Origin of the sequence: Campylobacter portucalensis (assembly GCF_009690845.1) — a bacterium.
Classification (GTDB): Bacteria; Campylobacterota; Campylobacteria; order Campylobacterales; family Campylobacteraceae; genus Campylobacter_B; species Campylobacter_B portucalensis.
In genome coordinates, this window is sequence record NZ_VWSJ01000001.1 from 115,343 (window position 1) to 173,013 (window position 57,671).

The following is a 57,671-nucleotide window of genomic DNA, read 5'->3' on the forward strand; positions in this document are numbered from 1 at the left end:
ACTACTCCAATTAAAGTATTTTTTTTATATCCGCTAAAAATTCCAGCAAAAATAGCCCCAAACAAAGGCGCAAAAAGCGAAACTAAAACATAATAAATCATATTTGTTCCTTTTTTAAACTACTTAGCTCAATAGAACCTGTTTTTTTATACCATCTTATTAAAAGCCCAAGCCCTACAGCTATTTCACTAGCTGCTATTGCTATAACAAATAAAGCAAAAATTTGACCATTGAAATCATCCAAATAGTGAGAAATAGCAACTAAAGCAACATTTGCGGCGTTTAATAAAATTTCAGTTGAAAAAAATAGCATAATTAAATTTTGTCTTTTTAAAACGCCAACTATACCAAGCATAAACATTATAATAGAAACAGCCAAATAATGCTCTAACCCTATCACTTTAGCTCCTTTTTATCCATCTCTTTATGAGTTAAAACTATACCGCAAATCATAGCCACTAAAAGCATTAAAGCAGCAATTTCAAAAACCAAAATATACCTACTAAACAAAACTTTACCTATTGCATTTGTATTTGGAATTTCATTTAAAATCTCGCTCTTAAAACTAAAATTTGCAAAAGGCATTAAAATCATCAAAAAAAGTAGCAATGAAGAAAAAACGCAAAGCGTATATATGAGTTTTTTAGCTTTTACTTTTTCTTTAACCTCTAAATTTGCATCAAAAAACATCATAGAAAATGCATATAATACAACAACTGCACCAGTATAAACTATAATCTGCACAACACCTAAAAATTCAGCATTCAAAATAAAAAACAATCCCGATACAAATATCATTCCAGCAGCCAAAGAGCTCATTGCATAGAGTGTTTTTTTAGAAAAAATACTTATACTAAAAAATACTATACAAAGTGTTGCAAAAAAATAAAATCCTATCGCTTCAATCATAACTCTTCCTTATTGCTATAAGCTGTTGGAGTAAATTTAACTAATTCACTAGCATTTGTCGGCAAAGAGCCATAACCTTCAAATTCACTTTGATCTTTTAAATTTGAGATTAAAAGATCTTTTTTAAATCCAAATCCAGCTCTTTGTTCGCTAGCAAATTCATATTCACCACCATGCACAATAGCAAGTTCTGGGCAAACATCAGCACAAAGCCCACAATAAACACATCTGCCAAAATTTATAGAATAGTTTGTAACTTCTTTTCTTCCATCTTCATTTAATTTTGTATCCATTGCTATACAATTACTAACGCAAATTTTTTCGCAAAGCCCACAACCAATGCATCTTTGATTACCACTTTCTAAAACTCTCAAAAGCTTATGGACGCCCCTATATCTTGCATTTAACTCCATTTTTTCAATAGGATAAAATATAGTATGGCTACTATCTTTTCTAACCATCTCTCTAAAAACAACACCAAGACCAACAAAAAGTTCAAATCGAAAAGTTCTTTTGAGAAATCTTTTAAATTTATCTTTTTTTGTTACATAACTCTGTCTTTCATCTAATTTTATATAATTTATCATCGAATTTCTCCTACAAAATCACAAGAGCAGTTATAAAAATCATAGCCAAAGATAGTGGCATTAAAATTTTCCAACAAAGACCCATTAATTGATCTGCTCTCAAATGAGGCCAAGAAGCCCTTGTCCATAAGAAAAAGAAAAACAAAAAACCAGTCTTTAAAAGCATCATTATCCCGCCCGGAATAAACCACATCTTATTAAACCCACCTAAAAATACAAGCGTCATTATGGCTGAGTAGGTTATCATATTTGCATACTCAGCTATAAAAAATATCCCAAATCTCATACCGCTATATGCTGTTGTGCATCCTCCAATAAGCTCTGGATCGTTTTCTGTCAAACAAAATGGCGTTCTATTGCACTCTATAAAACTAGCTATTAGGAAGATTATAAAACATACAGGATTACACCATATAAACCAACTTCCAATACCGCCACTTTGAGCATTTACTATATCTATTATAGAAAGAGAGCCAACCATCATAATAATCGGTATTATACTAAGTCCATTTATTATCTCAAAACTAATGAGTTGTAAAACAGCCCTCATTGAGCCTAAAAGTCCCCATTTGTTGTAACTTGAAAGTCCTCCTATTATAAGCCCATAAATACAAGTAGAACTAGCAGCCAAAACAAATAAAATTCCAACACCAATATCGCTTAAAATAGGATAAATCGTGTGTCCAAAAATAGTAAATTCAGGCAAAAATGGCACTGGCGAAAGTGCTACAAAAGCTCCAGTAGATGAGATAAGAGGCGCTAGCATAAAGGTTATTTTATTTGCATCTTTTGGCACTAAGTCTTCTTTACAAAAAAGCTTGATCATATCTGATAAAATTTGACCAATTCCAGCAGGTCCAACCATCCAAGGCCCCACTCTTCTTTGCATATAAGCCAAAACTTTTCTCTCAGCATAAGTTCCAAGACCAGAAAGAGAGGCAATAACAGCTAAAATCACAATAGATTTTAATATCGTTTCTAAAAATATCATTTAGCCACCTTTTTTAAATTAAATTTTTTATAACGTGTTTTAAAGATTTTATCTATATCGATTTTATCATCAAAATACGGCAAATAAGCACCTTCAATATTAGAATCAAATTTTACACATATCGCCAAATCGTCTAAATTTATAGGCTCCAAATTAGAGAGATTGAATTTTTGCATAAATTCCGTCCCCGCATAAAGGTACGCCACTTCATTTAAGATACTAGAGTTGTTTGTAAATTTGCTAAATTGTCCAACAGGATTGGCTTTATATATAAAATCATCAAATTTTTCATTTAAATTTGTTAAATCAAATTCATCGTCAATAAATTGACATTTTATATTTTCAAATTTATATCCCCTGTGGCTAATTCCACCATTATCATAAAAATTCTCTAAATCATCAAACATCACATCTCTAAAACCTAAACCTAAATTTGAAGTATAATCTACAGTGTTTTCAAGCCCTACATTAAGAGCTTTTGCAATATCATTTAACTCATATCCATCATAACCAACTGCTGGATTTATTGGCACAACTCTTTTGTCTAAATTTAAAAAAGTCCCTTCTTGTTGATTTAATGCAGGAGCATCTAAATCGCTTTCATAAACGCCAAAACTAATATCACCACTCTCATTATATCCAAGAGTTTTTCCGTTTTGAAAATCTTTATCTAAATCACATATCATTGCTACTCCAAGAGAATTTGTGCGTGGCGGTATGATTAAAACTTCAAAATTTGTGTATTTCTGGATACAGCCTGCTAATTTAGCTAGTTTTTCAGAATTTTTGCTATATATAAAATCTTCGCCTATTATTAAGCAAAATTTCTCTTTTTTAGCTAAAATTTCATCTAATTTCATCTCATCAAAGCCTAAAATTTTACTAAATTTAGATATTTTTTGCTCTTTTGTTTCTTGTGTTTTTTTATCTACTAAATTTATATTTTCAAACTCATTTTCTAATTTTTGACTCAACCACAACGGTAAATTTTTACCGAATTTTTGCAATAAAAAGAGTAAAATTTCTATATCTTTGTCATTATCGTGAATGCAAGTTATTAAATTTTTAGAAAATTTTTCAACAACTCTATCTTTTATAGTGTGAAAATACAGTCCGCTTGCTTTATTTATCTTTAAAGCATTATTAAATTTATATCCTAAATTTGGAGAATCATATCTCAAAAAACTTCCAGCAACCACTATAAAATCACTATTAACCACACAATCAAAATCGCTTGAATAAAGCCTGTTTCCGCTATATCTACTAAAATTTTGAAGAAATTTTTGATATAAAAATGCCTCATTGTTTATTAAATTTATCTCAAATTTTTCTTTTAAAATGGATAAAATTTTTGCTTCTTCATTTGTGATAAAGCTATTAAATTTAATATTTTTTATGGTTTTATTTTTAATACCATTTACTATTTTGTTAAAAAATTCTTCGTTTTTTGTGCTGTTTTCATTGTGAAAATCAAATCCAAATCTAGCAGCCCTATTTAATTCTCCAAAGTGAAAATCAGAGCCAACTCTATAAATTTTCAATCTTCTATCCTCGATACTTTTTGGCTTAACCTCATAATACAAAAGCTCGCAATCACTAGAATGCGGATTAGAAGATGGTATTTTTTTAAGTTCCCATGCATTTGACGTATATGTAAAATGACTTTGCACTAAAGCTCCAACAGGACAAACAGCAGCACACTCCCCACACTCATCGCAATCCAACTCATCAGTGCCGCTATGACCTATTAAACTTTTTTGAAATTTACTCCAAACAGCAAAAGCATCTTTTTGCATTACATCTTTTAAATTTTTATCTACTTGATCGCCACCTCTTGGAACAGTTTTTAAAGATTCACAACCAATTTTATCTTTACAGACAGTAACGCATCTTTCACAAACTATACAAAGGCTTGGTTCATAATCAACCACACCCCATTTTTGAAGAGGCTTATGAGTGTCTTTAATAGCATAAGGAACCTCATCTACTCCCATATGCATTGTAAAATTTTGAAGCTCGCACTCGCCACTTTGATCACAAACACCGCACTCTAAAGGGTGATTTATACAATAAGTTTGCATTATAGCTTTTCTAGCTTGTATGATTTCATCGGTATGAGTTAATATCTCCATACCATCTTTTGCTTTTGCATTACAGCTATAAACTATCTTTCCGCCTGTTTCAACCATACAAAGCCTACAAGCAAGAGTCGGACTACAGCCACTTAAGTAACAAATAGCTGGTATGTAGATATTGTTTCTTCTTGCTATGTTTAATATGCTTTCACTCTCATCACACTCACAAATTTTACCATTTATTGTTATATTTGCCATGCTAAACCTTGCTAATTTTTACTAATTCAAATTTATAACTATCTATAATATCAACACCAAGAAGGGCAATTGTGCCTTTTAAATTCTCATCTAACTCAAATTTTGTTGTAACTTCTAATGAATTTGAACTTATTTTTACAAAATCGCCATCTTTTATTTTTGCCACCATACAAAAATACTTTCCGCCTGTAAATTTATTATTTTTGGTATGTTTAAAAATAACGGCTCCATCATAATTTAAAAGATCTTTTAATGGAGTAAGAAGATGTGATTGAAGATTGATTTCACATAAATTTTCATCTAAAATTTTAATCTTAAATTTAGACGATATTAGATTTAAAAATTCTATTATATTTTTGTTATCAATATGAAATTTTATCAAATTTTCATCTACAATTAAACAATCGCACTCATCTAAAAATTCCAAAATTTCGTCAATCTCTTCTTCGCCCACATTGCTTTCGCCACTCAAAAAACCATCATCTAAATTTTTAAAATACTCACTATCACTAAATCTAGCACAAATCATTGCCAAAACAAAAGATAAACTGCCAATTTCGCACTTAATAAATTTACCTAAATTTTGCTCAAAAGGAGTTATGCTTAGAATTTCTAAATTTTCATTTTGTTTGAAAAAATCGCTATTTTCAAATTCTAAAAATGGTATTAAATTTAAAACTTTCAAAATCTCCCCTTTTTTACAACTATTATCCAATCGGCTCTGTTAAATTTTAGTGAATTCATTAAGGTTGAATTTAGTCCAGCAACCAAATCAGCACTTTTTTGAATACCTGAAAAATCCCCTATTTCAAAGATAAATTCCATCACACTACCTCTATTTGAGTCTTTTATAATCTCACCCATTCTAGATAAAAAATCACTTTTTAAATGTCTTAAATCGTATCTTTTCATCTATCAACCTCACCTAAAATTAAATTTGTGCTACAGATTATGGCAGAAATATCTGCTATATATCCACCAACCAACAGTTCTTCATAAGTAGAGCAATGATAAAAACTAGGAGTTCTTATTTTTACCCTATATGGATAACTCTCACCAGTTGAATATATATAAAAACTAAGCTCGCCTTTATTTGATTCTGTTGCAAAATATATCTCTCCTTTTGGTGCTTTTAAGCCTTGAGTTACTAAAACAAAATGTTTCATTAATGAGTAATTTTGCGTCATAATCTGCTCTTTGCTAGCACTTACATATTCTGGTGCATCGGCTAAAATTTGAGGATCACTTTTTTCATACAAATTAACACATTGTCTTAAAATTTTTACACTCTCTCTCATCTCTTGAATATAGCACTTATATCTTGCGTAACAATCTCCATTATCTGCATACGGTACATCAAAATCAAGCTCATCGTAAATTAAATATGGTTCTTCTTTTCTGATATCCCACTGCACCCCACTAGCTCTAAGCATAACTCCACTGCATCCATAAGTTAAAGCCATCTCTTTGCTTATTACGCCTACATTTTGAGTTCTCATAAGCCAAATTCTATTTGTGTCTAATAAATTTTCATAATCTTTAATGCCTGAAAGTATTTTATTGCAAACTTCTAAAAGCTCCTCTAAAAATCCGTCTTGCAAATCAACAAACACTCCGCCTATTTTAATGCTATTGTGAGTCAATCTAGCTCCACAATATCTCTCAATGAGATCTAAAACATACTCTCTTTCTCTAAAAGCATATAAAAATACAGTCATTGCACCTATATCTAAAGATTGAGTAGCTAAATAAAGCAAATGAGCAGCTATTCTATTTAACTCCAAAAGCATAACTCTAATAATCTTTGCTCGACGCGGTATTTCTATACCACAAAGTTTTTCAACAGCACCACAAAATGCGTAATTAGTTCCACTAGAAGCAACATAATCAAGCCTATCAGTTACTGGCACAAACTCATTATAAATCATATTCTCAGCCATTTTTTCAATGCCTCGATGCATATATCCAACATGAGGACTAGCTTTTATAATCTTTTCGCCATCAATCTCAAGCATAAGCCTTAACTGTCCATGTGCGGCTGGATGCTGAGGGCCAAAATTTAAAATCATATTTGAATCTTTTTTCTGAAATTCTATATTTTCAAAAAAAGGTCTAAGTTTAGTAGGATTTTGCATTATCTTCTCTTTTTTACTATCTTAAATTTATCTCTTTTAAGTTTTTTAACAAGCACAACGCCACCATCTTCTTGATACTCTTGTAAGTAAGCATCTTTTTTTAATTCCCCGCCATATTCTGTTTCGTGATAAATTTGTGAAAAATTAAACGTATCTTTGCTATCCACAAAAGCTGGATCTCTATTTTCTTCCCCTATCTCATCTCTATACTCACGCCCAAAAATTTTATCGACTTCATACCATTTTGCTCTCTCATCTCCTTGTAGAGGGTAGCTTTTTAAAAGCGGATGTCCATACCAATCATCAGGCATTATAATACGTCTTAAATTTGGATGATCCAAAAATAAAACACCAAACATATCATAAAGCTCTCTTTCAGCCCAATTTGCACTTTTATAAATATCACTTACACTGTGTATAAATTCTCCTTTTTCAACCAAACACTTAACTCTAGCTCTTTTTTTATGTTTTATGCTTAAAAGTTGGTAAAAAACTTCAATCCCACCTTTTTTAGAGATAAAATCTACACCGCTTATATCACAAAGAACTTCATAGCCAAATTTTTTTAGTTTTAAAAGAGTGTTTTTGATATCTTTTTTATTTATAAAAATAACCATCTGATCAAATTCAACATATGAATTTAAAATATCAACACCAACCAAGCTTGATAAATCATCTTTGAATTTACTGTCAGAAACTGAAATTTTTTCGCTCTGTTTTGCAACAAAAAATCTATCTTTATAATAGCTCTTTTTGCTAGCATCTTTTTCAAATTTATACTTTCTCATTACACCAACCTTTTTGGAGGCTGTTTTCTTCTAGGTGTTTGGCGACGGATTTTTTTTTGCAAAATCATTAATGCATACTGTAAAGTTTCAGGTCGCGGGGCACAACCTGGCAAATAAATATCAACAGGAATTATCCTATCACAGCCTTGTACAGTTGAATAAGTATTAAACATACCACCTGTATTAGCACAGCTCCCCATACTAATAACCCATTTTGGCTCAGGCATAGCATCATATAATCTTCTTGTAAATTCAGCATGTTTTTTAGTGAGAGTTCCAGCTATTATCATAACTTCTGATTGTTTTGCACTAGCTCTAAAAATCACTCCAAATCTATCAAAATCAAATCTACCGCCACCTGCTGCCATCATCTCTATAGCACAACAGGCAAGACCATAACTCACAGCCCAAAGAGAGTTGCTTCTACCCCATTGGATTAATTTATCTACTGTTGTTAAAACTATAGGAAGTCCGTTTTGTTTTGAATAATCTACTTTATGGAGTGCCATTCTAAAGCTCCTTTATGCCAAGCGTATATAAAACCTATAGTTAATAGCAAAATAAACAATACCATTTCAACAAAACCAAAAACACCTAGATATCTAAAATTTACTGCCCACGGAAACATAAAAATTATCTCCACATCAAACAAAATAAACAAAACTGCAACTAAATAAAAGTGAGAATTTATTCTATTTGGCTGCTTATTTGCTTCTGGACCTGACTCATATATGGCCGACTTTAGCTTATCGTCATTTTGATTTGCAAATTTAGAACCTACAATTGATGATAGTTTTGAAATCAACCAAAAAACCCCAAAACTTAAAATCAACATAACAAAAGCTCCAAAATACGGATGCTCAAAACTCATATGTGACATATTTACCTCTGTTTAGAATTTTAAATATTTTATTTTAATAAATTTTAGCTTTAAGAGTTATGAATTTAAAAAACTAATTATTTTATTAAATATATTATTAACTTATATCTAGTGATTAAATTTAATAAAAATAACAATCAAACACAATATAAAATAAAAAAGATTTAGATTTAATAATGAAATTGACAAATGGTAGAAAAAATAATTAATAAAAATTTATTTAAATTATATTTTTATCTTGACTTTTATATATTTTTTTTGTATAATTCGCTTTTATTTTTTAAATTAAACGGAGCGTAGCGCAGCCTGGTAGCGCATCTGGTTTGGGACCAGAGGGTCGAAGGTTCGAATCCTTTCGCTCCGACCATTTTAAAGGCGGTGAGTGTAGCTCAGTTGGTTAGAGCATCAGATTGTGGTCCTGAGGGTCGTGGGTTCAATTCCCATCACTCACCCCATCGAAATTTGATGTTTGTTGCGTGCGTTCGTAGCTCAATTGGATAGAGCAACAGACTTCGGATCTGTAGGTTGAAGGTTCGACTCCTTTCGAGCGTACCATTGACTTTTTATTTAAGCGTCCATAGCTCAGCTGGATAGAGCAACGGCCTTCTAAGCCGTAGGTCAGAGGTTCGAATCCTCTTGGGCGTACCATTTAAAGTTATTTTAAATTCATTTGCGGATGTGGTGAAATTGGCAGACACGCCAGACTTAGGATCTGGTGCCTCACGGCGTGAAGGTTCAAGTCCTTTCATCCGCACCACTTACAATTTTTAACTATAAACTCAAAATTTTAGTGTTTTAAATAAATTTAATTAATAGATAAGTAAAATTTCAGTAAAATATCTCCTTTTAAGGAATAATATGGATAAAGAAAATTTTGAAACTTCAGTAAAAAATATGCTTAAAATTATTGGTGAAGATGTTAATAGAGATGGTTTGATAGACACGCCAAGTAGAGTTTTTAAGGCTTTTAAATTTTTAACTAGTGGCTATAGTCAAGATCCAAAAGATATATTAAATGATGCACTTTTTGAAAGCTCAAACAATGAAATGGTTTTAGTAAAAGATATAGAATTTTATAGCCTTTGCGAACATCATTTACTTCCTATAATCGGACGTGTTCATGTTGGATACATACCAAATGGCAAAGTTGTTGGTCTTTCAAAAATTCCTAGAATGGTAGATGTTTTTGCAAGAAGGCTTCAAATTCAAGAGCAACTTACAGAACAAATAGCTCAAGCATTGCAAGAAGTTATAGAGCCAAAAGGAGTTGGGGTTGTGATAGAAGCTAGGCATATGTGTGTTGAAATGAGAGGCGTTCAAAAAATCAATTCAATTACAACGACTTCGGCTTTAAGAGGGGGATTTATCACAGATGCTAGAACTAGAAAAGAATTTTTTTCTCTGATAAATTCTAAAACATACACAAGGTTTTAAAATTATTTAAAATTTTAAAGCTTAAATTTAATAAATTTAATGTATTATTTCAATTAAGATATAAATTATCCGAATTAAAGGGAGAATATGAAAAGAGTTTATTTAGACAACAATGCTACAACGATGATGGCACCAGAAGCATATGAAGCTATGTTGCCATTTTTTTGTGAAAAATATGGAAATCCAAACTCACTTCATCAATTTGGTATCGAGTCTGCACCAGCCTTAAGAAAGGCGATGGATCAACTCTATGAAGGTCTTGGTGCTAACGATTTAGACGATGTGATTGTTACATCTTGTGCTACTGAGAGCAATAATTGGATTTTAAAAGGCATATATTTTGATAAAATTCTCAATGGAGAAAAAGATCATATTATAACTACAGCTGTAGAACATCCAGCTATTGGGCATACCTGTTCTTTTTTAGAAAGACTTGGAGTTAAAGTTACAAGACTTGATGTTAATAACGAGGGTCTTATAGATCCTGATGAGTTAAGGGATTTTATTACAGATAAAACGGCTCTTGTTAGTGTAATGTGGGCAAATAACGAAACAGGGGCTATTTTTCCAATAAAACAACTAGCTGATATTGCACATGAAAGAGGAGTTTTGTTTCATACAGATGCAGTTCAAGCAGTCGGCAAGATAAAAATAAATTTATCTGAAATAGATGTGGATTTCTTGAGTTTTTCGGCACATAAATTTCACGGTCCAAAAGGCATTGGCGGACTCTATATAAAAAAAGGTCAAATGCTTACTAGTTTATTGCATGGTGGCGAACATATGGGCGGAAGAAGAAGCGGAACTTTAAACACACCTTATATAGTTGCTATGGGTGAAGCATTAGAGCTTGCTAATAAATTTTTAGATATGGAAAATTCTCATGTTAGAAGACTTAGAGATATGTTAGAAGATGAAATTTTAACCATCTCCGATGTAAGCGTAGTAGGAAAAAGACAAAATAGAGTTCCAAATACTATCTTAGCAAGCATTAAAGGAGTTGAAGGTGAAGCTATGCTTTGGGATTTAAATAAAGCAGGAATTGCAGCATCAACAGGCTCAGCGTGTGCTAGTGAAAGTTTAGAGAGCAATCCAATTATGGAAGCTATAGGGGCCGATAAAGATTTAGCTCACACTGCACTTAGATTATCTCTTTCTAGATTTAACACTCAAGAAGAGATAGAGTATGCAGCAAATGAGATAAAAAAAGCGGTTAAAAGATTAAGAGCTATTTCAAGTAGCTTTGCATATGCTCCAAAATGGCATAAAAGTGGTTTATAAAAGGATAAAAGATGGCAAAAAATTCATTAATAAATAGTTCTTTTTGGGAAGAGTATTCTAAAAAAGTGCAAGATAGGATGAATAATCCTAGATTCATGGGTGAAATAACAGAAGAAGATGCAAATCAAAAAAATGCAAAACTAATAGTAGCTGATTTTGGAGCTGAAAGTTGCGGTGATGCAGTTAGGCTTTATTGGCTAGTAGATGAGGCTACAGATACAATTATAGATGCTAAATTTAAAAGCTTTGGCTGTGGGTCAGCAATTGCTAGTAGCGATACTATGGCTGAATTATGCATCGGAAAAACAGTTGATCAAGCAGTAAAAATAACAAACATTGATGTTGAAAAAGCTATGAGGGATAATCCAGAAACTCCAGCTGTTCCACCACAAAAAATGCACTGTTCTGTAATGGCTTATGATGTCATAAAAGCAGCTGCAGCTAGCTATAAAGGGGTAGATCCTGATCATTTTGAAGATGAAATAATAGTTTGCGAGTGTGCAAGGGTTAGTCTTGGAACGATAAAAGAAGTTATAAAATTAAATGATTTAAAAACAATAGAAGAGATTACTCAATACACAAAAGCGGGCGGATTTTGCAAAAGCTGTGTAAAACCTGGCGGACACGAGGAAAGAGAGTATTATTTAGCAGATATATTAGCTCAAACAAGAGATGAGATGGAAAAAGAGAAATTAACAAAAATAGCTGATGCAAAAATTTCTGGCTTTGACTCTGATATAAATTTTGAAGAGTTAAACACAATTGGTCAATTTAAAGCCGTAGAAGGCGTGATAGATGCTGAAATTCGCCCTATGCTTATGATGGATGGAGGCGATATGGATATAGTTGATATCAGAAAAGGTGATGATGGTAAAATTGATATTTATATAAGATATCTTGGAGCTTGTAGCGGATGTTCTAGTGGTTCAACTGGAACTCTCTTTGCAATAGAGCATGTTTTGCAAGAAAATTTAAGCTCAAATATAAGAGTTATGCCTATTTAATTTCTTAGATTGCTCTATTATTGAGCAATCTAAGAATCTTAAATTTAAAAAACTTATTTTTCGGTTTTACTATAATTTCCCCAACTTATACTTTAAATTTAAAATCTGATTTGCAATAACTCAAAAGTTTTCTATGCCTTTTGCGTAATTAGTAAATTTTACTCTAAAATTTTTACTACATACATATTCCAACTTTATGGCTATGATTGCAAGCATAATATCTCTACTAAAACATATAAATTTTCTTTTTACATCCATTTAAGCATTTGCATTTTATCACTCTGCCATTAATTTAGCCCCTATTTACCACCAAATTTTAACTATTTTATTGTTTATTTTAGACTCAATGAAACTTAAGCTTTAATGAAATGAGTTTTAAAATATTATCATAAAGATGAAAAAGGCATATTATCCATTCTAGAATTTCTAAAGCTAAATTTAGAGAAATTACAAGATATTTTTTGCTTCGTAAAACTTTTTTGATTTTCAAAAAATGCTTTGCTAATTTTGCTAAGATAACAAAAATATCAAATTTAACAGGTATTTAAGAAAAATATTGAGTAAAATTTAAACAAATTTTAGTGAAGCGTTAAAGCTTATGATAAATTATAAGACTCAAAGAACTAAAAGCATTTTAGAGCAAGGTATTCTAAAAATAAATTTGCCGATAATCATATAAATGATATAGAAAATTTCTTGGATTGCAAGTTAAGATTAAATAATTTTTTAGCTTTAGAAGAGATAAATTTATGCTAAATTTAAAAAGTGCTAATTTGGATATTATGCTAAAAAAATAGTAAAGTTTTATATCAAATTCTATTAAGCCAATAAGAAAATATCCAATCAACCATAAAATCGATTTTTTCTAAGATTCTTCTAAATTTAGCTTTCAAATCTTAATGAAACGCCTATTTTTATACTATAATCATATTAAATTTATGAAATCTTAAAAATTATTTAAATCCCAATCTATCGGATTCTGTCTTGTATTTTTTAAAATTGCATTTGTTTTTGAAAAATGTCTGCAACCAAAAAATCCGCCTCTAGCAAGAGGGCTAGGATGAGGTGCAGTTAATACAAAATGCTTATTTTGATCTATTAAAGAGGCTTTTTGCTTAGCAAAATTCCCCCACAACAAAAACACAACTCCTGTTTTTTTATCGCTTATTTTTTTAATAACAGAATCTGTAAAAATTTGCCATCCAAAATTTGAGTGAGAATTTGGTTTGCCACTCTCAACACTTAAAGTTGAATTTAAAAGCAAAACGCCCTGCTTTGCCCAAAATGTTAAATCTCCGTGATTTGGTTGCTTTATACCTAAATCATCATAAATTTCTTTATATATGTTTATTAGACTTGGCGGAATTTTTACATTTTTAGGAACAGAAAAACTAAGCCCCATTGCTTGATCTTTGCCATGATATGGATCTTGTCCTAAAATCACAACCTTAACCTCATCAAAAGGAGTGAGATTAAAAGCATTAAATATCAAATTTGATGGTGGAAAAACGATTGAAGTAAATTTTGCTAAAAGTAGTTTTTCTTTTAAAGCACAAAAATAAGGAGCTAAAAACTCATCTTTTAAAACCATTTTCCATGAATTTTCTATAGCCACCTTATCTAAATTTATCTTCATCTTAACGCCTAAATTTATTTAATAGCCTGCATATGGTTTTTTATAAATTCTTTTGTATCGCCATCTGCAACAAATCCACCACCAAATGCCTTGTATACAAAAACAACACTATTTAAAAGCTCTAAATTTGCATTTGCTAAATTTAATTTTGCATTTAAAAGTCCTCTTTGAGCATCTAAAAGTTCCAAATGATCGCTATATCCAGCATTATATCTTTGATATGCTAGATCATAAACTTTTTGCTGAGAATCAACTAAATTTTGTGCTGCTTCTTTCTTTAAAATAGAATTTTTTCTATTTGCAAGGCTATTTCTTACTTCACTAAAAGCATTTTTGATGACCTTATCATAATTTATCAAACTTGCATTTTGTTCTAAATTTGCTATCTTGACTCTTTTTGAAGTTCTACCAAAATCAAGAAGCGGTCCCACTAAAGATCCGCCAATATTCCAGCTATTAGCATTTTCAATAAAAAGTCTATCAAATTCACTGCTTGTATAGCCAAAAATTCCAGTTATTGATAGTTTTGGAAAATAGCTTGCCTTTGCGACACCAACTAAAAAATTTGAAGCTTTTAATCTTTCTAAAGCACTTGCTATATCTGATCTTTTTAAAAGTAAATTTGATGGAATGCCGCTAGGAATTTCTGGCACAAAAAAGTCAAAATTATCAGAAATTTTTACATTATCATACAAAATTTCATCATAATCTCTACCAATTAAAACAGACAAAGCGGTATTTGTGCTTGAAATTTGATTTTGAATATCAATAAGTTTAAATTTTGCACTATCAACTTGAGATTTTGTTTGATAATACACGATAGAACTAATCACGCCAGCTTTTAGTTGATTTTGTCTAAATTCTAAGGTGCTTTCATATGCTTTAAGACTGTCTTTTAAAATTTCTTCTTGTTTTTTTAAAAATAAAAGCTTAAAATAGCTAGAAACAACGCTACTTGCTATACTTAGTCTTGCTGTATCATAGTCATATTTAGTTGCTAAAAAAGATGACTTTTTGGATGATACACTATTTCTTACTCTACCCCACAAATCAAGCTCATAATCTAAAATCCCACTAAAACTATAACTCTCTTTTGGATTAGAATCAATCCCACTAGCACCTAAATTTCCACCGCCTTTATAGATGATAGTTGGTAAAAACTCCAACTTATTTAACCCTAAATTTACTCTTGCTAGCTCAATATTATTTAAAGCCATTGCTAAATCTAAATTATTATTTAAAGCAAAATCAACTAACTCATTTAAGGTATCATCTTTAAAATCCATCCACCATTTATCACTCAATTCAATACTATCTAAATTTGCCTTGTAGTTATATTGTTGAAGCGGCATATCTGGCTTAAAAGAACATCCACTAAAAACAAATGCCAAAAAAATGGTAAATTTTATAATCTTTTTATGCATAATCTTCCTTTTTATTTTGCGATAATTGATTATCTTTAAATTTTTTATTTAACCAATTATTAAAATTTTCAACTATAGAATAAAACAATGGTACAAAAAATATCGCTATAGTAGAAGCAGCTATCATTCCTCCAATCACACCAGTGCCTATAGCCTGTCTTGATGCTGAACCAGCTCCAGTGCTTATAGCCATAGGCAAGACCCCTAGAGTAAAAGCAAGAGAAGTCATCACAATTGGTCTAAACCTAAGCCTTGCAGCTTTAATGCTTGCATTAAATATACCCTCACCTTTTTTATACTCCTCCATCGCAAATTCTATAATCAAAATAGCATTTTTAGCTCCTAAACCAATCAACAATAAAAGTCCTATTTGAAAATATATATCATTATTTAAGCCTCTAGCCCATATAAAAATTAAAGCTCCAAAAACAGAAAACGGAACAGCTGTTAAAACGGCTAATGGCATAAGCCATCTTTCGTATTGTGCCGCCAAAATCAAATATACAAATATAAGTCCAAATATAAAAGCTATTTTACCAGTTCCTGTTGAATTTACCTCTTGATAAGCAGTGCCTGACCAGCCAATTAAATAATCATTATTTGGAAAAACCTCTCTAAATACTTCTGAAATTGCTTGTATGGCTTGACCTGATGTATATCCAGGGCGAGGCTCTCCCATAACTTTTGCAGCCGGAAAACCATTAAATCTATCAACATTATCAGGTCCTAAGCTTCTTTCAAGTTTGACAAGAGAATTTATAGGTATCATATTTTTTGTTGTTTGGCTTTTTACAAAAATATTTCTAAAAACATTTTCAGAATCCCTAAATTCAGATTTAGCCCTTATGCTTACTTTGTAAGTTTTTCCAAGCATATTAAAATCATTTACATAATAACTTCCTATAGTTGCATTTATTGTAGCAAATAAATCCGCCAAATGTACTCCACTCATTTTTACTTTTTCATCATTTATCACAAGGTTATATTGTGGAAATTTTGTATCTAGAGTGGTTCTTACCATCATTAATTCTGGTCTTTGATTTGCTGCTGCAACAACTTTTTGCATATCTTCTTGCATTTGGATATAGCTTTTTCCTGTATTTGTTTGTGCAAAAAGCTCAAAACCTCCTGTTGCGGAAAGACCGCTAATTGGAGGTGGATTTACAACAAAACTAACACCATCTCTATTTCCATAAAACATAGCATTAAATTTATTCGCTAAAGCAAAAGATGATTGTTCTAAAGTTCGTCTTTCATCCCAAGGCTTTAATTTGATAAACATAATAGAGGAATTTTCTCTAAGTGTTCCCGCTACTAAATCATATCCTGCCATTAAACCTGCAGATTCTACATTTTCTTCACTCATCGTAATATCTACTAAATTTTTACCATGTGATTTTGTTAGCTCAATAGAAGATGCTGATGGAAGTTGATTAATTACCATTAAAGCACCCTTATCTTCATTTGGAACGAGTCCTCCTGGAATAACCTTCATAAGCGTATAAATTCCATATATCATTATACCAACAACTATTAACGACGGTATGGTATGTCTTAAAATTTTACTTACACCTTTTGTGTATAAGTTGGTACTATAATCAAAAAAGTCATTAAATTTACGCACAAACCACCAAGGCTGAGTTCTATCTTTTTTTAACATTAAAGCACATAGTGCAGGCGTTAAAGTAAGTGCTACAAAACCAGATAAACATACAGAAACAACAAGAGTTAAAGCAAATTGTTTTTGAATGATCCCCACAAAACCATCCATAAAAGCAACAGGAACAAACACGGCACTTAAAACTAAAACTATAGATATAACTGGTGCAAAAATTTCTTGAACTGCTTTTTGAGTAGCTTCTTTAACGCTTAAATTAGGCTTCTCTTCTAAAATTCTTTCAACATTTTCAATTACAATAATTGCATCATCAACAACAATACCAATTGCCAAAATCATAGCAAAAAGCGTTATCATATTTATAGAAAATCCCATAATAAGTATGCCAGCAAAAGCCCCTATAATAGAAACAGGCACGGCTAGCATTGGAATGATTGTTGCTCTTAAATTTCCTAAAAACATATACATTACAACTAAAACTAAAATCATAGCCTCAATAAAAGTTTTAATAACTTCTTGTATGCTTATATTAACAAATGTGGTTGTATCATATAAAATGTCATAAGTTAAAGTTCCTGGAAAATTTTTTGAAAGCTCAACTAATTTTTTGTTTACCAACTCAGCCACTTCTAAAGCATTTGCATCACTTTGAGTCATAATCAAAACAGGTGCCATAGCACTTTTATTAACAAAAGCATCAAAAACATATTTTTCAGAACCAATAGTAACGTCAGCAACATCTTTTAACTTTAGCATAGAGCCTTTATCATCGCTTCTTAATATTATATTTTCAAATTCTTGTGCGTTTTTCAATCTTCCTTCGGGTTTTAAAATATATACGTATGGATTATCGCTAGTAGTTGGTTGCTCTCCAATTTTTCCTGCTGCGTATTGACTATTTTGCTCTCTTATTGAAGATATAACTTCAGAAATTGTTAGGTTGTATTTTTTTAACATATCTGGTTTAATCCAAATTCGCATAGCATAGTCTTTACTGCCAATTAAAATTGCATTTCCAACTCCTGGAATTCTTTTTAATTCATCAACAATATTTACTGAAACATAGTTATTTAAATCAACTATATCCATTTTTCCTTCTGGATCATAAAAAGATAAAACTTCTAATATATTTGGACTCATTTCAAAAGCATTAACACCAATTCTTTTTACTTCTTCAGGAAGAGATGCTTGTGCAATTTTGACTCTATTATTGACATTAACTAAGGCTTCTTGAGGATCTGTTCCGACCTTAAAAAATACATTTAAAGACATCTCGCCAGAAGAGCTAGATGTTGATTGCATATATATCATATTTTCTACACCATTTATAGCTTCTTCAAGAGGTGCAGCAACTGTTGAAGCTATAGTTTGAGCATCAGCACCATTATAATTTGCCACAACAGCTATTTTTGGTGGAGTGAGTTGAGGGTATTCTTCAACCGGTAAAATTTTCATTGAAATTAAACCCGCTATTATTATAATGATAGATAAAACCATAGCAAGTATTGGTCGATTTATAAAAAATTTAGAAAACATTACTTACCTTCCACTATTTTAACTGGCATACCTAATCTTAACTTTATAAAATTATCCAATATTATCTTGTCTCCATCTTCTAAGCCGTGAGATACAACAGCATATTGACTTGTTTGATCTGAAATTTTAATGCTGGATTTAGCAACTTTTCCATCTTTTACCAAATACACAAAAGCACCTTTTAAATCTTGTTTTATAGCAATTTGAGGAATTTTAAAACCGTTTTTTTGATATAAGCCACTCATTGTAACAACAGCAAAACTTCCTGGTATTAACTCTAAATTTTGATTATCAAAAACAGCTTTTGCATCTACGGAATTTGTTAAAGGATTTATAACTCTATCTATAAAAACGGTAGTGCCATTATACTCTTTTTCATTTATTGTAAGAGTTGCGGGAGAATCTTTTTGAACCCACTCTCCGCCTAAAATTTTACTATTTATATTAAGTGCATCAATATCAGAAATAGCGTATTTAGCATATATTGGATTTAGTTTTGTAAGTCTTACTAAATTTGGATTTTGAATACTTACATAAGCCCCTATATCTTTATATGGATCTCCTAAAATTCCATCAAAAGGTGCAGTTACTATAGTGTATCCTAAATCGATCTGAGCATTTCGTAAAATTGCTTTTGCATTATCTACTTTTGCCTTTGAAATTTTTAAATTTAAAAGAGCCAAATCAAATTCTTTTTGACTAATTGAGTTTGATTGTTTAAGCTTTTTAACTCTATCATAATCAAGTTCTGCCATCTTATAGCTAGCGTTTGCAACGCCTAAATTTGCTTTTGCGACATCGACTGCGGATCTATATTTTTCATCATCAATCAAAAAAAGCTTATCACCTTTTTTTACATTATCGCCCGCTTTAAAAAATTGTTTTATTATAGTTCCATTAACTTTTGCTACTATATCCACACTCTGTTCGCTAACTATTTTGGCTGGATATTTTGCACTAATTGGCACATCAAAACTTTTTACTTCCATAACAGAAACTGGCAAAGGTTGCGGTTTTAAACCAGAAGGCTTTTCTTTTGTTGATGGTTTATTGCAACCATAAAAAATTAAAACAAAAGATAAAAATATCAATGTTTTTTTAAATTTATTCATAAAATTTTCCTTAAATAATATAATTTTGTAATTTAAATTACAAAATAAAAGCTAATTCTACATCTTAAATTTAAACTTGTCAATAAAAATTGATTAAATTTTAAGATAAAATTCCATTTAAAAATACCTTTATAGATCTTTTTATATGCAAAATTTGCTCTTCTTTTGTGATTTTTATATCCTTATCAAAAAAAATTGCTTCAAAAAAATATGGCTCTTTTATTAAAAATGTAAAATTAAAAGCATATTGAGAAAGTTCGTGCTCTTCAAATTTAGACATAAATTTATCTTTTTTAAAAAAATCTACTAAATATTTATTTAAAAATATAGCAGTATCATTTACAAAAGATCTTCCAATTGCAATATTATAAGAGTTAAAACCCTCACTTAAGATTAATTTATGAAATAAAATAGTATTTTTTCTAAACATAACATTAAGATAAATTTCACTAAATATAAATAAAAAATCTTCAAGATTTAAATTTTTATTTATATTAATTTCTTGTTGTAGTTTTTGATTGATTTTATCTACGCTTTCTGAAATAATCGCCCTAAAAAGCCCCTCTTTATTCTTAAAAAATTTATATATAGTAGCAAAAGACCCACCACTTTTTTTTACTATATCATTTAAACTTGTATTTTTATAGCCTTTTTCTAAAAATAAATCCAGCCCAGACTGCAGAATTTTTTCATACCTAAATTTAGCTCTTTTGTTGCTAAATTCTAGCGACATATTATCTCCTATTTTTTAATTTTTCATCTATCACTGTTTTTTTAGGATAGACAAAAATACTCTTTTTTTGCGTGCTTATACTTTCATCATCAACCGCAAAAGCTTTTATGTTTATATTAATTACACTATCTTTTCTATCGCTATTTGCCAACATTTTAGAAGTTTTTAAAGTTACAATTATTTTTTTCTTCTTTTTACTTTTTATATAAAATGGCTTTTGTGGTTTTTTAATAATTATATCTTGATTATCAACACTAAAATAAAATTTATGATCTTTGTTTTGTGTATTTTCTATCATAAAAATATAACTATTTTCAATACTAAATTTATCATCTTCAACTACAATGCTATAAAGACTGCTATCTCTATTAATGTTTAAAAGTAATCTTTCTCTATTTGCACCCACAAAAAACAACACAATAAAAATCAAAGATAAAACAACCATATAACCAATCGTTCTAAATCTAAAAAATTTTATCTTATTTCCGCTATCAATTGAATTTTTACTAGTCCAATTTATCAATGATTTTTTGTTAAATTTAGCCATAACATTAGAGCAAGCATCTGCACATTCTAAACAATTTATACACTCAAGCTGCATACCACGCCTAATATCAATATGAGTTGGACAAACATTCACACAGGATTTACAACCAATGCACTCATCAAATTCGCCTTTTGGTTTATCTGAAATTTTATTATGTTTGTCATCATAAATTTTTCCACCTCTTTTTACATCATAAATAACTTGCACAGTATCACCATCAAACATTGCTGATTGAATTCTTGCATAAGGACATATATAAATACAAAAATTTTCTTTAATAAAAATAGTATCAATAAATATAAAAGTAGCTATAAGAAACACTATAGTAACGGTTATTTGATGCTCGCTTGGATTTGTTATATAGATTAAAAAATCTTCAGGTGGCACAAAATACCATAAAAAATTTGAAGCCATAATAATACTTATAAAAGCCCAAATACAGGCCGCAAAAAATCTTCTTATAAATTTATCCTCAACTTTTTTTTGTTTATTTGAAATATTTTTTCTGATTTTAAAAATTTTTGTTTGCAAAAAATCTCTATAAAATGTTCTCATTATAGTTTGAGGGCAGATCCAACCACACCATACACGCCCACCTAATGTCGTTATAAAAAAAATAGTTAAAAAAAGTATAATCAAAACAAACGGCATCAAATACATCTCTTGCATAGAAAAAATTTGAAAAAATAGGTGTAACTCTTTTTTATCAAAACTAAGCAAAAAAAGATGTGCTTCATTGATACGTAAAAAAGGTATAACTAAAGCCATAACTGAAATGCAAATAAAAGTAAAATATCTATTTTTAGCGTATTTTGTAATAAATCCTCTAGCCATATTTTTTCCTTTTTATGATAAATTTAGCAATATCGCAATTATACTACATTTAAGCTTTAAAAGGCAAATTTTTTAATTTGCTTTTTTTATTTTTTTTATGTATAATAAAACCTCAAAAATTTTAATGAAAGGTGGTGATTTGGATGCCAGGAATCAAGGTTCATCCAAATGAGTCTTTTGATGAAGCTTACAGAAAGTTTAAAAAGCAAACAGATAGAAATCTTGTAGTTACAGAAGCAAGAGCTAGAAAATTTTTTGAGCCAAATACTGAAATTCGCAAAAAGCAAAAAATTTCAGCACGCAAAAAAATGCTAAAAAGACTTTATATGTTAAGAAGATATGAGTCAAAACTCTAACCATATAGCTAACTAGCAGTAAATTTAGCTGTTAGTTAGTAAAATTTATTATATTTTTAGCCTAAATTTGAGATAATACTAACAAGGAGTTTGTTATTATGGAAAAATTTTCTATTCAAGAAGCAGCACAAAAGCTTGGAATTTCAAAAGAGGCTATTTATAATAGAATTAGAAGAAATGTTATGAAAAGCGTAGAAGAAAATGGCATTAAATATGTTATTTTAGAAAAATTAGAAAAAAAAGATTCTACAAAGCAACCATCAAAAAAATCACAAAATTTAATACATCAAGAAAATAGCGAATTTATATCATATTTAAAAAATGAAATTGAATATTTAAAGCTTAAAAATAAGAGCTTGTTAGAAGATAAAGAAAAACTTTTTAGAGAAAAAGAAGAGCTTTTGATGGCAAGTAAAAATGAGATAAAAATGATTTATCAAGAAAGAGATGAAAAATTAAAATATTTTTTAAGCATATTAGAAAGACCGATTTTACCACAAACAGATAAAATAGAAGCTAAAGCTATAGATATTAAAAATGACGAGTGGATTGAACTTGGAAGCTTTTTGGATTCTTTAAATTTAAAAAAGAAAAAAAGGAAAAATATTAAAAAATTTATTATTAAAAATGCTTACACAGATGAAAATTTAAAAATTCAAAATGGTATGGTTTTGGTAAATAAAAATTTTGATATATTAAAAATCAACGATAAGGATGATAATGAAGAGTATTAAACAGATTAAAAAATACGCTATGGCTGGCGGTTTTGGATTGATTTTAGCTGGAGGGCTTAGTGGATGTGCGAGCCAAGATGAAAATTCAAATTTAGAACAAAATGCAAATCAAGGAGCTTTCGTAATCATTGAAGAAGTTTTAGGTGGTGGATATAAAATAGTCGAAGAATTTCCGAGCAAAGAAACTAGAATTGTTCTAAAAAAATTAGATGGAAGCGAAAAAGTTTTAACAAAAGAAGAGATGGATGCTTTAATTCAAAAAGAAAATGTAAAAATCCAAAATGGAACTTCAAATTTAACGAATCCAAACGCTACTATTAGTAGCGGTGGAATGGGGCTTGGAGAAGCGATATTATCTAGTGTGGCTGGAGCAATTATTGGAAGCTGGATAGGGAGCAAGCTTTTTAATAATCCAGCATATCAAAATCAACGACAAAGTGCATACAAAAACCCTTCAGCATACTCAAAAAGCGTAAATAGTTTTAATAAACAAAGCACAACTTCATCTAAAAAATCAAGCGGTAAAAGCGGATTTTTTGGTGGTGGTTCAAAATCAAATTCAGTAGGAGGTTGAGATGTTAAATTTAAAAAAAGTTGCCCCTTTAAGTAAAGAGTATTTAGAAAATTTAGGCTTTAAATGGCACACTGACGAAGATAAAAGCCCTTATTTAGCTGATGAAATTTTAGAAATTTCACAAAAGCAAGCAGATAGATATTATGAAGCAGTAAATGAATTATACGATATGTTTGTAAATGCAGCACAATATGTGATTGATAATGATTTATTTCATGAGATTGGAATTCCTTTTAATTTAATAGATATCATCAAAGATAGTTGGGAAAATGATGTTCATTGGCATTTATATGGCAGATTTGATTTAGCTGGAGGTATTGACGGTAAGGCGATTAAATTAATTGAATTTAACGCTGATACGCCAACATCTCTTTTTGAGAGTGCAGTTATACAATGGGCTTTATTAAAGCAAAATGATATGGATGAAAATTCTCAATTTAACGGAATTTACGATGCATTGGTTGAAAATTTTAAAAGACTAGTAACTTTGAGTGATGATACATCTGAATTTGATAAATACTATGATGGATGGAAAATTCTATTTAGCTCTATAGCTGGAAATATAGAAGATGAAATAACGACTAAATTTTTAGAAGTTGCAGCAAAAGAAGCTGGATTTGAGACAGATTTTGCTTATGTTGATGAAGTTGATTTTAGCGATGAAGATGGTATAAATTTTAATGGTCAAAATTACGAATTTTGGTTTAAATTAATACCATGGGAAAGTATAGCAGTTGATGAGGGCGAGCTTGCATTAATTTTAAAAAATATCATAAAAAACAAAAAAGCCATCATCTTAAATCCAGCCTACACTCTTCTTTTTCAAAGCAAAGGAATTCTAAAAATTCTATGGGATCTATATCCAAATCATCCGCTTTTATTAGAAAGTTCTTTTGAGCCTTTAGACGATAAAAAAATGGTAAAAAAGCCATTTTTGGGGCGTGAAGGCGGGAATGTAAGCATAATTAACAAAAATGGAGAAACTATCTTAGAAGAAGATGGAGATTATGCAAATCAAAGATTTTTATATCAAGAATTTTATGAATTCAATAAAGACAAAAACAACAACTCATATCAAGCGGGAGTATTTTTTGCTTATGAGGGTTGTGGGTTAGGATTTAGAAGAGGTGGTGAAATCTTAGGAAATTTTGCTAAATTTGTTAGTCATTATATAAAGGATTAAAAATGAAAATAGTATGTTTAGATGCCGACACTTTAGGTTTTGATGCAGATTTGAGCATATTTAATAAATTTGGAGAATTTAAGAGCTATGATAAAACTCCTGCAAATTTAACTATAGAACGTTTAAAAGATGCTGATATTGTAATTACAAATAAAGTTTTAATCACTAACGAAGTTATAGCCAACACAAATTTAAAACTCATTTGTGTTAGTGCAACAGGTGTTAATAATATAGATTTAGAAGCTGCTAAAAAACGTGAAATTCCTGTTAAAAATGTAGCTGGCTACTCTACTAATAGCGTAGTTCAACAAACATTTGCATCACTACTGATGCTAACAAACAATATGAATTATTATACAAATTATGTTAGTAGCGGAGAATGGGCTAAGAGTGAAATTTTTACAAATTTGGATAAGCCTATTACTGAAATTTGTGGTAAAAATTTTGGAATTATTGGACTTGGCGAGATAGGAAAAAAGGTAGCCAAAATAGCTCAAGTCTTTGGTGCAAATATAAGCTATTTTTCAACAAGTGGTAAAAATAACGACTCAAATTTTAGGCAAGTTAGCTTAGATGAGTTATTGCAAGAGTGCGATATAATCTCAATTCACGCTCCACTAAATGAAAATACTAAAAATTTAATAGGTAAAAATGAACTAAGCAAGATAAAAAAAGGTGCGATTTTAATGAATTTTGGTCGTGGTGGAATTATAGATGAAATCGCTTTAGCAAACGCTATTGATGATGGAAATTTAAAAGTAGTTTTAGATGTTTTAGAAACTGAGCCAATGACAAAAAATCATCCATTGCTAAATGTTAAATTTAAAGAAAATTTAATCATCACTCCACATACAGCTTGGGGTAGCGTTGAAGCAAGAAAAATATTAATAGAAAAAATCGCTTTGAATATTGAAAATTTTTTAAATAATTAAAAAATAGTGTTCTAAATTTAGAACACTATGCTATATAAATTTTATTAAATTCTTTGTATCAAAAGGAAAATTTAACAAACTTTATGATAGACTTATAATTCTTATATAATATAATTTTTAAAGGAATTTTAATATATGTCGTTTCTAAATAAAACAATAAATAAATTTGCCATAAAATATGCACACTCAAAAATGCAAAAAGCATTAACAAATAATCTAAATATCGATATTACAAATCAAAATATAGCCAAAATTCCAAATCCAAATAAATCATATATGCTATACACACACATTCCATTTTGCCATATTTTTTGTCCATATTGCTCTTTTCATAAATTTCAATACAATAAAGAAAGCTGTAAAAACTATTTTAAAAATTTAAGAGAGGAATTAAAGCAAACAAAAGAAGCTGGATATGATTTCAACTCTTTATATGTTGGCGGTGGCACAACTCTTATTGATGAAGATGAATTAATAAAAACCCTAGAACTTGCAAAAAAATTATTTAGCATTCAAGATATCTCTTGCGAAACAGATCCAAATCACATTCAACCTGAAAATTTGGCTAAATTTAGAGGGCTTATAGATAGAATCAGTGTTGGAGTGCAAAGTTTTGATGATGAAATTTTAAAAAAAGTTGCCAGATTCGAAAAATTTGGCTCACAAAAAGATTTAATCAATAAGCTAGAAAAGGCTATAAATATCTTGCCTGTGCTAAGTCTTGATTTAATTTTTAATTTTCCATTTCAAACAAAAGATAATTTATTAACCGACATCAAAATTGCAAAAGATTTAAATCCACAACAAATAACGCTCTATCCATTAATGAAATCAAATTTAACAAAAGACGCAATCGCTAAAAGCCTTGGAATTAGTAATATAGACAATGAGTATGAATTCTATAAAATCATAAGAGAAGAATTTAAAGATTACAACTCAAATAATGCTTGGGCTTTCTCAAAAGAAAAGTCAAATTTAGCAGATGAGTATGTTGGATCAAATAGCGATTATGTTGGAGTTGGTAGCGGGGCTTTTAGTTTTTTAGATGGTAGGCTTTTGATAAATGCTTTTAATTTAGATGATTATGAAGAAAAGATTAAATCAAATAAAAGCCCTGTCATTGCCACTTGTGATTTTAAAGATAGTGAAAAAATAAAATATATATTTCTAACTAAACTATTTGATGGAGAGATAAATATAAAAGATTTTAATTTACAAAACAAAGTGGATTTAAAAAAAACTATGTTTTTAGAACTAAATTTATTGCGTCTTGCAAATGCCATATATGAAGAAAATGGCTTTATTAGACCAACAGAATTTGGAAGATATATATGTGTAGTTTTAATGAAAGATTTCTATACTGGAATGGACAAAGTAAGGGCTATATTCAAAAATGATGCAAAAATTAAATCGAGAAAAAAACTATATGTAATGAGTGAAGAAATTTAACTCAAAGGAGTTAAATTTCAGCTATAATATCTTAATGCTACAAAATTCCAACTCTTTTTTCATCTCCAAAAGCTGAAATTTGCTCTGTTTGTATCTCCTCTATAAAATCACTCATCTTAAAAATTTCATCCTCTCTTACAGCAACTTTCAAGGCTGTATTTTTTAAAATTAGTGAAATTTGGGCTCCACTTAAATCAAATTTAGCTAATTTTTCTATACTAAAACTCTCTTCAAAACTTGCATTTTCAGGAAGAATTTGTTGCCAAATTCTAATTCTTTCTTGAAAATTTGGCTTTTTAAACTCTATTTTAAAATCAAATCTTCTTGAAAAAGCACTATCTAGGCTTTGTAAAAAATTTGTAGTCGCCACTAAAACACCCTCAAATTTTTCAATTTGTTCTAAAAAGATGTTTTGCATTTGATTATGCATTTTTTCTGCTCCACTAAGCCCATTTTCAAGCCTACTTGATAAAAATTGATCAGCTTCATTTAAAAGCAATAAAGGCTCGCTTTTTGTTTGAGAACAAATTTGCTTAAAAGTATCAAAAATTTTTCTCACATTTTGTTCACTCTCGCCAACATATTTTGATAGAATTTTAGAGCAATCAAAACTTATCACATCCTTTTTTAAACTTTTTGCAAGACTTATTGCACTCATAGTTTTGCCAGTTCCAGCCGGACCATAAAATATTATTTTTGCATCTATGTTTTTTCTAGTTTTTATACCCCAACTATTTAGTTTATTTATAACTTTTTTATCAAGCTGTTTTAAGATAGAATCTAGAATTTGCTTAATTTTAGGATTTAAGACTACATCATTTATATCTGTTTTAGGCGTAATTAATTCAAAAATTTCACTATCTTTTATCAAATTTTCAAGCACTAGTTTTTTACTTTTTTTATCATTTTTTTGTGGATACATTATTGATTGCAAAATATCTTCATTAATAAAAAAGCTTTTTGTAACTCCACCTGTCGCACCAAGAACCTCATCATAATCAATCAACCCATTTGATATCAAATTTCCACTATCTTCTAGTAAATAGCGATTTTTAATCTTATCCATCTCATTATCGCCAATCATATCAAGAAGAGTATTTATATCTCTCAAATTTTCATAATCGCTAGAATATTCCTCTTTCAAGAGAGCTAAAAATATTATTTGTTCTTGCTCATTTAAAAAATTTTGTTTAAAAATTTGCTCAATAACGATATTAATTTTACTTATTTTTAGCTTGTTTTTTATGATATTTTTAAGAGTATTAATTTTTTTATCGATACGAATTTTATGCTCCCTACTTTGAGCTAAAAGTCTTTTTTGATAAAACTCAACCAATAAAAATTGATCTTGCAAATACTCTAAATGATTAGAATACTCGCCCAAATCAGGAAAGCCATTATCGATTTCTCCTGATTCTAAGAAATTTAAAAACATATCGCTAAGTTCTATTTCGGTGTGCAAAAGGCTTAATTTTGAAGCCTTTTTGTCTGACTTAAAAAAATTAACATTTTTTACAATATATCCAAAATCGAGCAAATTTTTAATTTCATCCAAATGATTTAAATATCTATAATTATCTTTACCAAAAGCCTTTAAAAGCAGATTATGAACACTATTTGATAAATTTCCATCCATATATGATTTTGTTAAAATTTTCAAAATTTCTGCTTCATTTTTTGATATTTCTAAAATTTCATAAATTTTAGGCTGTATTTCGTTATTGCTTAAAAAATCTTTTAAATAATCCATAATCTTCCTTTTTTAAAATTTAACTAAATTTTAATCAATCCTACATCATTGAACGTAAAATTTCTATCTCTTTTTCCCATAAATTTTCATCAATTGTCTCTAAGATAAGCGGAATTTCATCTATATTTTTATCTTGCATTATATTTTTAAATGTTTCAAGCCCTAAAGTCCCTGCTCCAAGACTTTCATGGCGATCCTTTTTTACGCCAAGACTATTTTTAGAATCATTTAAATGCATTGCACTTAAATATTTATAGCCAACGATTCTATCGAATAAAGCCATTGTTTTGTCATAACTAAATTTATCTCTTATATCATATCCACCAGCAAAAAAATGACAAGTATCTATACAAACCCCTATTCTATTTTTATCGTGAATTTTGCTTATTAAATATGACAAATGCTCTAATTTATAACCTAAATTTGACCCTTGTCCTGCTGTATTTTCTATAACTAATTTAACATTTTGTGAATTTGAGATGGCTCTATTTAGACAAAAAGCAATATTATCCAAACACTCCTCTTCGCTTATTTGATTTAAATGAGAACCTGGATGAAAATTTAAAAGCTTAAGTCCTAATATATTAGCCCTATTTATCTCATCCATAAAAGCTTCAAAACTTTTTTGTCTAAGAGATGGATCTGGATGACCTAAATTTATAAGATAGCTATCATGTGGCAAAATGTGATCTTTTTTTATATTTGCGACCTCTAAATTTTCATTAAAAAGTTTGATATTTTCATCACTATAAGGTTTTGCACTCCATTGTCTTTGATTTTTTAAAAACAACGCAAAAGCGTCTGCTTTTATTTTCATTGCATTTAACGGTGCATTTTCTACTCCGCCACTAGCACTAACATGAGCTCCAACTCTTTTCAATCCATCTCCTTTATTATTATTTTTATTTCATTTTTTTTGTCATTAAAACTAATTTTTTTATTGCAAATTTCATATTGCAAATTTATAACTTCTTGCCTAAATCCACACTCTGTTTTTATGAGATTTTTTGCATTATAGATCGGTTTTTTTGCCAAAATATCTTTAAAAAAACCTCTATAATGTTTAAATTTAAAGAATTTTTCATTAAATTTAATCTCATCTTCACAGATACCATTATAACAAATTTTATCTTTAATATCCATTTCAAACAATCCAACGCCGCTATTATAAATTTGAAGCCTAATCTTTTTTTTGCCAAAATCAATAAATCCAGCATCGTTTATTTTTATCAAAGGACTTTTTATGGTAAAAATAGCTGATTTTGAGCGATTTAAACCTGTTTTTGCACAACTTACAAAAAAAATTCCTATAAAAATTAAAAAAAATATATTTTTAGCTCTCATTTAAGTAACCTTTAAGTTTTTTTGAAGTATAATCACATTTCACAAATATTTTATTAACCGAGTGGCCCATTCGTCTAACGGTTAGGACATCGCCCTTTCACGGCGGTAACACGAGTTCGAATCTCGTATGGGTCACCAACACTATATTGAAAAAGCATACAAAAATTATCAACAAAAAAGTATTTTTAAAAGACATAAAGTTATTAAATTATAAAAGTCTTTACAATAACTAAATACGAAATGCTTTAATTAAAATATCTATAAGTTATTAAAAAATCTACTATAAAATTTTGGAACTTTTTAAATGCCTATAAAAAATATCAAATTTATGAATCTTTTAAATTTTAAAAATAATAAGAGTATCCAAGATAAGCTTTTAAATTTTTATTTGTAATGTCATCGATGGTAAATTTTTGGTCATCATTAAAATTAGAAAATTCTGTATAGTTATATTTCATACCAACTTCGATGCCATGATGATCTGCTACGATATATTCTAAACCTAGTTTTGCACCTATTAACCATCCAGCAACAGTATAATCTATAGTGCCTCTTTGAGAGTCTTTATTAATCTTAACTCCGCCATGTATGATAGAAGATCCAGTGTAAGCACCAATTACTGCCCTAAGATCGGTTGCGATTTCTGGAGTCCAGTCTGCACCTAAATATATCTCATGAATAGTTGCATCCATTTGATTTTTTTCTTTGTTATGTTTTATTTTTGATATATATTCATAAGCACCATAAACTCTAAATTCACCAAAACTATAACCACCTTTTATACCAAGTCCAAAATTTGATTTACTTGCATCGAATTTTTCACTAGAGCTACCTTTTGTCTCAAGGCTAAGCGAAAAATTATTATAACCACCTTCAAAACCTACAAAAGCACCCTTATGTGCATTTAGCGACGAAGCAACCAATAAGCTAGCAACAAAGCTAAGTTTAACTAAATTTTTCATTTTTTCTCCTTATTAAAAGATATGATGTAATTATACCCCCCCCTCTTTTTTTTTAAGGTTGGCTGAAAAATTAAATAAAATGAAAATTTATTATTAAATTATTGTAAAAATTTGGATGTAATCTAACTGGCAATAGAGATTTACAAAAAGCAAATCTCTAAATTTGAAAATATTAAAGGGCTTCTTTTGCTTTTTTGACCACCAAAGCAAATGAAGCTGGATCATTCATAGCCATATCAGCTAAAACTTTTCTATCAAGCTCAATGCCTGATTTTTTAAGTGCATTCATAAATTTTGAGTAACTTATATCATTTAATCTACAAGCAGCATTTATTCTAACGATCCAAAGGCGTCTAAAATCTCTTTTTTTGGCCCTTCTATCTCTATATGCATAACATAAGCTTCTTTCTAATTGCTCTTTTGCTTTTCTAAAGTGTTTGCGTCTTGCACTATAAAAGCCTCTAGCTAACTTTAAAACTTTTTTGTGGCGTCTTCTTCTAACCACGCCTGTTTTTACTCTTGCCATACCTATCCTTTCATAAATGGCGTCCAAATTTGGAACTTGCCCTTAAATTTAAGCAAATTTAGGGGAGTTTGAATGATAAAAATCAAAAACTATTTCCCAAGCATTTTTTTCACAGCTTTTTCATTGGTGCTATCGACAAACTGAGCTTGTCTTAAATCTCTTTTGCGTTTTCTAGACATTTTTGTTAAAATGTGGCTTCTAAAAGCAGAGCCTCTTTTAATTTTATTTTTGCCTACTTTAAAACGCTTAGCTGCACCACGAACGGTTTTCATCTTTGGCATGCTAATCCTTTAAATTTAGAATGAAACGTGATTATATCAAAATAAGTTTTATTTAAACTGAATTTACATATCTTTTTAAGCTTTGATCATATTTATATCGGTGTATTTATCGAATTATCCTAAAATTTAAAAATAAAAGCTCATTTATAACTACATCTTAAGCAAAATGTAGGATAACTTAGTATTTACTAACCCATAAAACACAGCTTTAATTGCTAAAATACCTAAGATTCTAACTATTAAAGCTAACGCTGATACAAAGTTATTTTTATTTTTGAGATAGACATTAAAATACCAAATCATCATAAATAACCCAACTAACATAGCCTTTTTTTCTAAGACTGCTAAAAGTGCTAAGTCTTGCAACATTATCTTCAAATTTATAAGCACTCTCCGCAAACCTTGCACTCTTTCCTAAAACGCCTTTTAGTGTGCTTTCTCCACTGCTTACATCTGCAATCTGCCCTCTACCAAAAAGACCGCTATCGTAAGCTTCTTTATATATCTTCATCTCATCGCTCATATCTAAAAGTGTTTTACTCTCAGTTTCGTTAATAATCCCTAGCTTTTGTTTTGCTAATAGGGTATCGTATGTTTTAGCCTTTGATAAAACATTGGCTTGTTTTATCATATCTGTTGGATTAAAGCCGTTTAATATCATTAAAGAGGCGTTAGAGGCTAGGTTATTAATATGTGCTTTTGAGTTATACACTGTTTTTGATTTTTTCCACATATTTAGATAATTTTTCCAACCCGCACCCCAACCATCACGACCAAAAAAAGTTCCATATAGCTTATCGTAATTAGCGTTTAAATCGTTTGCAATATCTTTTCTTATGTATTTACCCTCTAATACCCCAAATCTACTATCTAGCTTTGTAAATCCGCTTTGTTTTGCAAAACTATCTAAGTATTTTTTATCAACATCACCTGCTACTTCTAAAAAAATCTGCTGTTTATTTGGACTTTGTTTTGCTAATTGCTCTGCATAATCTTTAATGTTTTGCAGATATTTTGCATGCTCTATTAGCTCTCTTTGTTTCATCAGAGTTTTTGCCGCAATTATAGATATATCTGTATCTTCTTTAAGCTCGGCTCTTCTTGCTTTTGATAAATCTTGTCTTATGATTACTTGATTTTTTTGATTGTGTAAAATTTTACCATCTTTATCTCTGAAATAAGTCTTTTTGCCTTTGCTAAATCCTCCACTTCCATACTCTACAATATCTCCACTTGCAACGCCTTTTTTAAAATCTTCTAAACTAATAGCATACTCTTCACCTCTTTTTTTTGTTATATTATCTAAACCAAATCCTGCTTTAAATGTGTTTTTAAATTTATCTTTTAAATTTAAATCATAGTTTCTTATAGTATAGTTTCCTAGATACTCATTTAGTGTATTGGTGTCAAAAAATCCAAGAGAGTGAAGCTCTTTTGTATTATTATCTATCATATCTCTAAGACTAGCTACTAGCTTATTATCAATGTTACCTAAGGTTATATCCTCTCCTTGTAGTGCTTTACCCATATTTTGCAAAGTTTGCTTATCATATCCGCTAAACATCTTGTTTATTACTTCAATATCCATAGCTTGTTTATTTATATTAGATACTGCTTTATCTCTTAGCTTATTAAAATCATCGCTAAATGTATTTGTAAATGCTCCTCTTAATTCGCCAAAAACTCCATTTATATTTTTAAAATCCTTGTCATCTTTTAGCTGTTCTTTTAACTGCCTAACCTTAGCTTGCTTCTCTATAAGGGTATTATTAAGAGCAATTTCTTCATTTTTTATAAGGGCTTTTTCTTCTTCTACTCTTGGAGTATAAGGAGCGTTTAAATTTTCTCTATAATTAATCGCATCCTCCATTTGTTTTTTAATCTTATCTTTTTCCTCTTTATTTCCTTTTGCCTGCTTATAACTTTGTTTTTGCTGTTCTAAATATTCTAAGATTTCTCTATTTTTTTCTAATATTTCAGGAGGAATTATATCTGCTTCTACTTCATTAAAACGCTTTTGGAGTTTGTCTTGTTTATCATTATATGTTTTTAGAAACTCATCATTCTCTAATATAGCACTATCTAGCTCTTTTTTTATAGGCAATGTTTCAGCCTCTCTTATAATCTTAGGTGCATTCTTAATAGCTAATCCGCCTCCTGCTCCTAAAATAGCACCAGTTGCCACACTTGCCCAGTCAATATCACCCTTACTATCATAATCAGCATTTATCGTTGCACCAACTCCTGCACCGCTTATTGCAGAGCCAGCTTGATTTGAGGCAATGCCTTTTAAATTTTCAAGATTAAATTTAGAGATTTTAGGAATTTGTTCGCTATCTTGATAAGCTTTTGTATGAAATTCCATAGGCTCTTTAAGGTTTTTATCAGAATAAAAAGATATAATTTTCTCACGAGGCTGATTAAAATTGGCTGGAGATTGATCTAGTTCAGCCTTGTCTAAATCTCTTGTAACTGCACGGAAATTAGAGGAATCTTTTTCCCATTCATATAGTTTTTTATTTCTTCCCATACTATCAATTTCAGTGGTTGGCTCTATATTGTTTTGCAAATTATTTCTAATATTTTGCCCTAAGCTCATAATGTCATACTTGCTAACTTCGCCTTTCTTACCACTCCCTAAATGCTTTCTTTGTATATGTTTTGCACCATATTTTTTATTGCCTTTTTCAAAAATTAGTGCGTCTTTATTGCTATCATCATATTTTCTAATGATAGTAGATGGCTTTTTATTTTCTAAAACCTGATGCACTCTAGCCATCTCTTTTTTATCAATCCTATTTAACTCTCTTGGTGTTAGATTTGGGTTTGCACTATCTAAAACATTATCTATTATAGGGTTACTTATCTTACCCCTTAATTTATCTATACTATCTTTTGCTTTATTGTAGCCTTTTTTGATTAATTGTTGTGGTAAGCCACTAGCTAAACTTCCGCCAATTGTTGCTCCAACTGCACCGCTTAATAAAGCATTCTTTTTCATTTGCTCGCTACTTATAGCACTATCTCCATAATCACTAAGCATACTAGCTCCAGAACTAAACGCTCCAAATTTTAAAGCCTCTTTTCCTATGTCTTTTGCTTTTTCAAGTTTGCTTAAATCTTTTATTTTTCTAGCTTTACCAATAGCACCACCAACAGGAATTAAATTTAAAGGGTCACCGACCATCTCCCCAATCACACCAGCTACTTGATTATTTATTCTTTTTTTATAATCATTTGCAATATCTGAAGAGTTTTTGCTAGCTTCTTCTAAATATCTACTTGCCTTATCTAAACCAATTGCACCAGCTCCTTTTGACGCCATTTTTTGTATAGAAGCCACATATTTATTTATGTTATTTACGTGTCCGCTCCACATATCACCCATAAAGCTTGTATTTTTTTTAACGTCTTTAGTTCCCAAAAATTCTTCAGGGCTGATTTCTTTGTATTTCATTGTAGCGTTTTGCTTTTCGACTCCTAAAAACTCCTCTGGTGTAATCTCTGTGTATTTCATCATTCAGCCTTAATTACTCTACCGTCTTTATCCATTATGTATTTTTTTCCATCTTCTCCCATTACAAATTTATACCCTCTCTTTTGTAAAGTTTCTACGTCCTTAAACGTCATACTTGTTGATGGAAGCGTGCCATATTTAGCATAAAATCGTGATGCAACTTCTCTTTCTTCGCCTTTTAAATCATCTAGTGCAGATTGTATATTATCGCTATATAATTTCTCTGTATTCTTTGCATTAAAATTTCTATCATCATTTTCTTTTTGATAGTTAAATTTATCTTGGTTTAAATTATAATCTCTATCGTCTTTTTCTTTTTGATAGTTAAATTTATCTTGATTTAATAAAAAGTTTTGTCTATCTTGTTCTCTCTCGTAATTAAGTTTATCATAATCTAATTGTTTGTTATAGTTAAAAATACGCTCTTCTTTTGCTTTTGTATCTTCGTATTTTTTTCCTTTTAACATCGCCATATCATTTAAAAAACCACTTATATTCCATCCGTATTTATCTCCAACTTCACGACCTGTTGCATTAGAACGACCTATGTTTAGATATGGATTATCACTTTTGAGATTGCCGTTGCCGTAAAAATCCCTAGCATTAGTAAAACTATCATTATAATTGTTTGCTCGTTGCTTTTGTTGGTTATAATAGTTGTTACCTTGCCCTGCACTTGAAAGCCTATTGCTTACTGTGTCTGAAAACGCTTTTTGTCTTTTTTTGTATTCTTCATCTATTTTATAATCATAAGCCATATTTTTTCCTTATTTTTTTAATTATACAATCAAAAATATCTGTTTTATAGTATTATTTCTAATAGCTAAATACGTATAACTCTCCAAAGTTATTATCAAAATCAGTAGAATAAAAGATTATTTTTCTATCTCCTCCTCTAAAAAACCTAACATAACTACTTTCAATCATATTGATATGCTCGTGCTCTCTATAAAAGCGTCTATTTTTTAAATGCTCATAGATGCCCATATCTGCGTCATCTGTATTATTTAGATAGTAATCTAGCCTGCTATTTATTTTATGGTCAAGTGGTCTTATAAATTCCCCAATAAATATAAATTTAGAGTAATTTCCATTAAGTAATTCAAACTGATTTATAATGCCAGCCATAAAAAATATACATAAAATCCCACAAGCTAAAGCTAGATATAGAAATACTCTTTTTTCTTTAAATCAAAGAAGCCCACCAAAAAGTAAAACAAACCCAGCAAATGCAACCTCGTTATTCATCCAACCTATATGCCACTCATTATTTGCATAAAATACACCCATTCTTCTTAAGAAATTTAACGAGTGAGTAATATCTCCTAAGTGAAAAACAGATGGAAGCATAGCAAGACCCATAGCCACAACCGTAAAAAGTCCAAATTTCTTTAAATTTAGCCTATAACCTTTGTAATGAGCTGGAGCATAAACAAAAATAAGCCCCACTACAGCTTAAACAAATACAGTAAAAAACAAAAGCGGAATTTCAGCGGCTATAATTTCAAACAATTTCATCTTCAACTCCTTGATAAGCGTGAGGTAAATGCATTTTTCCACCTCTATCACCACTTTTTCTGGTATTTTTTTCAGGTTTTATAACTAAATTTGGCAGAGTTACACTCTCTTCTATCAATGGTGCCACACTTGCCAAAGTTCCATATTCTGCTCTTAATTCCCCAATATCGCCATATTCTAAGGCTCTAAATGGACATGAGCTCACACAAATTGGTTCAAATCCAGCGTCTAGTCTATCCTAAACAGCCATCACATTTATTCATATGTTTTTTTATCTTATTAAACTGTGGTGCTTCATATGAACACGCCATAGCACACGCCTTACAGCCTACACATCTTTTATCATTTACCATAACAATGCCATATCTTGTCTTCATCATAGCACAAAGTTAGACAAGCCTTTAAACAGGCTGGATCGATGCAGTGATTACAGCTAATTGATGTATAGTAAGCAAAAACATCATTTGAGATGATAGTTCCTTTCTCATCCATACTATACCTTCATACTCATACACTCTTCTAAAATTTACTCCTATTGGACTATCTTGATAATCTTTACAGGCTATTTGATATGTTAAAGTAACTCCTGGCATTGCTCTTGAAGTTACCTTTGCAATTCCGCTTATTTTTCCTATATGATTTTTAACTATAACCTTAACATCTGTCTTGATATCTCTACTTTTAGCATCAAATTTACTAATCCTGTATTTCCACCCAAAATACCAACATTTCCAGTCATACAGGCTAGTGTTGCTATAGCTCTGCTTGATTGCTCTCCATTTTGATGGCGTTGAGGTCCCCAACCTTGCTCTATAAAACAGGGTTTTACATTTGCAATCTCTCTTGCAAGTTTAATTATCCTTGAAGTTGGCATTCTTGTGATAACTTCAGCTCATTTTGGAGTTTTTGGCGTGTTATCGTATCTGGTTCCTAAAACATAATCCATATATGAAGCATTTTTTGGAGCGTCTAAAGGCAAAGCTTCTCTGCTAAAACCTATAAAATATCTATCCAACAATTCTTTATCGTATAAATTTTCTTCTATCATTACATAAGCTAAAGCAACGTCCGTTGCTGGAGCTATTGAGATCCACTCATCACTATTTCATATCATAGTATCGCTATACTGCGGATCTATGCAAATAATTTTTGTGCTATTTTTCTCTCATATGTTGCAAAGAGTATCCAATTGATTAGCCACTCATTCTAGATCCTGCGTGATTTGAGCTAAATAAAACAGCAAGTTTTGCATGAGCTAATTCTCAATATCAGATCCTGCACTTGTGCCATAAAAACAGGCTAAACCATTGGCTATTTAAGTGCTCGAGTAGCTATTGTGATAATTTAGATAACCGCCAAAAAAAGACTAAGCAATCTATGATAACTGCCATCTAGCCAACCTGCCATAATTGAGCCAATAGTGCCTGTATGATAAAGTATATAAAATGCTTCATTTTTATACTTTTCTTTTACCTCTTTCATTTTGGTAGCTATTGTATTGATAGCTTCATCCCAACTAATTCTTTTAAATTTACCTTCGCCTCTTTTTCCAACTCTTTTTAGTGGATAAAGAAGCCTATCTGGATTATAGTGTCTATATCTTGCAGAACGCCCTCTAACGCAAGCTCTTATCTGGCGTTTTTCGTAGCTATCATTTCCTTTATCATCGCTAGTCATATAAGTAATAACGCCATCTTTTATATGAGCTTTTAGCATACATTTACTACCACAATTTACAGGACAAGAACCAATAAACACCTTTTCGTCATTGCTTTTTAATGGGTTTAACTCACTAACTGTATCAGCTGAAGCTGTTTCCATATAAGCACTAGTTAGTCCGCTAAGCTTTAAAAATTTTCTTCTATTTAGTTGCAAATCAACCTCCTTAAAAATTTATTATCAATTGTCTTAGCATTACTCTTAATAATTAATAAACTATAACAACATAACATTTTGAATTTTACAACTATTAGTTTATATAAACTTAATATTAATAAATTAATATACTTTTTGTTAGTAATTAATGCGAAAATTTCAATATCTTCAAAATGCCTAAACTAACATTATAATAAATAATATCTATGAAAGAAAATCGTGCTTTAAGTGCTTATAGAAAACTGTAACACTATAAACGAGTATTTTTCTGTTTTTAGAGAGATAATTATATAGAGCTAGATTAAAGCTATTTTAGGGTCACTAAAACAAAAACTTTGCCTTACTCGTAACTGCAAGCAAAAAGGCTTCAATAAACTAAAATTTATAGCATTAGATTAAATTTTAAATTGCATTTAAAGAGTGTAAATTTAAAAGGATGAAAAAAATATAAAAATTGATAGCTTAATACTTTAAATTAATAGTAATAAATAAGATAAATTTACTAAATTTATAGCAAATTTATCCTTTTTGGTATTAATATAAAGTAGCAATTACTTTTTTGGAGTTACAAGTAAATTTACATATCTACCCTCAAACATCGGCTCTTTATCTTTATCGCAAAACTCTTTTATGCTTTCATAAATTTTATTTAAAAGCTCAACACCAACGCTAGGATTAGACATTTCACGACCTTTTAAAAATACTCTAAATTTAACGTGCTTGCCATCTCTTAAAAACTCAACCGCGTGTTTTACCTTGTAATTTATGTCATTTTGTGCTATTTTAGCTGAAAGTTTTATCTCTTTAATGTCGATAGTTTTTTGTTTTTTCTTGGCTTCTTTTTGTTTTTTTTCTTGTTGATAGCGAAATTTTCCATAGTCCATAATCTTGCAAACTGGCGGTTTTGCATCAGGAGCTATCAAAACCAAATCAAGCCCCATTTTATTTGCTATATCTAAAGCTTCTTCACTTGATATAACACCATAAACTTCACCATCATCGCCAACACATCTTACCTCTTTTTCACGAATATCTTCGTTTAGATATATAATTTTTTCTTTACTCAAAAATGCACCTCGTTTAATTTTTCCTCTATAAATTTAATAAACTCATCCAGACTTAAATTTTGCTGGATTCTAGCTCTTCTATCTCTAAGAGCAACACTTTTTTTATCAACCTCTTCATCTCCAATTACCACAATATAAGGCACGTGAGCCTTTTCAGCTGTTCTAATTCTTTTATTTAAAGTTTCATTTTTATTTAAAATTTCTACATCTATATCTAAATTTTGAAGTAAATTTTTAATCTCTTTTGCATAATTTTCATGTTTTTGACTAATAGGCACTATACTTACACCAGTTGGTGCTATAAAAAATGGAAGTTCGCCTGCAGTATGTTCTATCAAAATTCCAATAAATCTCTCAAAACTTCCTAAAATAGCTCTATGTATCATAACAGGACGCTTTTTTTCATTATTTTCATCTATATAATTTAAATCAAATCTCTCAGGCAGATTAAAATCAACTTGAATAGTTCCACACTGCCATTTTCTTTTTAAAGCATCAGTTATTTTTATATCTATTTTTGGTCCATAAAATGCACCACCACCCTCATCTATTCCATATCTATAACCATTTTCATCAAGTGCTTGTTTTAAGGCATTTGTTGCAATCTCCCAAACTTCATCATCGCCAATAGCTTTATTTGGTTTGGTTGAAATTTCCATCTCATAACTAAAATTAAAGGCTTTCATAATATTTTGCACAAAATCTAAAATTTCTAAAACATTTTCTTTTATTTGGGATGGCATACAAAATATATGTGCATCATCTTGAGTAAATTCTCTAACCCTAAAAAGTCCGTGCATAACGCCGCTTTTTTCGTGTCTATGAACTACTCCGTATTCAAAAAATTTAAGTGGTAAATCTCTATAGCTTCTAATATCGCTTTGATAAACTTTAACATGTCCAACACAATTCATAGGCTTGATACCATATTCTTGCTCATCGATTTTTGTAAAGTACATATTTTCTTTATAATTATCATAATGTCCTGAAATTTTCCATGCATCTGATTTTAAAATTTCAGGTCCACGAACTGGCTCATATCCTCTTTTTCTATGCACTTTGAATAGAATTTTTTCTAATTTTGAACGCATTCTTGAACCATTTGGAAGCCAAATAGGAAGCCCTGCACCAACTTCTTCATCAAAAGTAAAAAGCTTCATCTCATTTCCAAGCTTTCTATGATCTCTTTTTTTAGCCTCTTCAAGCATTTTTAAATGTTCATTTAAACTATCTTTATCAGCAAAAGCTACACCATAAATTCTCGTGAGCATCTCTTTATCTTCATCGCCGCCCAAATAAGCACCTGCAACTCTTGTGAGTTTAAAAAATCTTAAATATTTTGTATTTGGCACATGAGGACCGCGGCAAATATCTTCAAATTTACCTTGAGAATAGATACTAACTATACCATCTGGAATTTTTTTTAAAACTTCTTGTTTTAAGTCATCATCTTTAAATTTTATACTAACTTCGGATTTTGTTGAGTTTATCTTGGAGAAATTTAGTCTATCTTCAACCAAATTTTTCATCTTTTTTTCTATATCTTTTAAATCATTCTCGCCAATCTTGCTGCCATCTTCTTTAAAAGCTCTAAAATCATAATAAAAACCATCTTCAATTGCTGGTCCAACAAAAAATTTTGCTTCTGGATATAGTTCCAAAATAGCTTCAGCCATTAAATGAGCACAGGAGTGCCTAATGACTTCTAGTGCTTCTTTTGAGTTATCAAAATATATAGGTTGAGCTAAATTTTCATTTTCGCCAATGCTAAATGTATCAATTATATTTTCATTTAATTTATATGCGATTATATCGCTCATTTATCTTCCTTTATGCTTTACCAATCTGTCTTTTTTACATATAAAAGAACGATTTATATTTTATCTTGTTATATTTTAAATTAAACTTAAATTTTTACTTTTTGTTAATCATTGAGTTTTTTTACGACTTTTTGATGCCATAAATTTAATGTTTTTTCAAATCCAATATCAAAGCTTTGATAAAATTTAATATCTTTTTCTAAATATTTTTGCTCAACCCAACCGCCAAAATCATGAGGATATAGATAGTTTTTTTTATCTAAATTTGTATTGATAAGGTATGTTGGAATTTCTAAAGGCGGGTTTTGTTCTACATATTTTAAAGCTTTATTTATGGCTTTATAACTTGAGTTTGATTTAGGAGAACTAGCCAAATATACAACACATTGTGAAAGTAAAATTCTAGCTTCTGGATAACCAATCTTACTAACGCAAATCATTGTGTTAGTAGCCAAATTTAATGCATTTGGATTTGCATTTCCAATATCTTCGCTTGCAAAAATAGAAAGTCTTCTAGCTATAAATTCAGCACTTTCACCTTCATTGATTAACCTTGCAAGATAATAAATACTAGCATCAATATCACTTCCCCTTAAGCTTTTAATCAATGCACTTGCCAAATTATAGTGAGTATCGCCACTACTAACTCCATCTTTAAGTGGCAAATTTCTTAACTCTCTTAATGTTTTTAGTGTTATATTAGTACCAATTTTTAAAGCAAAATCAAGTAAATTTAACATAGCTCGTGCATCTCCACAACTAGAAGATATAAGATAATCTAAAGCATCGATATCTATATTAAATTTTAATACATTTTGTATCCTAACAAAAAGAGATTTTAAATCTTCGTTAGTTAGTGATTTTAACTCAAAAAGCATTGAGCGAGATCTAATTGCACTGGTTAAAGAAAAATATGGATTTTCAGTACTAGCACCAATGATTTTAACAAAATCATTTTCCATAGGGATTAGAAGAGATTCTTGTTGTGTTTTGGATAATCTATGAATTTCATCTATAAAAATTAAGGGCTTAAAGAGAGAATTTCTATCTTTATCTATCACTTTTCTAATATCGTCTAATTTTAAATTTCCGCCATCAAATTCGTAAAAATTCATATTTAATTCATTTGCTATAACTCTAGCTATCGTGGTTTTACCACATCCAGCTGGTCCAAAAAATATCATATGCGCAATAGTGCCTTTTTTAATCAACTTAAACAAAGCACTATTTGGAGATATTATGTGTTTTTGTCCGCAAATCTCTTCTAAAATTTTTGGTCTAAAATCAAGTGCTAAACTCATAATATCTTATTTTTTTTGTTTCTAATAATAATATTTATACTTTCAACAACCAATGAAAAAGCCATCGAAAAATAAATATAACCCTTAGGAATATGAAAATCAAATCCATCAGCTATCAAAGCAACACCAACTAAAATCAAAAACGATAGTGCTAAAATTTTAATAGTTGGATTGCTATCAACAAATCTACTAATTGCTCCGCTTGCAAGCATCATAACTCCAACTGCTACTACAACAGCAATTATCATTATATCTATATGATCAGCCATTCCTACAGCTGTAATTACACTATCTAATGAAAAAACAATATCAAGTATAGAAATTTGAACTATAATACTTGCAAAACTAACAGATTTTGTGTTGGTTTGTCTGTTTTCTTCTTCGCCTGTTACACTATGGTGAATTTCTGTAGTTGATTTTAATATCAAAAAAAGCCCACCAATTATCAAAATCAAATCTCTGCCTGAAATTTCATTTCCAAATACACTAAAGATCGGAGTAGTTAATTTCATAATCAAAAACAAGCTAAAAAGAAGCGCGATTCTGCTAATCATCGCAAAACCAAGCCCTACAATTCTTGCTTTGTTTCTTTGATTTTGAGGAAGTTTTGCACATAAAATGGCGATAAAAATTATATTATCAATACCAAGTACGATTTCTAAACCAATCAGCGTAAATAGACTTATCCAAGCTTCTGGAGAATATATCCACTCAAACATTTTCATCCTTTATATAAATTTTATCAATAGTTAAAATTTCAATCACACAAAGAGGTAAAATTTCATGCTCTATTTTATGAATTTCATCCTCCCAATCCTGTAGAGTCATATTTTTATTTCTTTCAAATGTGCGTTGTTTTATGATTTTTCCACCATCTAACTCATCGCTAACATAATGAACACTAACACCGCCTACTTGCATATCGCTAAAAAAACTATCTTTTATAGCGTTTGAACCTTTAAAAAGAGGCAAAATGCTAGGATGAAGATTGATGGCTTTTATTTGACTTGTAAAAGTGTTAGTTAAAATTCTCATAAATCCAGCCAAAACAACCAAATCAACATCTTTTGCTTTAATTTCCTTAACAAGTTGAGCATCAAATTCCTCTCTTGAATTAAATTTTGTATGCTCTATGATTTTAGTTTCTAGCCCAAATTTCTTAGCTCTTTGAATACCAAAAGCATCTTTTTTGTTACAAATTAGCAAAACACACTCTATTTTTACTCCATTAAAAATTTTATTATGAACCTTTTTAAGTAGAGCCTCTAAATTTGACCCATTTGAGCTAAATAAAATAGCTATTTTTTTTACAAACATTTTACTCCTTCGATAATATCAAGCGGTGTTAATGAGTACGAATTTTTACTAAAATTATTAAGACTCAAAGCGTGAGCCAAAACTCCATTTATACTAGCGTCTAAAATCGAATAATTTTGAGTCAAAAAAGCACCTATAAATCCAGCTAAAACATCACCACTCCCACCTTTTGCTAGAGCTTGATTGCCTAAATCGCAAATATATAAATAGCCATTTTTAGCTATAATCGTATTTGCACCTTTTAGCACTAAAACGGAGTCAAATTTTTCACTCCAAATTTTAGCAAACTTAAAACGATTATCTTGAATTTCACTAACACTAACATCAGCAATATTAGCTAGCCTTAACAAACTTGAAAATTCTTTTGGATGAGGGGTGATTACTAAATTTGGATTGTTTTTAAGTAAATTGATAATATTTTTTTTATAACACAAATCAGCATCTATAACACAAATTTTGTTAGTTAATTCGTCTAAATTTATGTTTTTTTCTCCCAATCCAGGACCAGCAACTACAAATTTAGCATTTTTTAGTGAAGATTTCTGCATCAATTGATATGGCAAATTAAATAGTCTTTTATCGCTAACTAAACTAACAAGCCCAGCTCCTAAAGCATTTGCCGCAAGAGCAGCCAAAATACCAGCACCTTCCATATCGCCACTTATTACATATAAATGCCCAAAATCACCCTTATTTACATTAAATTTATCTCTTAAAGGAAGCTTTATATCATTATTTTCAAGCAAAAAATAGTTAGTTGTTTTTTCAAATTTAATTCTACTAACACCCAAATTTGCAACTCTTACTTCGCCGACAAAATCCTTTGCAACATCCAAATAAAACCCAAGCTTTAAAGTGCCCATTGCAACAGTTATATCACTTTTAAATACGGTTTGTTTATCTATGACTTGACCAAATTTATTAATCCCAGTTGGTATGTCAATAGCAATCTTAAATGCAGGTATTGAATTGATTTTAAAAATTATATCTTTTACTTTATCATCCAAATCTCTATTTAATCCACTACCAAAAATAGCATCTACATAGCAATCAAAACCATAAATTTCGGTAGTTTTTTTAACTCCAACCTTTTCTAAAATTTCTAGTTGAAATTTTGCCATTTTATTTAAATTTTCACTAACTAACAAAATACTAACATCATAATCACCAGATATTCTTCTAGCCAAACAAAGCCCGTCAGCTGCGTTATTTCCAGTGCCACAAACAACTAAAATTTTGCTGTTTTTTTCTAATTTTTCTCTAATAATATTTTCAACACCGCTAGCTGCATTTTCCATTAAAATTTCTTGATTAATGCCTAAATTTACGCACTCTAAATCTAAATTTGCAGTATCTAAAAATAATTTTTGCACCTAAGCACCTCTTTGCCTAAAACTTAAACTCTCCAAAATATGATTTTTCATAATGATTTCGCTTTTAGATAAATCGGCAATGCTTCTTGCTACTTTTAGAGCTTTATTAATGCCTCTTTGAGAGAGATTAAATTTACTAATAGCTTGTTCCAACGCCTCTTTTGCACTATTTTCTAAGATACAAAATCTATTAATTTCAGTATCACTCATCTTGCCATTTAGCTCTTTTTGTCCTCTTGATTTTTGAATTTTAAAAACATCTAAAACTTGCTCATACATCTCTTTGCTACTAATTGTAGATTTATCATTTTTATCTATTTCATCCATAGCAACATATATATCAATTCTATCTAAAATAGGCGATGAAATCGTGCTTTTATAGCGTTTAATTTCCATCTCAGAGCAGACACAACTACTTTTTTTACTAAATAAATTCCCGCAAGGGCAAGGATTTTGTGCTGCTACAAATAAAAATTTAGTTTCGTAGCAAACTTTTGAATTTACTCTTGATATTAGAATTTTATTATCTTCTAAAGGCTCTCTTAGGCTCTCTAAAATTTTCTTACCAAAATGTGGAAATTCATCAAAAAAAAGCACTCCACCATTTGCTAATGCAACTTCACCAATCTTAGCAGAATGTGAACCACCGCCAAAAATCGAACTTCTCGTTGAAGTGTGGTGAGGATTTCTAAATGGGCGTATAGCACTAAATTCAATCTCTTTATTATTTAAAGACTCATATGCAGTAGTAAGCAAAACTTCATTAATGCTTTGTGGGGGCATAATATAAACAAGTCTTTTTGCACACATACTTTTACCGCTTCCAGGACTTCCTTCAAATAAAATATTATGCATACCGCAAGTTGCTATCAAACACGCTCTTTTTGCACGATCTTGCCCCTTTATATCTAAAAAATCAAAATTAAAATTAAAATTTGGAACGAATTTTTGATTATTAATCTCTATACAATTCTTAAAAAGCGGATGCATCGAACTTACCAAAGAGTTGTTTTTAAATTCATCATCGCTAAAAAATTTCAAGGCCTCATCTAAATTCTCAACAGCATAAACTTCAAAATTTGGAATGCTTGACGCTTTTAAAGCAATGTTTTTAGGAACTAAAATTCTAGCATATTTTACTTTTTGACTTAAAAATAAAAGTGTAGAAAAAAGAGAATTTGTACTTTTTAACTCTCCACTTAATCCAAGCTCTCCAAAAACAAAAAAATCTTCATCAAAGTTCTCTTTTTGCAAAGCAATTAAAAGTGCAATAGCAAGATCAAAATGACTTCCTCTTTTTGGTATGTCAGAAGGGGATAAATTTATGACAATTTTTTGTGGGGGAAAGTTAAAATTTTGATTTAAAAGTGCTGCTTTTATGCGATTTTCACTCTCTTTAATAGTTGTATTTGCAAGTCCAACCACACTAAATCCAGGCAATCCCCTTAAAAAAGAGGACTCAACATTTACAATCTGAACTTCGTCGGCAAAAGTAGCACATTTTAAAGATTTCATTTTAGTTTTTGTTTCTTTTGATACTCTTTGGTAAAATTTTTTCTCTGTTTATACCCTAATCTTTCTATAAATAAATGACCATTTAAATGATCCATTTCGTGTTGAATGCAAACAGATAAAAGATCGCTTGCTTCTAATTCTATAAATTCACCAAATCTATTTTGATACCTTATCTTTATATTTTTTGATCTTTTAACTTCATCATAAAAATTTGGCACTGATAAGCAACCCTCTTCCCAAATTATCTCTCCATCTTTTTCTAAAATTTCAGGATTAATAATTTCAAGCAAATCACTTTTATCTTGCACCCCATCTTTATTTGCTAAATTTATAACCAAAACACGAATCGCTTTGCCAACTTGAATAGCAGCAAGACCAATGCCTTTTTTTGCTATCATTGTGTCGTACATATCATCTAAAAATTTATGTAAATCATCGTCAAATTTTTCAACAATTTTAGAATTTTCATAAAGTTTTTTATTAGGGTATGTTAAAACATCTAGCACCATCTATTTTAAGCTCTTTTCTAAAACTTTATCAATAAGTCCATAACTTTTAGCTTCGCTAGCACTCATAAAAAAATCTCTATCTGTATCTTTTTCTATTTTTTCAATACTTTGAGAACAGTTTTTGGCCAAAATTTCATTTAAAGTCTTTTTGATACGAAGAATTTCTTTTGCTGTGATTTCTATATCTGTAGCTTGACCTTGAGCTCCGCCAAGAGGCTGATGAATCATCACTCTAGCATTTGGAAGAGCAAATCTCTTACCCTTTTGACCGCAACTCAATAAAAATGCCCCCATTGAGGCTGCTTGACCTATACAAATTGTGCTAACATCGGCTTTTATATAGTTCATCGTATCATAAATACTCATCCCGCTTGTTACAACACCACCTGGGCTATTTATATAAAGATATATATCTTTTTCTGGATCTTCGGCTTCTAAAAACAGAAGTTGCGCTACAATGGATGCGGCAATATCATCATTTATTTCACCACTTAGCATAATAATTCTATCCTTTAAAAGCCTAGAGTATATATCATAGCTTCTTTCGCCCCTGCTTGTTTTTTCAATTACATAAGGCACATAAAATCCCATTATTCGCCTTTTTCTTCTTTTTTATCTTTTTTGAAAATATCATTAAATAATTTTTCTTCTATCAACGCCATTTTTACAGCCGGCAATATTCCTTGATTTTTATAATCTTCTAAATGTTTTTTAGGATCTATACCATACCTATAAGCCTCAAAATACACAGTTTGTAAAATTTCATTATCACTTACTTCTATTTTTCTAACTTTTGCTAATTCATCAATTATAAATGTTAATTTTACACTTTTTTGAGCATCGCTTCTATACTCTTCTCTTTTGTTAGTTAAAGCGTCTTTATCAGCCCTAAATTTTTCCATATCTTCTTTTGAAAAGCTATCCCAAGCATTTCTAAATTGCAGATCAATTTCTTGTTCAACAATTACATTTGGTAAATCAAAATTTATCTTTTCAACTATAGCATCAACAAATTTTGGTTTTAAATCCTCGTTTAGAAGTTTTTGAAATTTATCCTCTTTTATTTGAGTTTTTATTCTTTCTTCAAATTTTTCAATTGTTATATCTTCTTCATTTGGAACCAATTTTTTTAAAGTTTCTTCATCTAATTTTTCAGCTATATTTTTGGCTTGAATTTCATGCAATTTTACCTTAAAAACAGCGTCTTTATCTGCTAAATTTGGAGCTTGATAGTCGGCTGGGAATTTTACTTTTATATCCTTTTCTTCGCCAACTTTTAAACCAATCATACCATCTTCAAAACCTGGTATAAACTGCTTTGAGCCTATTTCTAAAATATAATTTTCAGCCTTTCCGCCCTCAAAAGCCTCTCCATCAACAAAACCTTCAAAATCAAATTTAGCAAAATCTCCACTTTCTAAAACATCTTTTTCTATTTTTTCTAAAGGTGCTATCATTTTTAAAAGTTCGTTGATTTTTTCTTCAATCTCTTTTTTTGTAACTCTTGGGGTTGAGTATTCAGGAATTACTTCCTCATATCCACTAACATCAACCGCTGGTCTAAAAGAAATTTCAATTTGAGCGTCTATATTTCCATCTTTTTCATCAAATTTAGAAAAAATAGGCTCACCTAAAATTTCATCTGTTTTTTTGTCGATATCTTTTAAACCATCATCTATAGCCTTTTTAAAAAGCTCTTGTTTTGCATCTTTTAAGAGATCATCTTTATATCTATCTAAAACTATTTTTACAGGAACGTTTCCTGGTCTAAAACCATCTATCTTAACTTTTTTGGCTGTTATTTTAGCTATATCATTTAGCTTATTTTCTATGCTTTTGGCATCTATTTTTGCCTCTATAATTGCATTAGCTGAATTTAATAATTTCGAAGTGATTTCCATCATATTCCTTTATGTTTTTAAAAATTTGTCTATTAATATACCAAATTTTACCTTATTTTAAGTATAAATTTTAAAATTTTTTAAAATTTTTATGCGTTATATATTTTTGTGTGAGATATCTTAAAAAATATTAAATTTTATCTTGTAGAATTACAAAATTTTACAAAATCAAAAAGAGGTTATAATGAAAAAAGGATTTAAAACAAGTGAAATTAAAACACTAGGTCTCTCATCTTTAGGCGGAATGCTTGAATTTTATGATTTTATAATTTTTGTATTTTTTGCAAAGTATATTTCAAAACTATTTTTTCCCGAGCATTTAGATTCTTTTTGGCAAATACTAAACACATACGGAGCTTTTGCGGCAGGGTATCTAGCAAGACCTTTGGGCGGAATAATTATGGCACATTTTGGCGATAAATATGGTAGAAAAAATATGTTTATGTTATCTATTTTATTAATGGTTATACCTACATTTTGTCTTGGTTTTATGCCTACTTTTGAAACTATTGGATATTTAGCACCACTTTTATTAATCGTAATTAGAATTTTGCAAGGCATTGCAATAGGCGGAGAACTTCCTGGTGCTTGGGTTTTTATGAATGAACACGCTCCTAAAAATAAACTTTTTGTAAGCATTGGATTTTTAACCGCCGCGGTTGTGGGTGGAATTTTGCTTGGCAGTATAGTTTCACTTTTTATACATTTAACTTATCAAGATGAAGCGATTGCAAAATGGGCTTGGAGAATACCATTTATTATTGGTGGAGTATTTGGGATAATTTCTATTTATCTTAGAAAATTTCTAAACGAAACACCTATTTTTAAAGCAATGAAAGAGAGAAATGAGCTTGAAACAATGCCACTTAAAAAACTTTTTAATCAATATAAAATAAATTCTTTCATATCAATGCTTTTTACTTGGGTTTTAACTGGTTGCATTGTTGTGATGATTTTGCTTATGCCAAATTTTATGGCCACGAAATTTGAAGCTAGTGGATATGTAAAAATAGACTTTATATATCTACAAATGATTTGCATATTTTTAATGTGCAGTGGATGCGTGATTTATGGGTATTTAAGCGATATTTTTGGACTTGAAAAAATAAGTGTAGTTTTTGGTGTTTTGTTTTGCATTTTTGCGGGTGGGTATTTTTACTTAGTTTATAATGGTGGAAGTTTTGAAAGTGTTAGAATATGGTATTTTTTAGCTGGATTTTTTGGAGCTATTGGACCAACTGGAGCACCTTTTCATATGATAAAATTATATCCATCAAACGTAAAATATACAGGAATTTCTTTTTCATACAATATAGCTTATGCAATAAGTGGCGGTATAACTCCTGTTTTAGCTGCATTTGCAAATGAAAAATATCCATCATTACTAATTGTATATATGGTGATTTTAGGATTAGTTTTTTTAAGTAGTGTTTTTTGGTTTAAATCAAAAAAAGTAAAGAAATTTTAAGTGTTTTTATGAAATTTAAAAAGCTTTATTTGATTGTTTGTGGGATTTTTATACTTGGATATTTTTATATTGAGTATAAAAGTTCTCAAAACATTCAAAATATAAAAAAATACTTTGAATTTAATGCAGAAATAGTTTTAAAAAAGATTGAAGAAATAAGATTAAATGCTCTTGCTATGTCCATTATAGTATCTCAAAATAAAGAGATAAAAGAGTGTATTTTAGAAAATGATTTTCAAAAATGTCAAAAAATTTTACAATCTTATACCTCAACTTTAACACAAATTCCTATTTATCAAAATGTGCTTTTTCATTTGCATTCTAAAAATTTAATAAGCATTGCAAGAAGTTTTGAAGATAATAAATATGGTGATAATTTAAGCACTTTTAGATTTACTCTAAAAGAAGTCAAAAAAACAATTACTCCAATATCTGGAATAGAAGCTGGAAGGTGTGGAGTTTTTATAAGGGGGATTGCTCCGATTTTTATAGATAATAAATTTAGCGGAAGCAGTGAAGTTATGCTTGATTTTAAACCCATTTTTGAGATTGCAAAAAGAGAGGGGTTTGATATTTTTATTTTGATTGATGATAAATTTAAGAGTGATTGTTTTTTTGAAAAAGATCAAATTCTTAAAAATTTTATTATTTTAAATAAAGAAAATTCTAATTTAAATTTAGCTTCAATTCTTCAAAAAATAGATTTTAAAAATCAAAATTTTATTAAATTTAAAAATAATTACTTCTTTTCTAAAAAATTATATGATTTATACAATAACTACATAGGCTATATAATAATTCACATCAATAATGATAAAAAAAATAAATTTATTTCAAATTTAAAACTTGTATTATGAGATGTTGTCTAAAATTTTCTCTTTATAGGCAGGTATAGCGTATGTAAATGTGCTACCTTGTTTATAGATAGATTTTACATTTTTAGATATTGCATATTTTTGACAAATTTTTAATACAATATTAAGCCCTAAGCCAAAACCTCCATTTATCCTATCTTCTCTAACATATCGTTGCCAAATTTTAGATGTATCTTTTATACCTATGCCAAAATCTTTAACAACAAATACAATCATACCATTTTCAAGATGCAAATTTATTAGAATTTTTTGTCCTTCATTTGAGTATTTAATTGCATTTGAGATGGTATTATCTATAAGCCTTGTTGCTTCTATTTCACTCATAAAAATATATAAATTTGGCTTAATGTGAGCTATTATTTTGATATTTTTACTTTTTGCTACGGCGTTTATAAATGATATTCTTAAAGCCAGAAATGAAGATAAATTTATCACTTTCTTGGTAAAATTTATCTTAGAATTTTTAATAAAATACTCAATATCTTCATAAGTAATCATCATCTGTTTTAATGCAGATTTTATTCGGTGTGTGTTTTTATTTTTAAATTCCATCATTGATAAATTTAGCATTGCAACGCCTAATGGAGTTTTAAGCTCATGCATTGCGTCATTAAAAAAAGTCGTCATTTTATCTTTTTGTTCTAAGTGGGATTTTATAGTGCTTTGGTGTGTAAAATACATTATTAAAAACACAACCAAAATAGTTGCAAAAAGCATAAAACAAGTGATTAAATTTAACTTTTCGTTTGTCAATTTTTTAGCAACTATTAAATAATAAAGCTTATCATCTTGAAAGAAAAAATCTTTATAAAACATATAGTTTTTAAATTTATAAATTTCAAAATCAAAATTTAGTAAATCTATAGCTAAATTTGAAAATAAAATTTCATTTTTGTGATTTAAAATCATATATTGATATATTAAATTTGGTTTTAAATTTATAGAATTTGGATCTTTTTTTATATCATTACTTTTTTTGACAAGAGAAAAAATTTCTTGATTTTCTATTGATTTTTTAGTTAAATCAAGAATTTGAAAACCTTGAAATATAAATAAAAAAATTATTATCATACTTGAGAAAAATGGAATTTTTATATTTTCAAACATTTATTTTATATCCAAGACCTCTTTTTGAAATAATAAAATTAGGGCTTGTCTTTTGCCTGATTTTCATTATATGCATTCTTACATCAGCACTTTCAACATCAGCCCAAATTTGAGTTAAAATTTCATCAATGCCTACAAAAGTTCCTTTTTTAGTAAGCAAAAAGTCTAAAAGTTCAAGCTCTTTTTGGCTTAAATTTATGATTTTATCATTAAATTTTATATGTTTTGCTATCGTATCATAAAAGAAATTATCTATTTTTATTAAATTTTTATCATCTTTTGAATAGTATTTTCTCATAAGCTCATTTACTCTAAATTTAAGTTCAGCTATATTAAATGGCTTCTTTAAATATTCATTACAACCAAGCAAGTAACCAATTTCCATATTATCAATATCAATCAAAGAAGTCATTATCATAATCGGTGTTTTTAAATTTAAACTTTTAGCGTATTTCATAACCTCGTGACCTGAAATTTCAGGCACATTGATATCAAGGATAAGAAGATGATAAAAGTTATCTCGTATCTTGTCGCAAGCTTCTATACCATCGCAAGCTTCATCGACTTCATATCCTAAGCTTTGCAAATACTCAGCTATACTTTTTCTGTAACTAAAATCATCTTCTAATAAAAGAATTTTCACAAAAACTCCCTAAAATTTAAACTCCCAAACAAACTTGACCAGCATAAACAAAAAAGAATCTAAGACAAACAACGCCAGCCACAATACAAATAGAATCCAACACTATAAAAATTGGCTTATAGGCATGATTTTTTAGTGCTGTAAATGCTATTAAAATCGGTGCAAAAAGTCCAACCCCAAAAGCACCAATCCAAAATAAAACTCCATAAGAATTATGCGTTAAAGCCTGTTTTACCGCAACCAAACTAGATCCGCCCTCAAAATATAAACCTAAAAATAAAACCATTAAAAGCGGAATCTCAAAAACAACCGCCCTTAAATCCATAGTTAAAAGATATTTTATACTATTTTTGTTTAATGTCCCTTTAAAAAAAGTCATTCCAACCAAAACAGTTGTAGCAATACCGCTTGAAAATCCAGAAAGCAAAAATAAAAGCGGTAAAACGGGAGTATTCCATAATGGAATTTTATAAGCCGCACCAAGTAAAAATCCAGTATAAAGACCTACTCCAAGAGCCAATATAAAAAGTAAATATTCAACACTTTTTGCTAAGCTTGCAAAAGATCTGATTATATTTAAAATAGGCGATAAAAAAGATAAATATTTAGAATTTTTTATCTCTCTTTCAAAAATAATAAGTGCAAAAAGATAAGATAATGGCGTAAAAATAAGCAAAGTTATAACCCCTACGCTCATTACAGAAGTAAAATTATATTTAATCAAAATCCAATAAAAGCTAAGTGGCTTACTAAGCTCAGCTATAAGCAGTAAAAGTCCAGCACTAATAGCTATCGGTGCTGTTATGGCTCCTGCTTTTACCATAGAATCCCAAATTGAATTTGTATTATCACTATGCATATTCCATTTAACTAAAAGAGAGATTATGATAGCACCTGCACTAAGTCCAGCTAAAACTAAATAAATAGCAATGTGCCAACCCCAATAAATTTCATTAGCTCCATTTGAAACCATCCATAAATTATTCATAATATCCCCCTTTTTTGTTTTTAATAAATGCTAATTTTGGTTTTGTGCCTAATTCTTGCTTTGGAAAACTAAGAGAATTTTGAGATGCCACTTTTCTAATGAAGCTATTTTCATCATTTAAATCTCCAAAAATAAGTGCATCTGTTGGACAAACACTAACACAAGCAGGCTCATCCCCTCTTCCAACACGAGTATCAAAACAAAACGTACATTTACTTACAGCATGCGTTATAGGATCTACATATCTTGCATCATATGGACAGGCCAAAATGCAGTATTTGCATCCAATGCAAGTTCTCTCATCTATCATTGTAATACCATTATCTAATTTAAAACTTGCATGAGTTGGACAAACATCCACGCAAGGGCTTTCATCACACATCACGCAACTATGTCTTTGAAAATCGATTTTTAAATTTGGAAATGATCCTTTCATATTTGAATGTACTTCTAATCTACTAACTCCATCTGGTACCTTATTTTCATTCTTGCAAGCTACCAAACAACCTTGACAGCCTATACATAAATTTTCATCATAAATCATTGCATACTTTTTCATAATTTATCCTTTTATACTTTCTTTATCTCAACGCCAACATTTGTAACCATCGTTCCTGACACAGCACCATCTGCAGGATTTAAAAGTTTGCTTTGATTTAATCCATCACCAAATGTCCTTTTAAGACCTTTACTTACATGACCAAAACCATGATAAACAAACAAAGAGTCCTCTCTAATGCCTTCTGTAACCAAAACTTTAGCATATCCGCTTGCAAATTTACTTTTAACTAAAACGGTATCTCCTGTTTTTAGATTATATTTTTGTGCTGTTTTTGTATTAATCCACATTGGACTTTGATCCATCATATCATTTAATACTTTTATATTTTGCGTATGTCCATTTGTATGGATCGGTGTTTTGCCACTCATCAAACAAAGTTCAAAACCATCATAAACATCCATATCTCTTGTGTGTAAACAACCTTCTCCAGGAAGTTTATCTTCAACGCTTTGTAAAAAAAGTTCTATTTTTCCACTTGGAGTTTTAAATTTCATCAACGAAGACATAAGCCCATTCTCATCTACAAATTTAGCAGATTTTGGATATTTCTCGACAAATTTAGAAACACTTTTTTTATCCATATAATAAAGTTTTGGAACTTTCCAAGAAACATAACCATCTTTAATCAAACTAGCGACTAATTCGTGATTTCCTTTTGCTTGTTGCATTCTATACTCATTTATATTATTCCAAGTGTAGTCTTTATCTATTTGCATTTTTCTTGCTAATTGTCTAAAAATCTCATATCCACTTTTTGTATCCCCAAGTGGCTCAATAACTTTATTTCTCATACAAAATGCAGGGGAAGTACTACTTTTATCTAAAATAGCCTCATCTCTTTCTAAATACGTACTTTCAGGCAAAACAATATCAGCAAACCAAGCAAAATCACTCATATAAATATCAACAGCCATAACAAAATCAAGTTTTTTAATGGCTTCTATGCTTTTTTCTTCGCCCGCTACATTGATTAAGTGATTAAATCTAGTGCTAACCCAACCTTTAATAGGATATGGTTTTTCTTCTAAAATTGCAGGAGCAATATCCATTAAAACGCCATGCTTTCTAGGTATAAAATAGTGCTTATGTCCATCTTCGCCACATCCATCAATGCGACTAATTTTTGGAATTTTAAAATTTTTATCTGGATTAGCTAATGTTAAAAATAGCTCTTCATCACAAATTTTATTAAAATCAGATGATTTTTTACCAAAGAAAATTCCACCAACTTTCTCAAAATTTCCCATCAAGGCATTTGCGATTGAAATAGCCCTTGTTCTTTGATATTCTGCTCTTGTTGTTGTAGTTTTATGTCCCCAGTCTATCACAACTCTTGGTGCGGCTTTATAAATTTCATCAGCTATCCTTTCAACGACTTCAGCTTTTATACCTGTTAAATTTTCTTGCCATTTAGGCGTACTATCTTTAACGGCTTCTTTTAGCTCTTCTAGACCAACTGTAAATTTATTAACAAAATCTTTATCGTACTTACCATCTCGTAGCCAAATATGAATCAACGCCATTACAAATGCAAGATCTGTTCCAGGTCTAACAGCAAGCCACTCATCAGCTTTTGCAGCCACAACACTAAATCTTGGCTCTAAAACTAAAAATTTAGTATCGCTTTTATAAACACTTTTAGCTAGTTTTTTTGTCTTTGAAATATCAATTCCTTCAAATAAATTATGACCAAAATTTACTATATATTTTGCATTTTCATAATCTATTTTTGGAGTTACACCAAAGGTATGAGGAACTGCTATTTTTTCGGTAATTGGACAACAAGACCAGTGTGAAAAAATATTTGGGCTACCATAAGAACAGGCAAAATTTGTTAATTGATTATGACTTTCGCCACTTTTTGAAGTAAATACAACAGATTTTGCACCATATTTATCTTTAATCTCATCTAACTTTTTAGCACAAAATTCATAAGCCTCATCCCAGCTTATCTCTTTCCATTTTCCCTCTCCTCTTTGTCCTACTCTAAGAAGTGGTTTTAACAATCTTTGTTTATCATAAAGTTGATTAACTCCAGCCCCACCTCTAGCACAAACTGACGTTTTATTTGATGAAAATTTAGGATTTCCCATAATAAAATCACACTTGCCATCTACGACTCTTGCTTCGATTTGACATCTTGAAGAGCACATTTCGCAAAAACTCTTAACATATCTAGCACCATCATTTACAACAAATTTAGCATCTAAATTTAAAGCACCCAAGGTGCAAGCAGAACCTTTTAAAAAATCCCTTCTACTTATAGATTTACTCATAATCAACCTTTCAAATAAAATTATCAAAATTATATATATTTTGTGTAAAATTAATGTAAAAATTTAGTCTCCAATTTTAATGACGCTATTAATTATATATTGTAAATTAGCTAAATATTAAAATTAGTTTGGATATTTTTGACTTATAAATTTACTATTTTTATTT

The 57,671-nt window shown here is 29.7% G+C and carries 61 protein-coding genes and 6 tRNA genes (1 of these 67 cut by a window edge); 17 read left to right on the top strand and 50 right to left on the bottom strand.

The features are described from left to right. The 12 genes in view from nuoL to F1B92_RS00660 are tightly spaced (at most 10 nt apart) and all read right to left on the bottom strand, a layout consistent with a single transcriptional unit that may run on beyond the window. Nucleotides 1-101: the 5' portion of an NADH-quinone oxidoreductase subunit L gene (gene nuoL, locus F1B92_RS00605; protein WP_154569983.1), read on the bottom strand. 1,750 nt of this gene lie to the left of the window's left edge; only the first 101 of its 1,851 coding nucleotides appear in the window; its start codon is at nt 99-101; its stop codon lies off the left edge, out of view. Beyond that, nucleotides 98-400 carry an NADH-quinone oxidoreductase subunit NuoK gene (gene nuoK / locus F1B92_RS00610; RefSeq protein WP_326833050.1) on the bottom strand — a complete coding sequence of 101 codons (303 nt, stop codon included), beginning with the start codon at nt 398-400 and terminating at the stop codon, nt 98-100. Before nuoK ends, nuoL begins: the two co-directional genes overlap by 4 nt. After that, the gene (locus F1B92_RS00615; RefSeq protein WP_154569984.1) at nt 397-909 is read right to left on the bottom strand and encodes an NADH-quinone oxidoreductase subunit J; all 513 of its coding nucleotides are present in this window, start codon (nt 907-909) and stop codon (nt 397-399) included. The genes nuoK and F1B92_RS00615 overlap by 4 nt, the downstream gene beginning before the upstream one ends. After that, the gene (gene nuoI, locus F1B92_RS00620; RefSeq protein ID WP_154569985.1) at nt 906-1,496 is read right to left on the bottom strand and encodes an NADH-quinone oxidoreductase subunit NuoI; all 591 of its coding nucleotides are present in this window, start codon (nt 1,494-1,496) and stop codon (nt 906-908) included. The genes F1B92_RS00615 and nuoI overlap by 4 nt, the downstream gene beginning before the upstream one ends. Nucleotides 1,497-1,506: 10 nt before the next feature. Then, a complete protein-coding gene (gene nuoH, locus F1B92_RS00625; protein ID WP_154569986.1) occupies nt 1,507-2,487 on the bottom strand; it encodes an NADH-quinone oxidoreductase subunit NuoH in 981 nt (326 codons plus the stop codon). Then, complete coding sequence (locus F1B92_RS00630; protein ID WP_154569987.1) at nt 2,484-4,820, bottom strand: NADH-quinone oxidoreductase subunit G; 2,337 nt, start codon at nt 4,818-4,820, stop codon at nt 2,484-2,486. The genes nuoH and F1B92_RS00630 overlap by 4 nt, the downstream gene beginning before the upstream one ends. A 1-nt stretch (nt 4,821) precedes the next feature. After that, nucleotides 4,822-5,505 (bottom strand): hypothetical protein, encoded by a 684-nt coding sequence (locus tag F1B92_RS00635; protein WP_154569988.1) that lies wholly within the window; start codon nt 5,503-5,505, stop codon nt 4,822-4,824. After that, on the bottom strand, nt 5,502-5,732 hold the full coding sequence (locus tag F1B92_RS00640) for an NADH-ubiquinone oxidoreductase subunit E family protein (RefSeq protein WP_154569989.1): 231 nt from the start codon (nt 5,730-5,732) through the stop codon (nt 5,502-5,504). Before F1B92_RS00640 ends, F1B92_RS00635 begins: the two co-directional genes overlap by 4 nt. Beyond that, entirely contained in the window at nt 5,729-6,955 is a 1,227-nt protein-coding gene (gene nuoD, locus F1B92_RS00645) for an NADH dehydrogenase (quinone) subunit D (RefSeq protein ID WP_154569990.1), read from the bottom strand. Before nuoD ends, F1B92_RS00640 begins: the two co-directional genes overlap by 4 nt. Further along, nucleotides 6,955-7,743: an NADH-quinone oxidoreductase subunit C gene (locus F1B92_RS00650; protein WP_154569991.1), complete on the bottom strand. Its 789-nt coding sequence runs from the start codon at nt 7,741-7,743 to the stop codon at nt 6,955-6,957. Before F1B92_RS00650 ends, nuoD begins: the two co-directional genes overlap by 1 nt. Continuing rightward, a complete protein-coding gene (locus tag F1B92_RS00655; protein ID WP_154569992.1) occupies nt 7,743-8,252 on the bottom strand; it encodes a NuoB/complex I 20 kDa subunit family protein in 510 nt (169 codons plus the stop codon). The genes F1B92_RS00650 and F1B92_RS00655 overlap by 1 nt, the downstream gene beginning before the upstream one ends. Next, the gene (locus tag F1B92_RS00660) at nt 8,234-8,623 is read right to left on the bottom strand and encodes an NAD(P)H-quinone oxidoreductase subunit 3 (protein ID WP_154569993.1); all 390 of its coding nucleotides are present in this window, start codon (nt 8,621-8,623) and stop codon (nt 8,234-8,236) included. Before F1B92_RS00660 ends, F1B92_RS00655 begins: the two co-directional genes overlap by 19 nt. Nucleotides 8,624-8,913: 290 nt before the next feature. Here F1B92_RS00660 and F1B92_RS00665 point away from each other — a divergent pair. The 8 genes from F1B92_RS00665 to F1B92_RS00700 all read left to right on the top strand — a co-directional run bounded on the left by F1B92_RS00665 (nt 8,914) and on the right by F1B92_RS00700 (nt 12,342). Then, nucleotides 8,914-8,990 (top strand) — tRNA-Pro (locus tag F1B92_RS00665). A gap of 11 nt (nt 8,991-9,001) precedes the next feature. Continuing rightward, a tRNA-His gene (locus tag F1B92_RS00670) sits at nt 9,002-9,078 on the top strand. Between the two features lie 23 nt (nt 9,079-9,101). Beyond that, nucleotides 9,102-9,178, top strand: a tRNA-Arg gene (locus F1B92_RS00675). Between the two features lie 16 nt (nt 9,179-9,194). After that, nucleotides 9,195-9,271 (top strand) — tRNA-Arg (locus F1B92_RS00680). A gap of 24 nt (nt 9,272-9,295) precedes the next feature. Continuing rightward, nucleotides 9,296-9,380, top strand: a tRNA-Leu gene (locus F1B92_RS00685). A 101-nt stretch (nt 9,381-9,481) separates the two neighbouring features. Then, nucleotides 9,482-10,057: a GTP cyclohydrolase I FolE gene (gene folE, locus F1B92_RS00690; protein WP_154569994.1), complete on the top strand. Its 576-nt coding sequence runs from the start codon at nt 9,482-9,484 to the stop codon at nt 10,055-10,057. 87 nt (nt 10,058-10,144) lie between these two features. Further along, nucleotides 10,145-11,338, top strand: a complete 1,194-nt coding sequence (locus tag F1B92_RS00695; RefSeq protein ID WP_154569995.1) for a NifS family cysteine desulfurase — start codon at nt 10,145-10,147, stop codon at nt 11,336-11,338. An 11-nt stretch (nt 11,339-11,349) separates the two neighbouring features. Continuing rightward, nucleotides 11,350-12,342, top strand: a complete 993-nt coding sequence (locus tag F1B92_RS00700) for an iron-sulfur cluster assembly scaffold protein (RefSeq protein WP_154569996.1) — start codon at nt 11,350-11,352, stop codon at nt 12,340-12,342. Between the two features lie 120 nt (nt 12,343-12,462). Here F1B92_RS00700 and F1B92_RS00705 read toward each other — a convergent pair whose 3' ends face one another. The 7 genes from F1B92_RS00705 to ccoG all read right to left on the bottom strand — a co-directional run bounded on the left by F1B92_RS00705 (nt 12,463) and on the right by ccoG (nt 21,782). After that, entirely contained in the window at nt 12,463-12,600 is a 138-nt protein-coding gene (locus F1B92_RS00705; RefSeq protein ID WP_154569997.1) for a hypothetical protein, read from the bottom strand. Nucleotides 12,601-13,288: 688 nt separating this feature from the next. Then, a complete protein-coding gene (gene ung / locus F1B92_RS00710; protein ID WP_154569998.1) occupies nt 13,289-13,978 on the bottom strand; it encodes a uracil-DNA glycosylase in 690 nt (229 codons plus the stop codon). Between the two features lie 14 nt (nt 13,979-13,992). Then, nucleotides 13,993-15,402: a TolC family protein gene (locus F1B92_RS00715; protein ID WP_154569999.1), complete on the bottom strand. Its 1,410-nt coding sequence runs from the start codon at nt 15,400-15,402 to the stop codon at nt 13,993-13,995. Then, the gene (locus F1B92_RS00720; protein WP_154570000.1) at nt 15,395-18,556 is read right to left on the bottom strand and encodes an efflux RND transporter permease subunit; all 3,162 of its coding nucleotides are present in this window, start codon (nt 18,554-18,556) and stop codon (nt 15,395-15,397) included. The genes F1B92_RS00715 and F1B92_RS00720 overlap by 8 nt, the downstream gene beginning before the upstream one ends. After that, the gene (locus F1B92_RS00725) at nt 18,556-19,668 is read right to left on the bottom strand and encodes an efflux RND transporter periplasmic adaptor subunit (RefSeq protein ID WP_154570001.1); all 1,113 of its coding nucleotides are present in this window, start codon (nt 19,666-19,668) and stop codon (nt 18,556-18,558) included. Before F1B92_RS00725 ends, F1B92_RS00720 begins: the two co-directional genes overlap by 1 nt. Nucleotides 19,669-19,768: 100 nt before the next feature. Further along, nucleotides 19,769-20,401 (bottom strand): TetR/AcrR family transcriptional regulator, encoded by a 633-nt coding sequence (locus F1B92_RS09430; RefSeq protein WP_154570002.1) that lies wholly within the window; start codon nt 20,399-20,401, stop codon nt 19,769-19,771. A 1-nt stretch (nt 20,402) separates the two neighbouring features. After that, the gene (gene ccoG, locus F1B92_RS00735; protein ID WP_154570003.1) at nt 20,403-21,782 is read right to left on the bottom strand and encodes a cytochrome c oxidase accessory protein CcoG; all 1,380 of its coding nucleotides are present in this window, start codon (nt 21,780-21,782) and stop codon (nt 20,403-20,405) included. A gap of 143 nt (nt 21,783-21,925) precedes the next feature. On the opposite strand from ccoG, the gene rpsU reads away from it, so the two are divergent. From rpsU to F1B92_RS00765, 6 genes are all read left to right on the top strand, one after another. Continuing rightward, nucleotides 21,926-22,138, top strand: a complete 213-nt coding sequence (rpsU, locus tag F1B92_RS00740) for a 30S ribosomal protein S21 (protein ID WP_154570004.1) — start codon at nt 21,926-21,928, stop codon at nt 22,136-22,138. Between the two features lie 98 nt (nt 22,139-22,236). After that, on the top strand, nt 22,237-22,872 hold the full coding sequence (locus F1B92_RS00745; RefSeq protein ID WP_154570005.1) for a hypothetical protein: 636 nt from the start codon (nt 22,237-22,239) through the stop codon (nt 22,870-22,872). Continuing rightward, entirely contained in the window at nt 22,859-23,446 is a 588-nt protein-coding gene (locus F1B92_RS00750) for a UPF0323 family lipoprotein (protein ID WP_154570006.1), read from the top strand. The genes F1B92_RS00745 and F1B92_RS00750 overlap by 14 nt, the downstream gene beginning before the upstream one ends. Before the next feature lies 1 nt (nt 23,447). After that, on the top strand, nt 23,448-24,629 hold the full coding sequence (locus F1B92_RS00755; RefSeq protein WP_154570007.1) for a glutathionylspermidine synthase family protein: 1,182 nt from the start codon (nt 23,448-23,450) through the stop codon (nt 24,627-24,629). Nucleotides 24,630-24,631: 2 nt separating this feature from the next. Continuing rightward, nucleotides 24,632-25,561: a D-2-hydroxyacid dehydrogenase gene (locus tag F1B92_RS00760; RefSeq protein WP_154570008.1), complete on the top strand. Its 930-nt coding sequence runs from the start codon at nt 24,632-24,634 to the stop codon at nt 25,559-25,561. A 135-nt stretch (nt 25,562-25,696) separates the two neighbouring features. Beyond that, nucleotides 25,697-27,010 carry a coproporphyrinogen III oxidase family protein gene (locus F1B92_RS00765; protein WP_154570009.1) on the top strand — a complete coding sequence of 438 codons (1,314 nt, stop codon included), beginning with the start codon at nt 25,697-25,699 and terminating at the stop codon, nt 27,008-27,010. 37 nt (nt 27,011-27,047) lie between these two features. Here the strand turns inward: F1B92_RS00765 and F1B92_RS00770 are convergent, their stop codons facing one another. The 3 genes from F1B92_RS00770 to F1B92_RS00780 are packed head-to-tail and all read right to left on the bottom strand — an operon-like array spanning nt 27,048 to nt 30,104. Further along, entirely contained in the window at nt 27,048-28,760 is a 1,713-nt protein-coding gene (locus F1B92_RS00770) for an ATP-binding protein (protein ID WP_154570010.1), read from the bottom strand. Nucleotides 28,761-28,800: 40 nt separating this feature from the next. Continuing rightward, the gene (gene nfo / locus F1B92_RS00775) at nt 28,801-29,640 is read right to left on the bottom strand and encodes a deoxyribonuclease IV (RefSeq protein WP_154570011.1); all 840 of its coding nucleotides are present in this window, start codon (nt 29,638-29,640) and stop codon (nt 28,801-28,803) included. Further along, entirely contained in the window at nt 29,637-30,104 is a 468-nt protein-coding gene (locus tag F1B92_RS00780; RefSeq protein ID WP_154570012.1) for a hypothetical protein, read from the bottom strand. Before F1B92_RS00780 ends, nfo begins: the two co-directional genes overlap by 4 nt. A 63-nt stretch (nt 30,105-30,167) precedes the next feature. On the opposite strand from F1B92_RS00780, the gene F1B92_RS00785 reads away from it, so the two are divergent. Then, nucleotides 30,168-30,242, top strand: a tRNA-Glu gene (locus F1B92_RS00785). Between the two features lie 206 nt (nt 30,243-30,448). Here the strand turns inward: F1B92_RS00785 and F1B92_RS00790 are convergent. The 23 genes from F1B92_RS00790 to tig all read right to left on the bottom strand — a co-directional run bounded on the left by F1B92_RS00790 (nt 30,449) and on the right by tig (nt 49,586). Next, nucleotides 30,449-31,066 (bottom strand): outer membrane beta-barrel protein, encoded by a 618-nt coding sequence (locus tag F1B92_RS00790; protein WP_154570013.1) that lies wholly within the window; start codon nt 31,064-31,066, stop codon nt 30,449-30,451. Between the two features lie 172 nt (nt 31,067-31,238). Next, nucleotides 31,239-31,592: a 50S ribosomal protein L20 gene (rplT, locus tag F1B92_RS00795; RefSeq protein WP_154570014.1), complete on the bottom strand. Its 354-nt coding sequence runs from the start codon at nt 31,590-31,592 to the stop codon at nt 31,239-31,241. An 89-nt stretch (nt 31,593-31,681) separates the two neighbouring features. Continuing rightward, nucleotides 31,682-31,873: a 50S ribosomal protein L35 gene (gene rpmI, locus F1B92_RS00800; RefSeq protein WP_154570015.1), complete on the bottom strand. Its 192-nt coding sequence runs from the start codon at nt 31,871-31,873 to the stop codon at nt 31,682-31,684. A gap of 286 nt (nt 31,874-32,159) precedes the next feature. Continuing rightward, nucleotides 32,160-35,390, bottom strand: a complete 3,231-nt coding sequence (locus F1B92_RS00805) for a peptide chain release factor 1 (RefSeq protein ID WP_154570016.1) — start codon at nt 35,388-35,390, stop codon at nt 32,160-32,162. Continuing rightward, nucleotides 35,390-36,148: a hypothetical protein gene (locus F1B92_RS00810; RefSeq protein WP_154570017.1), complete on the bottom strand. Its 759-nt coding sequence runs from the start codon at nt 36,146-36,148 to the stop codon at nt 35,390-35,392. The genes F1B92_RS00805 and F1B92_RS00810 overlap by 1 nt, the downstream gene beginning before the upstream one ends. 58 nt (nt 36,149-36,206) lie before the next feature. Beyond that, nucleotides 36,207-36,518, bottom strand: a complete 312-nt coding sequence (locus F1B92_RS00815; RefSeq protein ID WP_154570018.1) for a hypothetical protein — start codon at nt 36,516-36,518, stop codon at nt 36,207-36,209. 63 nt (nt 36,519-36,581) lie between these two features. Next, a complete protein-coding gene (locus F1B92_RS00820; protein WP_154570019.1) occupies nt 36,582-36,839 on the bottom strand; it encodes a hypothetical protein in 258 nt (85 codons plus the stop codon). A gap of 55 nt (nt 36,840-36,894) precedes the next feature. Next, complete coding sequence (locus F1B92_RS09545; protein WP_154570020.1) at nt 36,895-37,113, bottom strand: hypothetical protein; 219 nt, start codon at nt 37,111-37,113, stop codon at nt 36,895-36,897. 28 nt (nt 37,114-37,141) lie between these two features. Next, nucleotides 37,142-37,285 carry a 4Fe-4S dicluster domain-containing protein gene (locus tag F1B92_RS09550; RefSeq protein WP_229770849.1) on the bottom strand — a complete coding sequence of 48 codons (144 nt, stop codon included), beginning with the start codon at nt 37,283-37,285 and terminating at the stop codon, nt 37,142-37,144. Nucleotides 37,286-37,309: 24 nt separating this feature from the next. Continuing rightward, nucleotides 37,310-37,501 (bottom strand): hypothetical protein, encoded by a 192-nt coding sequence (locus F1B92_RS09555; protein ID WP_229770850.1) that lies wholly within the window; start codon nt 37,499-37,501, stop codon nt 37,310-37,312. 53 nt (nt 37,502-37,554) lie between these two features. Next, on the bottom strand, nt 37,555-37,782 hold the full coding sequence (locus F1B92_RS09435) for a molybdopterin-dependent oxidoreductase (RefSeq protein ID WP_195836261.1): 228 nt from the start codon (nt 37,780-37,782) through the stop codon (nt 37,555-37,557). Between the two features lie 18 nt (nt 37,783-37,800). After that, entirely contained in the window at nt 37,801-37,956 is a 156-nt protein-coding gene (locus tag F1B92_RS09440) for a hypothetical protein (protein WP_154570023.1), read from the bottom strand. Between the two features lie 296 nt (nt 37,957-38,252). Continuing rightward, the gene (locus F1B92_RS00845) at nt 38,253-38,783 is read right to left on the bottom strand and encodes a molybdopterin-dependent oxidoreductase (RefSeq protein WP_154570024.1); all 531 of its coding nucleotides are present in this window, start codon (nt 38,781-38,783) and stop codon (nt 38,253-38,255) included. A 551-nt stretch (nt 38,784-39,334) separates the two neighbouring features. After that, nucleotides 39,335-39,850 carry a translation initiation factor IF-3 gene (infC, locus tag F1B92_RS00850; protein ID WP_154570025.1) on the bottom strand — a complete coding sequence of 172 codons (516 nt, stop codon included), beginning with the start codon at nt 39,848-39,850 and terminating at the stop codon, nt 39,335-39,337. Continuing rightward, nucleotides 39,847-41,670 carry a threonine--tRNA ligase gene (gene thrS, locus F1B92_RS00855; RefSeq protein WP_154570026.1) on the bottom strand — a complete coding sequence of 608 codons (1,824 nt, stop codon included), beginning with the start codon at nt 41,668-41,670 and terminating at the stop codon, nt 39,847-39,849. The genes infC and thrS overlap by 4 nt, the downstream gene beginning before the upstream one ends. A 104-nt stretch (nt 41,671-41,774) precedes the next feature. Beyond that, nucleotides 41,775-42,971 (bottom strand): replication-associated recombination protein A, encoded by a 1,197-nt coding sequence (locus tag F1B92_RS00860; protein ID WP_154570027.1) that lies wholly within the window; start codon nt 42,969-42,971, stop codon nt 41,775-41,777. Then, a complete protein-coding gene (locus tag F1B92_RS00865) occupies nt 42,968-43,690 on the bottom strand; it encodes a TerC family protein (protein ID WP_154570028.1) in 723 nt (240 codons plus the stop codon). Before F1B92_RS00865 ends, F1B92_RS00860 begins: the two co-directional genes overlap by 4 nt. Then, nucleotides 43,683-44,288 carry a phosphoribosylglycinamide formyltransferase gene (gene purN, locus F1B92_RS00870; protein ID WP_154570029.1) on the bottom strand — a complete coding sequence of 202 codons (606 nt, stop codon included), beginning with the start codon at nt 44,286-44,288 and terminating at the stop codon, nt 43,683-43,685. The genes F1B92_RS00865 and purN overlap by 8 nt, the downstream gene beginning before the upstream one ends. Further along, complete coding sequence (locus F1B92_RS09445; protein WP_326833051.1) at nt 44,279-45,661, bottom strand: NAD(P)H-hydrate dehydratase; 1,383 nt, start codon at nt 45,659-45,661, stop codon at nt 44,279-44,281. The genes purN and F1B92_RS09445 overlap by 10 nt, the downstream gene beginning before the upstream one ends. After that, a complete protein-coding gene (locus F1B92_RS00880; RefSeq protein ID WP_154570030.1) occupies nt 45,662-47,176 on the bottom strand; it encodes a YifB family Mg chelatase-like AAA ATPase in 1,515 nt (504 codons plus the stop codon). Then, complete coding sequence (gene def, locus F1B92_RS00885; protein WP_154570031.1) at nt 47,173-47,685, bottom strand: peptide deformylase; 513 nt, start codon at nt 47,683-47,685, stop codon at nt 47,173-47,175. Before def ends, F1B92_RS00880 begins: the two co-directional genes overlap by 4 nt. Further along, on the bottom strand, nt 47,686-48,276 hold the full coding sequence (clpP, locus tag F1B92_RS00890) for an ATP-dependent Clp endopeptidase proteolytic subunit ClpP (protein WP_154570032.1): 591 nt from the start codon (nt 48,274-48,276) through the stop codon (nt 47,686-47,688). It lies immediately after the preceding gene. Then, nucleotides 48,276-49,586 carry a trigger factor gene (gene tig, locus F1B92_RS00895; protein ID WP_154570033.1) on the bottom strand — a complete coding sequence of 437 codons (1,311 nt, stop codon included), beginning with the start codon at nt 49,584-49,586 and terminating at the stop codon, nt 48,276-48,278. The genes clpP and tig overlap by 1 nt, the downstream gene beginning before the upstream one ends. 184 nt (nt 49,587-49,770) lie before the next feature. On the opposite strand from tig, the gene F1B92_RS00900 reads away from it, so the two are divergent. Continuing rightward, complete coding sequence (locus F1B92_RS00900; protein ID WP_154570034.1) at nt 49,771-51,054, top strand: MFS transporter; 1,284 nt, start codon at nt 49,771-49,773, stop codon at nt 51,052-51,054. Between the two features lie 8 nt (nt 51,055-51,062). After that, nucleotides 51,063-51,911, top strand: a complete 849-nt coding sequence (locus F1B92_RS00905) for a cache domain-containing protein (protein ID WP_154570035.1) — start codon at nt 51,063-51,065, stop codon at nt 51,909-51,911. Here the strand turns inward: F1B92_RS00905 and F1B92_RS00910 are convergent. From F1B92_RS00910 to phsA, 5 genes are read right to left on the bottom strand one after another with little or no spacing between them, the layout of a single operon-like run. Continuing rightward, on the bottom strand, nt 51,906-53,036 hold the full coding sequence (locus F1B92_RS00910) for a sensor histidine kinase (RefSeq protein ID WP_229770851.1): 1,131 nt from the start codon (nt 53,034-53,036) through the stop codon (nt 51,906-51,908). The genes F1B92_RS00905 and F1B92_RS00910 overlap by 6 nt on opposite strands. Beyond that, nucleotides 53,029-53,679, bottom strand: coding sequence for a response regulator transcription factor (locus F1B92_RS00915; protein WP_326833052.1), 651 nt, complete (start codon nt 53,677-53,679; stop codon nt 53,029-53,031). The genes F1B92_RS00910 and F1B92_RS00915 overlap by 8 nt, the downstream gene beginning before the upstream one ends. Before the next feature lie 16 nt (nt 53,680-53,695). Next, the gene (gene nrfD / locus F1B92_RS00920) at nt 53,696-54,667 is read right to left on the bottom strand and encodes an NrfD/PsrC family molybdoenzyme membrane anchor subunit (protein WP_154570036.1); all 972 of its coding nucleotides are present in this window, start codon (nt 54,665-54,667) and stop codon (nt 53,696-53,698) included. Then, on the bottom strand, nt 54,660-55,226 hold the full coding sequence (locus F1B92_RS00925) for a 4Fe-4S dicluster domain-containing protein (RefSeq protein WP_154570037.1): 567 nt from the start codon (nt 55,224-55,226) through the stop codon (nt 54,660-54,662). The genes nrfD and F1B92_RS00925 overlap by 8 nt, the downstream gene beginning before the upstream one ends. 11 nt (nt 55,227-55,237) lie before the next feature. Continuing rightward, entirely contained in the window at nt 55,238-57,505 is a 2,268-nt protein-coding gene (phsA, locus tag F1B92_RS00930; RefSeq protein ID WP_154570038.1) for a thiosulfate reductase PhsA, read from the bottom strand. Between the last annotated feature and the right edge of the window lie 166 nt (nt 57,506-57,671).

Coding starts and splice junctions, on each gene's coding strand:
- F1B92_RS00615 (WP_154569984.1), bottom strand. CDS start 909: ATGATTGAAGCGATAGGATTTTATTTTTTTGCAACACTTTGTATAGTA.
- nuoI (WP_154569985.1), bottom strand. CDS start 1,496: ATGATAAATTATATAAAATTAGATGAAAGACAGAGTTATGTAACAAAA.
- nuoH (WP_154569986.1), bottom strand. CDS start 2,487: ATGATATTTTTAGAAACGATATTAAAATCTATTGTGATTTTAGCTGTT.
- F1B92_RS00630 (WP_154569987.1), bottom strand. CDS start 4,820: ATGGCAAATATAACAATAAATGGTAAAATTTGTGAGTGTGATGAGAGT.
- F1B92_RS00640 (WP_154569989.1), bottom strand. CDS start 5,732: ATGAAAAGATACGATTTAAGACATTTAAAAAGTGATTTTTTATCTAGA.
- nuoD (WP_154569990.1), bottom strand. CDS start 6,955: ATGCAAAATCCTACTAAACTTAGACCTTTTTTTGAAAATATAGAATTT.
- F1B92_RS00650 (WP_154569991.1), bottom strand. CDS start 7,743: ATGAGAAAGTATAAATTTGAAAAAGATGCTAGCAAAAAGAGCTATTAT.
- F1B92_RS00655 (WP_154569992.1), bottom strand. CDS start 8,252: ATGGCACTCCATAAAGTAGATTATTCAAAACAAAACGGACTTCCTATA.
- F1B92_RS00660 (WP_154569993.1), bottom strand. CDS start 8,623: ATGTCACATATGAGTTTTGAGCATCCGTATTTTGGAGCTTTTGTTATG.
- folE (WP_154569994.1), top strand. CDS start 9,482: ATGGATAAAGAAAATTTTGAAACTTCAGTAAAAAATATGCTTAAAATT.
- F1B92_RS00695 (WP_154569995.1), top strand. CDS start 10,145: ATGAAAAGAGTTTATTTAGACAACAATGCTACAACGATGATGGCACCA.
- F1B92_RS00700 (WP_154569996.1), top strand. CDS start 11,350: ATGGCAAAAAATTCATTAATAAATAGTTCTTTTTGGGAAGAGTATTCT.
- F1B92_RS00705 (WP_154569997.1), bottom strand. CDS start 12,600: ATGGATGTAAAAAGAAAATTTATATGTTTTAGTAGAGATATTATGCTT.
- ung (WP_154569998.1), bottom strand. CDS start 13,978: ATGAAGATAAATTTAGATAAGGTGGCTATAGAAAATTCATGGAAAATG.
- F1B92_RS00715 (WP_154569999.1), bottom strand. CDS start 15,402: ATGCATAAAAAGATTATAAAATTTACCATTTTTTTGGCATTTGTTTTT.
- F1B92_RS00720 (WP_154570000.1), bottom strand. CDS start 18,556: ATGTTTTCTAAATTTTTTATAAATCGACCAATACTTGCTATGGTTTTA.
- F1B92_RS00725 (WP_154570001.1), bottom strand. CDS start 19,668: ATGAATAAATTTAAAAAAACATTGATATTTTTATCTTTTGTTTTAATT.
- F1B92_RS09430 (WP_154570002.1), bottom strand. CDS start 20,401: ATGTCGCTAGAATTTAGCAACAAAAGAGCTAAATTTAGGTATGAAAAA.
- ccoG (WP_154570003.1), bottom strand. CDS start 21,782: ATGGCTAGAGGATTTATTACAAAATACGCTAAAAATAGATATTTTACT.
- rpsU (WP_154570004.1), top strand. CDS start 21,926: ATGCCAGGAATCAAGGTTCATCCAAATGAGTCTTTTGATGAAGCTTAC.
- F1B92_RS00745 (WP_154570005.1), top strand. CDS start 22,237: ATGGAAAAATTTTCTATTCAAGAAGCAGCACAAAAGCTTGGAATTTCA.
- F1B92_RS00750 (WP_154570006.1), top strand. CDS start 22,859: ATGAAGAGTATTAAACAGATTAAAAAATACGCTATGGCTGGCGGTTTT.
- F1B92_RS00755 (WP_154570007.1), top strand. CDS start 23,448: ATGTTAAATTTAAAAAAAGTTGCCCCTTTAAGTAAAGAGTATTTAGAA.
- F1B92_RS00760 (WP_154570008.1), top strand. CDS start 24,632: ATGAAAATAGTATGTTTAGATGCCGACACTTTAGGTTTTGATGCAGAT.
- F1B92_RS00765 (WP_154570009.1), top strand. CDS start 25,697: ATGTCGTTTCTAAATAAAACAATAAATAAATTTGCCATAAAATATGCA.
- F1B92_RS00770 (WP_154570010.1), bottom strand. CDS start 28,760: ATGGATTATTTAAAAGATTTTTTAAGCAATAACGAAATACAGCCTAAA.
- F1B92_RS00780 (WP_154570012.1), bottom strand. CDS start 30,104: ATGAGAGCTAAAAATATATTTTTTTTAATTTTTATAGGAATTTTTTTT.
- F1B92_RS00790 (WP_154570013.1), bottom strand. CDS start 31,066: ATGAAAAATTTAGTTAAACTTAGCTTTGTTGCTAGCTTATTGGTTGCT.
- rplT (WP_154570014.1), bottom strand. CDS start 31,592: ATGGCAAGAGTAAAAACAGGCGTGGTTAGAAGAAGACGCCACAAAAAA.
- rpmI (WP_154570015.1), bottom strand. CDS start 31,873: ATGCCAAAGATGAAAACCGTTCGTGGTGCAGCTAAGCGTTTTAAAGTA.
- F1B92_RS00805 (WP_154570016.1), bottom strand. CDS start 35,390: ATGAAATACACAGAGATTACACCAGAGGAGTTTTTAGGAGTCGAAAAG.
- F1B92_RS00810 (WP_154570017.1), bottom strand. CDS start 36,148: ATGGCTTATGATTATAAAATAGATGAAGAATACAAAAAAAGACAAAAA.
- F1B92_RS00815 (WP_154570018.1), bottom strand. CDS start 36,518: ATGGCTGGCATTATAAATCAGTTTGAATTACTTAATGGAAATTACTCT.
- F1B92_RS09550 (WP_229770849.1), bottom strand. CDS start 37,285: ATGAAGACAAGATATGGCATTGTTATGGTAAATGATAAAAGATGTGTA.
- F1B92_RS09555 (WP_229770850.1), bottom strand. CDS start 37,501: ATGCCAGGAGTTACTTTAACATATCAAATAGCCTGTAAAGATTATCAA.
- F1B92_RS09435 (WP_195836261.1), bottom strand. CDS start 37,782: ATGCCAACTTCAAGGATAATTAAACTTGCAAGAGAGATTGCAAATGTA.
- F1B92_RS09440 (WP_154570023.1), bottom strand. CDS start 37,956: ATGATAGAAGAAAATTTATACGATAAAGAATTGTTGGATAGATATTTT.
- thrS (WP_154570026.1), bottom strand. CDS start 41,670: ATGAGCGATATAATCGCATATAAATTAAATGAAAATATAATTGATACA.
- F1B92_RS00860 (WP_154570027.1), bottom strand. CDS start 42,971: ATGAGTTTAGCACTTGATTTTAGACCAAAAATTTTAGAAGAGATTTGC.
- F1B92_RS00865 (WP_154570028.1), bottom strand. CDS start 43,690: ATGTTTGAGTGGATATATTCTCCAGAAGCTTGGATAAGTCTATTTACG.
- purN (WP_154570029.1), bottom strand. CDS start 44,288: ATGTTTGTAAAAAAAATAGCTATTTTATTTAGCTCAAATGGGTCAAAT.
- F1B92_RS00880 (WP_154570030.1), bottom strand. CDS start 47,176: ATGAAATCTTTAAAATGTGCTACTTTTGCCGACGAAGTTCAGATTGTA.
- def (WP_154570031.1), bottom strand. CDS start 47,685: ATGGTGCTAGATGTTTTAACATACCCTAATAAAAAACTTTATGAAAAT.
- clpP (WP_154570032.1), bottom strand. CDS start 48,276: ATGGGATTTTATGTGCCTTATGTAATTGAAAAAACAAGCAGGGGCGAA.
- tig (WP_154570033.1), bottom strand. CDS start 49,586: ATGGAAATCACTTCGAAATTATTAAATTCAGCTAATGCAATTATAGAG.
- F1B92_RS00900 (WP_154570034.1), top strand. CDS start 49,771: ATGAAAAAAGGATTTAAAACAAGTGAAATTAAAACACTAGGTCTCTCA.
- F1B92_RS00905 (WP_154570035.1), top strand. CDS start 51,063: ATGAAATTTAAAAAGCTTTATTTGATTGTTTGTGGGATTTTTATACTT.
- F1B92_RS00910 (WP_229770851.1), bottom strand. CDS start 53,036: ATGTTTGAAAATATAAAAATTCCATTTTTCTCAAGTATGATAATAATT.
- nrfD (WP_154570036.1), bottom strand. CDS start 54,667: ATGAATAATTTATGGATGGTTTCAAATGGAGCTAATGAAATTTATTGG.
- F1B92_RS00925 (WP_154570037.1), bottom strand. CDS start 55,226: ATGAAAAAGTATGCAATGATTTATGATGAAAATTTATGTATAGGCTGT.
- phsA (WP_154570038.1), bottom strand. CDS start 57,505: ATGAGTAAATCTATAAGTAGAAGGGATTTTTTAAAAGGTTCTGCTTGC.